Source organism: Segatella copri, assembly GCF_002224675.1.
Lineage (GTDB): Bacteria > Bacteroidota > Bacteroidia > Bacteroidales > Bacteroidaceae > Prevotella > Prevotella copri_U.
In genome coordinates, this window is the sequence record NZ_NMPZ01000001.1 from 57672 (window position 1) to 115342 (window position 57671).

Annotated in this window: 53 protein-coding genes and 2 tRNA genes (2 of these 55 cut by a window edge); 46 read left to right on the forward strand and 9 right to left on the reverse strand. The window is 43.9% G+C overall.

The features are described 5' to 3' along the window. The 8 genes from CFT61_RS00220 to CFT61_RS00255 all read left to right on the forward strand — a co-directional run. Positions 1–1410, forward strand: partial view of a tetratricopeptide repeat protein gene (locus CFT61_RS00220; RefSeq protein ID WP_089542496.1) — the 3' portion only. 1239 nt of this gene lie to the left of the window's left edge; 1410 of the gene's 2649 nt are visible here — the last part of the coding sequence; the start codon falls outside the window, past its left edge; it ends in the stop codon at positions 1408–1410. Beyond that, the gene (dnaB, locus tag CFT61_RS00225) at positions 1391–2917 is read left to right on the forward strand and encodes a replicative DNA helicase (RefSeq protein ID WP_089542497.1); all 1527 of its coding nucleotides are present in this window, start codon (positions 1391–1393) and stop codon (positions 2915–2917) included. Before CFT61_RS00220 ends, dnaB begins: the two co-directional genes overlap by 20 nt. Before the next feature lie 468 nt (positions 2918–3385). Continuing rightward, positions 3386–4888 carry a 2-isopropylmalate synthase gene (locus CFT61_RS00230; RefSeq protein ID WP_089542498.1) on the forward strand — a complete coding sequence of 501 codons (1503 nt, stop codon included), beginning with the start codon at positions 3386–3388 and terminating at the stop codon, positions 4886–4888. A 36-nt stretch (positions 4889–4924) separates the two neighbouring features. Then, positions 4925–6319: a 3-isopropylmalate dehydratase large subunit gene (gene leuC, locus CFT61_RS00235; RefSeq protein WP_089542499.1), complete on the forward strand. Its 1395-nt coding sequence runs from the start codon at positions 4925–4927 to the stop codon at positions 6317–6319. Between the two features lie 50 nt (positions 6320–6369). Beyond that, positions 6370–6960: a 3-isopropylmalate dehydratase small subunit gene (gene leuD / locus CFT61_RS00240; RefSeq protein ID WP_006846819.1), complete on the forward strand. Its 591-nt coding sequence runs from the start codon at positions 6370–6372 to the stop codon at positions 6958–6960. 10 nt (positions 6961–6970) lie between these two features. Then, positions 6971–8569, forward strand: coding sequence for an alpha-isopropylmalate synthase regulatory domain-containing protein (locus tag CFT61_RS00245; RefSeq protein ID WP_089542500.1), 1599 nt, complete (start codon positions 6971–6973; stop codon positions 8567–8569). Positions 8570–8592: 23 nt separating this feature from the next. After that, positions 8593–9654: a 3-isopropylmalate dehydrogenase gene (gene leuB / locus CFT61_RS00250; protein WP_089542501.1), complete on the forward strand. Its 1062-nt coding sequence runs from the start codon at positions 8593–8595 to the stop codon at positions 9652–9654. A 256-nt stretch (positions 9655–9910) separates the two neighbouring features. Beyond that, entirely contained in the window at positions 9911–10654 is a 744-nt protein-coding gene (locus tag CFT61_RS00255; RefSeq protein WP_089542502.1) for a hypothetical protein, read from the forward strand. Here CFT61_RS00255 and CFT61_RS00260 read toward each other — a convergent pair. The 6 genes from CFT61_RS00260 to CFT61_RS00290 all read right to left on the reverse strand — a co-directional run bounded on the left by CFT61_RS00260 (position 10627) and on the right by CFT61_RS00290 (position 14235). Beyond that, positions 10627–11919 (reverse strand): DegT/DnrJ/EryC1/StrS family aminotransferase, encoded by a 1293-nt coding sequence (locus CFT61_RS00260; protein WP_089542503.1) that lies wholly within the window; start codon positions 11917–11919, stop codon positions 10627–10629. The genes CFT61_RS00255 and CFT61_RS00260 overlap by 28 nt on opposite strands. 5 nt (positions 11920–11924) lie before the next feature. Then, the gene (locus tag CFT61_RS00265; RefSeq protein ID WP_089542504.1) at positions 11925–12266 is read right to left on the reverse strand and encodes a sugar 3,4-ketoisomerase; all 342 of its coding nucleotides are present in this window, start codon (positions 12264–12266) and stop codon (positions 11925–11927) included. A 390-nt stretch (positions 12267–12656) separates the two neighbouring features. Next, a tRNA-Cys gene (locus CFT61_RS00270) sits at positions 12657–12727 on the reverse strand. A gap of 52 nt (positions 12728–12779) precedes the next feature. Next, a tRNA-Cys gene (locus tag CFT61_RS00275) sits at positions 12780–12850 on the reverse strand. A gap of 324 nt (positions 12851–13174) precedes the next feature. Further along, positions 13175–13396, reverse strand: coding sequence for a hypothetical protein (locus CFT61_RS00285; RefSeq protein WP_089542506.1), 222 nt, complete (start codon positions 13394–13396; stop codon positions 13175–13177). A gap of 32 nt (positions 13397–13428) precedes the next feature. Next, positions 13429–14235: a hypothetical protein gene (locus CFT61_RS00290; RefSeq protein WP_089542507.1), complete on the reverse strand. Its 807-nt coding sequence runs from the start codon at positions 14233–14235 to the stop codon at positions 13429–13431. Positions 14236–14393: 158 nt separating this feature from the next. Between CFT61_RS00290 and CFT61_RS00295 the strand changes: the two genes are divergently transcribed. The 8 genes from CFT61_RS00295 to CFT61_RS00330 all read left to right on the forward strand — a co-directional run bounded on the left by CFT61_RS00295 (position 14394) and on the right by CFT61_RS00330 (position 23612). Beyond that, the gene (locus CFT61_RS00295) at positions 14394–15671 is read left to right on the forward strand and encodes a replication-associated recombination protein A (RefSeq protein WP_089542508.1); all 1278 of its coding nucleotides are present in this window, start codon (positions 14394–14396) and stop codon (positions 15669–15671) included. A gap of 137 nt (positions 15672–15808) precedes the next feature. Then, positions 15809–16459, forward strand: coding sequence for a trimeric intracellular cation channel family protein (locus CFT61_RS00300; protein ID WP_089542509.1), 651 nt, complete (start codon positions 15809–15811; stop codon positions 16457–16459). Between the two features lie 41 nt (positions 16460–16500). Beyond that, on the forward strand, positions 16501–18012 hold the full coding sequence (locus CFT61_RS00305; protein WP_089542510.1) for a glycoside hydrolase family 10 protein: 1512 nt from the start codon (positions 16501–16503) through the stop codon (positions 18010–18012). A 274-nt stretch (positions 18013–18286) separates the two neighbouring features. Next, on the forward strand, positions 18287–19930 hold the full coding sequence (locus CFT61_RS00310) for a Gfo/Idh/MocA family protein (RefSeq protein ID WP_089542511.1): 1644 nt from the start codon (positions 18287–18289) through the stop codon (positions 19928–19930). A gap of 184 nt (positions 19931–20114) precedes the next feature. Next, on the forward strand, positions 20115–21014 hold the full coding sequence (locus CFT61_RS00315; protein ID WP_089542512.1) for a M48 family metallopeptidase: 900 nt from the start codon (positions 20115–20117) through the stop codon (positions 21012–21014). Positions 21015–21018: 4 nt separating this feature from the next. Continuing rightward, positions 21019–21471, forward strand: coding sequence for an NfeD family protein (locus CFT61_RS00320; protein ID WP_089542513.1), 453 nt, complete (start codon positions 21019–21021; stop codon positions 21469–21471). A 61-nt stretch (positions 21472–21532) separates the two neighbouring features. Continuing rightward, positions 21533–22486: an SPFH domain-containing protein gene (locus CFT61_RS00325; protein WP_089542514.1), complete on the forward strand. Its 954-nt coding sequence runs from the start codon at positions 21533–21535 to the stop codon at positions 22484–22486. A gap of 10 nt (positions 22487–22496) precedes the next feature. Next, the gene (locus CFT61_RS00330) at positions 22497–23612 is read left to right on the forward strand and encodes a UDP-N-acetyl glucosamine 2-epimerase (RefSeq protein WP_089542515.1); all 1116 of its coding nucleotides are present in this window, start codon (positions 22497–22499) and stop codon (positions 23610–23612) included. Between the two features lie 212 nt (positions 23613–23824). Here CFT61_RS00330 and CFT61_RS00335 read toward each other — a convergent pair whose 3' ends face one another. After that, complete coding sequence (locus CFT61_RS00335) at positions 23825–24748, reverse strand: hypothetical protein (protein WP_176425455.1); 924 nt, start codon at positions 24746–24748, stop codon at positions 23825–23827. Between the two features lie 191 nt (positions 24749–24939). Here CFT61_RS00335 and CFT61_RS00340 point away from each other — a divergent pair, with 191 nt between their 5' ends. From CFT61_RS00340 to CFT61_RS00355, 4 genes are all read left to right on the forward strand, one after another. After that, complete coding sequence (locus tag CFT61_RS00340) at positions 24940–25707, forward strand: peptidylprolyl isomerase (RefSeq protein WP_089542516.1); 768 nt, start codon at positions 24940–24942, stop codon at positions 25705–25707. A 55-nt stretch (positions 25708–25762) separates the two neighbouring features. After that, a complete protein-coding gene (locus CFT61_RS00345) occupies positions 25763–26971 on the forward strand; it encodes an L-serine ammonia-lyase (protein ID WP_089542517.1) in 1209 nt (402 codons plus the stop codon). Positions 26972–27105: 134 nt separating this feature from the next. Beyond that, entirely contained in the window at positions 27106–28659 is a 1554-nt protein-coding gene (locus CFT61_RS00350) for an ABC transporter substrate-binding protein/permease (RefSeq protein WP_089542518.1), read from the forward strand. A gap of 13 nt (positions 28660–28672) precedes the next feature. After that, on the forward strand, positions 28673–29404 hold the full coding sequence (locus CFT61_RS00355) for an amino acid ABC transporter ATP-binding protein (RefSeq protein WP_297133737.1): 732 nt from the start codon (positions 28673–28675) through the stop codon (positions 29402–29404). A gap of 240 nt (positions 29405–29644) precedes the next feature. On the opposite strand, the gene CFT61_RS00360 is transcribed toward CFT61_RS00355, so the two are convergent. Further along, entirely contained in the window at positions 29645–31333 is a 1689-nt protein-coding gene (locus CFT61_RS00360) for a SulP family inorganic anion transporter (RefSeq protein WP_089542520.1), read from the reverse strand. Positions 31334–31445: 112 nt separating this feature from the next. Further along, positions 31446–31988, reverse strand: coding sequence for a hypothetical protein (locus tag CFT61_RS00365; RefSeq protein ID WP_089542521.1), 543 nt, complete (start codon positions 31986–31988; stop codon positions 31446–31448). A 700-nt stretch (positions 31989–32688) separates the two neighbouring features. On the opposite strand from CFT61_RS00365, the gene CFT61_RS00370 reads away from it, so the two are divergent. From CFT61_RS00370 to CFT61_RS00500, 26 genes are all read left to right on the forward strand, one after another. Further along, the gene (locus tag CFT61_RS00370) at positions 32689–34686 is read left to right on the forward strand and encodes a hypothetical protein (RefSeq protein WP_089542522.1); all 1998 of its coding nucleotides are present in this window, start codon (positions 32689–32691) and stop codon (positions 34684–34686) included. Between the two features lie 116 nt (positions 34687–34802). Next, on the forward strand, positions 34803–36719 hold the full coding sequence (locus tag CFT61_RS00375; RefSeq protein ID WP_089542798.1) for a polysaccharide biosynthesis protein: 1917 nt from the start codon (positions 34803–34805) through the stop codon (positions 36717–36719). A 117-nt stretch (positions 36720–36836) separates the two neighbouring features. Beyond that, on the forward strand, positions 36837–37310 hold the full coding sequence (locus tag CFT61_RS00380) for a Panacea domain-containing protein (protein ID WP_089542523.1): 474 nt from the start codon (positions 36837–36839) through the stop codon (positions 37308–37310). After that, entirely contained in the window at positions 37307–38143 is an 837-nt protein-coding gene (locus CFT61_RS00385; RefSeq protein WP_089542524.1) for a hypothetical protein, read from the forward strand. Before CFT61_RS00380 ends, CFT61_RS00385 begins: the two co-directional genes overlap by 4 nt. 162 nt (positions 38144–38305) lie before the next feature. Further along, on the forward strand, positions 38306–38899 hold the full coding sequence (locus tag CFT61_RS00390; protein WP_089542525.1) for a Panacea domain-containing protein: 594 nt from the start codon (positions 38306–38308) through the stop codon (positions 38897–38899). Beyond that, positions 38890–39360, forward strand: coding sequence for a hypothetical protein (locus CFT61_RS00395; RefSeq protein ID WP_089542526.1), 471 nt, complete (start codon positions 38890–38892; stop codon positions 39358–39360). The genes CFT61_RS00390 and CFT61_RS00395 overlap by 10 nt, the downstream gene beginning before the upstream one ends. A gap of 152 nt (positions 39361–39512) precedes the next feature. Continuing rightward, positions 39513–39746, forward strand: coding sequence for a hypothetical protein (locus tag CFT61_RS00400; protein WP_089542527.1), 234 nt, complete (start codon positions 39513–39515; stop codon positions 39744–39746). A 27-nt stretch (positions 39747–39773) separates the two neighbouring features. Then, the gene (locus CFT61_RS00405; protein ID WP_089542528.1) at positions 39774–39977 is read left to right on the forward strand and encodes a hypothetical protein; all 204 of its coding nucleotides are present in this window, start codon (positions 39774–39776) and stop codon (positions 39975–39977) included. A 612-nt stretch (positions 39978–40589) separates the two neighbouring features. After that, positions 40590–40853 carry a hypothetical protein gene (locus CFT61_RS17135; protein WP_254918799.1) on the forward strand — a complete coding sequence of 88 codons (264 nt, stop codon included), beginning with the start codon at positions 40590–40592 and terminating at the stop codon, positions 40851–40853. A gap of 2 nt (positions 40854–40855) precedes the next feature. Continuing rightward, entirely contained in the window at positions 40856–41365 is a 510-nt protein-coding gene (locus CFT61_RS00415; RefSeq protein ID WP_254918800.1) for a DUF6169 family protein, read from the forward strand. Between the two features lie 475 nt (positions 41366–41840). Then, positions 41841–43049, forward strand: coding sequence for a polysaccharide biosynthesis protein (locus tag CFT61_RS00425; RefSeq protein ID WP_089542530.1), 1209 nt, complete (start codon positions 41841–41843; stop codon positions 43047–43049). A 292-nt stretch (positions 43050–43341) separates the two neighbouring features. Continuing rightward, complete coding sequence (locus tag CFT61_RS00430) at positions 43342–44556, forward strand: LegC family aminotransferase (protein ID WP_089542531.1); 1215 nt, start codon at positions 43342–43344, stop codon at positions 44554–44556. A 2-nt stretch (positions 44557–44558) separates the two neighbouring features. Beyond that, positions 44559–45809 carry an AAA family ATPase gene (locus tag CFT61_RS00435; protein ID WP_089542532.1) on the forward strand — a complete coding sequence of 417 codons (1251 nt, stop codon included), beginning with the start codon at positions 44559–44561 and terminating at the stop codon, positions 45807–45809. Between the two features lie 11 nt (positions 45810–45820). Further along, positions 45821–46561, forward strand: coding sequence for an RloB family protein (locus CFT61_RS00440; RefSeq protein ID WP_089542533.1), 741 nt, complete (start codon positions 45821–45823; stop codon positions 46559–46561). A 6-nt stretch (positions 46562–46567) separates the two neighbouring features. Beyond that, on the forward strand, positions 46568–47209 hold the full coding sequence (locus tag CFT61_RS00445; RefSeq protein WP_089542534.1) for an acetyltransferase: 642 nt from the start codon (positions 46568–46570) through the stop codon (positions 47207–47209). Between the two features lies 1 nt (position 47210). Then, complete coding sequence (gene neuB, locus CFT61_RS00450; protein WP_089542535.1) at positions 47211–48221, forward strand: N-acetylneuraminate synthase; 1011 nt, start codon at positions 47211–47213, stop codon at positions 48219–48221. Then, entirely contained in the window at positions 48218–49369 is a 1152-nt protein-coding gene (gene neuC / locus CFT61_RS00455; protein WP_089542536.1) for a UDP-N-acetylglucosamine 2-epimerase, read from the forward strand. Before neuB ends, neuC begins: the two co-directional genes overlap by 4 nt. A 3-nt stretch (positions 49370–49372) precedes the next feature. Further along, positions 49373–50350 (forward strand): Gfo/Idh/MocA family protein, encoded by a 978-nt coding sequence (locus tag CFT61_RS00460; protein WP_089542537.1) that lies wholly within the window; start codon positions 49373–49375, stop codon positions 50348–50350. A gap of 25 nt (positions 50351–50375) precedes the next feature. Further along, the gene (locus CFT61_RS00465; protein ID WP_089542538.1) at positions 50376–51326 is read left to right on the forward strand and encodes a Gfo/Idh/MocA family protein; all 951 of its coding nucleotides are present in this window, start codon (positions 50376–50378) and stop codon (positions 51324–51326) included. Between the two features lie 12 nt (positions 51327–51338). Continuing rightward, the gene (locus CFT61_RS00470) at positions 51339–52112 is read left to right on the forward strand and encodes an acylneuraminate cytidylyltransferase family protein (RefSeq protein WP_089542539.1); all 774 of its coding nucleotides are present in this window, start codon (positions 51339–51341) and stop codon (positions 52110–52112) included. Between the two features lie 4 nt (positions 52113–52116). Further along, a complete protein-coding gene (locus CFT61_RS00475) occupies positions 52117–52788 on the forward strand; it encodes a transferase (RefSeq protein ID WP_254918801.1) in 672 nt (223 codons plus the stop codon). Further along, complete coding sequence (locus tag CFT61_RS00480) at positions 52778–53821, forward strand: nucleotidyltransferase family protein (RefSeq protein ID WP_089542802.1); 1044 nt, start codon at positions 52778–52780, stop codon at positions 53819–53821. Before CFT61_RS00475 ends, CFT61_RS00480 begins: the two co-directional genes overlap by 11 nt. A 25-nt stretch (positions 53822–53846) precedes the next feature. Next, the gene (locus CFT61_RS00485) at positions 53847–55145 is read left to right on the forward strand and encodes a lipopolysaccharide biosynthesis protein (protein WP_089542540.1); all 1299 of its coding nucleotides are present in this window, start codon (positions 53847–53849) and stop codon (positions 55143–55145) included. A 10-nt stretch (positions 55146–55155) separates the two neighbouring features. Beyond that, a complete protein-coding gene (locus CFT61_RS00490; protein ID WP_089542541.1) occupies positions 55156–56268 on the forward strand; it encodes a hypothetical protein in 1113 nt (370 codons plus the stop codon). A 3-nt stretch (positions 56269–56271) separates the two neighbouring features. After that, on the forward strand, positions 56272–57120 hold the full coding sequence (locus CFT61_RS00495; RefSeq protein WP_089542542.1) for a hypothetical protein: 849 nt from the start codon (positions 56272–56274) through the stop codon (positions 57118–57120). Between the two features lie 3 nt (positions 57121–57123). After that, positions 57124–57671, forward strand: the 5' portion of a protein-coding gene (locus CFT61_RS00500) for a CatB-related O-acetyltransferase (protein ID WP_142990518.1). The gene runs 124 nt beyond the window's last position; the window shows 548 of its 672 coding nt (coding positions 1–548); the start codon lies at positions 57124–57126; its stop codon lies off the right edge, out of view.

Sequence of the window (57671 nt, forward strand, 5' to 3'; positions counted from 1 at the left end):
GACATCCTCTTGCCGCAGTTTAAGATGTTACGAGACCAGACTGATTTCTTTACTCATCTGTACAATTGGTTTATGCCTTTCTATCTGAAGAATCCTCATGTAACCGAGGCTCTCGGATTCGTAGATGAGAAGAGAAAGTTCTGCAAGGCTTTCTGTTCTACTGCAAGATCTTGTCCTGCCGATGCCTATTCCCTGGCAAACCTGATCATCTCTCATCCTAATGAGATACCGGAGAATATTGTTGACTGTTACGATGACCCTGAGGATGAGGGAGATGGCAGCGAGCCTGCAGATGAGGAAGAGATTGTTAATGAATTTTTTAAAGAGCCTGGAGAGCATCGTGCAAAGCGTATCCGTATCAACTACATCCGCAACCTCCTGCGCTTTTCCAAGTTTTATAAAGGGAAGGATGAACTCTTCACTATCCTCGACGAACTGGATGATGACAAACCAGCCTATGCAGTCTTGGCGGGTCCTCTTTTCCAGGATGAATTCTTCGATAAGTATCGCATGGCTATAGCCCGCTATTCCTTCCGCCGCGAGTTCCCAGACATGGTTGAAGTGATGCTGGAAGGTGTACCATGCGACACGTTGGAGATGCACTTCATGAAGGGATGGGTATGTATGCAGAAGGAAGACGATCATAGTCTTCGCATGGCTGTCAGTCACTTCAAGGAGATGCTGAAGATGCAGCCAGACATGAAGCAGGTATATCTGCAGTTGGGCATCTGCTATCGTAATCTCATCCAGGTGGATGAGTATCTGGAGAATTTCGACAAGCTGATGGAGTTCAAGGATTCATTCTCAGAAGAGGAACTCTTCGAGTTGAAACTGGATAAACTGAAGTTCATCGTCATGAACAACAGATTTGAAGAGGCGATGCCGCTGGCTTACGAGCTGGATTATACACATCCGGAGAATCAGATGGCGGGAGCCTTGCTCACACAGCTGCTTATCAAGATAGGTGGCGAACATGCGGAAGAGAACTTCCAGAAGGCTCATCAGCGCCTGGATGAATATTTCGCCGAAGCGAACGAGCTTTTCGGTAGTTTCGAGAAGATGAAAAAAGAGGGTAAGGATACGAAGAATATGATGATGCAGGCGATGGATCTCTTCTTCAAGATGATGAAGAATGATAAGGCTGCCGAAGCGTACAACAACTATTCGCTTGGTCTCCTGGCATTGATAGAACATCAGCCGAAAAAGGCTTTGGAACCTTTCTTCAGGGCTTATGCCTATTATGTAGAAAAGGATGAGAATGTATTCTTTGAAGCCCTTAAGGAAGACTATAAATGGTTGAAGAACTATGGATGTTCTTACACTGATTTGATGATTATCTATAATCAGGTAGTGGCTGAACACCAGCAAACGGAAGATGAATTAAAGAAGTATGCCGATAAATCAGAATAGAAATAACAATAACAAGACACAGATAGATACCAACTACGCCCACCTGCAACCGCAGGCGGTGGAGTTGGAAAAGGTGGTTCTGGGTGCATTGATGATTGATACCGATGCTTTTTCGGTGGTATCCGAGATGCTGAAACCTGAAACCTTTTATGATCCGAGACATCAGAAAATCTACGAGGCGATTCAGACCATGAATATGGAGGAGCGCCCCGTGGATATCATGACCGTTACGGATGAACTTACCAAGATGGGCGCCATCGAGAAGATTGGTGGAGCCGGTTACCTGATGGAGATTTCCTCGCAGGTGGCTTCGGCTGCCCACATCGAGTACCATGCCCGAATCCTGGCGCAGAAATATCTGCAGCGACAGCTCATCCATTATGCCGGCGACATCGAAACCCAGGCGTATGATGAGGGTGTGGATGTGGACGAACTTATGCAGCATGCCGAGGGTGAGCTTTTCCAGCTCTCTCAGGGTAATATGAAGCAGGATTACACCCAGATTGATCCGGTTATCAAGGAAGCCGTGGATATCCTGCAGCGTGCTGCCCAGAACAAGGGCGGACTCACGGGTATTCCTACCGGTTACCAGCAGATGGATGATATGACTTCAGGATGGCAGCCTTCCGACCTGGTGATTATCGCCGGACGTCCTGCCATGGGTAAGACTTCCTTTGCGCTGAGTATCGCCAAGAATGTAGCGGTAGATCACGGGGTGCCTATCGGATTCTTCTCGCTTGAAATGAACAACGTTCAGCTGGTCAACCGTCTTATCTCGAATGTCTGCGAGATTTCGGGTAAGAAGATCCTGAACGGTCAGTTGGATCCAAGCGAGTGGGAGCGACTGGACAAGAAGATCCGTTCTCTCACGGGTGCACCTATTTATATAGATGATACTCCGGGCCTCTCCGTCTTTGAGTTGAGAACCAAGGCGCGCCGACTGGTGAGAGAGAAGGGAGTGAAGCTGTTGATGATCGACTACCTCCAGCTGATGAATGCCAACGGTATGAAGTTTGGTAGCCGTCAGGAAGAGGTTTCCACCATCTCCCGTTCCCTCAAGGGACTTGCCAAGGAGTTGAATATCCCGGTACTCGCCCTCTCTCAGCTCTCGCGTAACGTAGAAAACCGTGAGGGTCTCGAAGGAAAGCGACCACAGTTGAGCGACCTCCGTGAATCCGGAGCCATCGAGCAGGATGCCGATATGGTACTCTTCGTTCATCGTCCGGAATACTATCACATCTATCAGGATGAAAAGGGAAACGATCTTCATGGTATGGCGCAGATCATCATCGCCAAGCACCGTAAGGGTGCCACCGGAGATGTACTCCTGAACTTCCGTGGCGAGTTCACCCGCTTCCAGGATCCTACCGATTCCTATACTCCAGTACAGGAGGGTGGTGAAATCATGGGTTCCAAGATGAATAGCGGAGCTGCTGATGGGATGATTGCCAGCGGTGCCATTCCACCTCCGCCGATGACAGGACCTGACGGTCCGTTACCTTTCTAGTTGAAAAGAAAGTAATTTCGTACCAGAACGTTCATTTTCAGAATAATCTGGTATAAAAACGGCACATTTCTCTAGATTTTGGGTAAAAAATAGGTGGAAAATGGCAATTTGAAAGAATTTCTATTAAAAAAGTTATAAATTGTTTGCGTATATCAGAGAAAATGATTACCTTTGCCAGCGATAAATATATAACGTATAAAAATAGAAAGATATGAGAGCATTAGCGTTGAATATTACAAGCATTATTATTATTCGACTTCGACTGCAGCATGTAGGCGGAAGTGATAAGGTGTGCGTATAGTTCAGCGGTTTGGATATATTGAGCCTTTCTACACTTCCGTATATGGGAGTGAGAAAGGCTTTTTTAATTCCCAGCTCTTTACGCCCTTGCCAAAAGTAAGGGCGCAATGTTGCCCCTATAAGGGCAAAAGCTTTAATTAATAAGAGAAATAAAAATATTTAAGAGATATGAGTGACAGATTATTTATTTTCGACACAACCCTTCGTGATGGCGAACAGGTTCCAGGATGCCAGTTGAATACCGTAGAGAAGATTCAGGTAGCTAAGGCGCTGGAGCAGTTGGGCGTTGATGTCATTGAGGCTGGATTCCCTATTTCAAGCCCGGGTGACTTCAATTCCGTAGTAGAGATTTCCAAGGCTGTAACATGGCCTACCATCTGTGCGCTGACCCGTGCGGTGGAAAAGGATATCGACTGTGCTGCCGAGGCGTTGCAGTATGCTAAGCATAAGAGAATTCATACGGGTATCGGTACCAGCGATAGCCATATCAAATATAAGTTCAATTCCAACCGTGAGGAGATCATCGAGCGTGCCGTGGCTGCTGTCAAGTATGCCAAGAAGTATGTTGAGGATGTGGAGTTCTACGCTGAGGACGCTGGCCGTACCGACAATGAGTATCTGGCTCGCGTGGTAGAGGCTGTCATCAAGGCAGGTGCTACCGTAGTCAACATTCCTGATACCACCGGCTATTGCTTGCCGGATGAGTATGGTGCCAAGATCAAGTATCTGATGGATCACGTTGACGGCATCGAGAATGCATGCATCTCTACCCACTGTCACAACGATCTCGGTATGGCTACTGCCAATACCCTGCAGGGTGTATTGAATGGTGCCCGCCAGGTGGAGGTGACCATGAATGGTATCGGCGAGCGTGCGGGTAATACTTCGCTCGAGGAAATCGCCATGATTCTGAAGTGCCACAAACACCTCAACATTGATACCAACATCAATACCACCAAGATTGTGCCTATGTCTCGTATGGTGAGCAGCCTGATGAACATGCCTGTTCAGCCTAACAAGGCGATTGTGGGCCGCAATGCCTTCGCTCATTCTTCTGGTATCCACCAGGATGGCGTGCTGAAGAACGTTCAGACTTACGAAATCATCGACCCTAAGGATGTGGGATTGGATGATAACGCTATCGTATTGACAGCCCGCTCGGGTCGTGCAGCCTTGAAGTATCGCCTCCACGTTAACGGCGTGAATGTAGATGACGAGGAGAAACTCGACAAGATTTACAAGAAGTTCCTCCAGTTGGCTGACAAAAAGAAGGAGGTTACCGATGAGGATGTATTGATGCTCGCTGGTGCTGATTCTGCCGATAAGCATGGTGTTCAGCTCGACTGGTTGCAGGTTACCACCGGCAAGGGCGTGAAGAGCGTGGCAAGCATTGGCTTGAACATCGCTGGTCAGAAGTTCGAGGCTGCTTCATCGGGTAATGGTCCTGTGGATGCTGCCATCCGTGCCCTCAAGAAGGTCATCACCAAGGAGATGAACCTCAAGGAGTTCACCATCCAGGCGATTGACAAGGGTTCAGACGATGTGGGTAAGGTTCACATGCAGGTGGAGTACGATGGTCATGTATATTATGGCTTCGGCGCAGATACCGATATCGTGACAGCTTCTGTTGAGGCTTACATCGACTGTATCAACAAGTTCAAGGTAAGATAAAATTAATTCAGATAAATATATAACAAACAGGATATTATGAATACATTATTCGACAAGATTTGGGACAAGCACGTTGTCCAGATTGTAGAAGACGGCCCTACACAGCTTTACATCGACCGTCTCTACTGTCACGAAGTAACATCACCTCAGGCATTCGCTGGTATGCGAGCACGCGGACTCAAGATGTTCCGTCCAGACCAGATTTTCTGTATGCCTGACCACAATACTCCAACCCACGATCAGGATAAGCCAATCGAGGATCCTATCTCAAAGAAGCAGGTAGATACCTTGGCAAAGAACACTGCTGATTTCGGCGTAACCCACTTTGCCATGAATACCAAGGATAATGGTATCATCCACGTGGTTGGTCCTGAGAAGGGTCTTTCTCTTCCAGGTATGACCATCGTCTGCGGCGACTCTCATACTTCTACTCATGGCGCTATGGGTGCCGTAGCCTTCGGTATCGGTACTTCTGAGGTCGAGATGGTGATGGCTTCACAATGTATTCTCCAGAGCAAGCCAAAGTCTATGCGCATCAGCATCAACGGTAAGCTCGGCAAGGGCGTTACTGCCAAGGATGTAGCTCTTTATCTGATGAGCCAGCTCACTACTTCGGGTGCCACCGGTTACTTCGTTGAGTACAGTGGCGATGTAGTGAAGGATATGTCAATGGAAGGTCGTTTGACTCTCTGCAACCTCTCCATCGAGATGGGTGCCCGTGGTGGTTTCGTAGCTCCTGATGAGACAACATTCGAGTACATCAAGGGTCGTGAATATGCACCTAAGGGTGAAGAGTGGGACAAGGCTGTGGCTTACTGGAAGACCTTGAAGAGTGGCGATGATGCTGTATTCGACAAGGAGTTGACTTTCGAGGCAAAGGATATCGAACCACGCATCACCTACGGTACCAACCCAGGTATGGGTATCGGCATCACTGAAAGCATCCCAACGCTCGATGAGATTCCTGAGGAAGAGCAGGCTGGTTTCAAGAAGAGCCTGAACTATATGGGCTTCCAGCCAGGCGAGAAACTCGAGGGTCATCCTATCGATTATGTATTCCTGGGCGCATGTACCAATGGTCGTATTGAAGACTTCCGTGCTTTCGCTTCCCTGGTTAAAGGAAAGAAGAAGGCTGAAGGTGTAACTGCTTGGCTTGTACCAGGTTCTTGGTTGGTTGATAAACAAATACGTGAAGAGGGAATTGATAAGATTGTAGAGGCTGCCGGCTTCGAAATCCGTCAGCCAGGATGCTCTGCCTGCCTGGCAATGAACGATGATAAGATTCCTGCAGGCAAGTACTCTGTAAGTACATCCAACCGTAACTTCGAGGGTCGTCAGGGACCAGGTTCCCGCACCATCCTTGCCAGTCCATACGTAGCAGCTGCAGCCGCTATCACTGGTAAGATTACCGACCCAAGAGAGTTTATGTAATTTTTAATTAATAATGTACAATTAATAATGTACAATTGACAAGTACAGTTATGAAACAGAAATTCAATGTAATTACATCAAGCTGCATTCCTCTTCCATTGGAGAATGTAGATACAGACCAGATCATACCAGCCCGTTTCCTCAAGGCTATCGATAAAGAGGGTATGGGCGACAACCTCTTCCGCGACTGGCGCTACAATGCCGACGGAACACCAAAGCCAGACTTCGTGATGAACGACCCTTCCTACAGTGGTGTCATCCTCGTAGCAGGCAAGAACTTCGGTTCTGGTTCTTCCCGTGAGCACGCTGCCTGGGCTATCGCAGGTGCAGGCTTCCGTGTTGTCATCAGCTCTTTCTTCGCTGATATCCACAAGAACAACGAGTTGAACAACCTCGTATTGCCTGTTGTGGTTAGCGAGGAATTCCTGAAGGAACTCTTCGAGAGCATCGACAAGGATCACAAGACAGAGGTGAAGGTAGATCTTCCTAACCAGACTGTTACCAATCTTGCTACCGGCAAGAGCGAGCACTTCGAAATCAACGGCTACAAGAAGCACTGCCTCGAGAACGGTCTGGACGATGTGGATTTCCTCGTTCAGAACCGTGACAAGGTAGAGGCTTGGGAAGCTAAGAACAAGTAATCAAGTAATTATGAACGTTAACGCAAAGAGAGATAGTTCTCGTATCAGGGAGATTGAGATCATGGACAGCACGCTGCGTGACGGCGAGCAGACCAATGGTGTCAGTTTTCTCCCTCACGAGAAATTGATGATAGCAAGAATGCTGTTGCACGATATCAATGTAGATCGCATTGAGGTGGCTTCAGCACGTGTGTCGGAAGGCGAAAAGGATGCTGTCGCTCGTATTTGCCGTTATGCCAAGACCATAGGTAAACTGGATTCCGTTGAGGTATTGGGATTCGTGGATAACAACAAGAGCGTGGATTGGATTGCCGAATGCGGCGGTCATGTCATCAACCTCTTGGCGAAGGGTAGCTACAAGCACTGCACCCAGCAGCTTAAGATGTCGCCTGAGGAGCATCTCGCTCATATCAAGCAGACCATCGACTATGCTTTGAGCAAGAATTTCACCGTAAATCTCTATCTGGAGGACTGGTCGAGCGGTATGCGCGACAGCCGTGACTATCTCTTCATGATGATGGACGAGCTGGTGAAACTGCCAATCAAGCGCTTCCTGCTTCCTGATACTTTGGGTATCCTGAACCCATTGCAGTGTGTGGAGTATATGCGCCAGATGGTTCGCCGTTATCCGAACTCTCACTTCGATTTCCATGCCCACAATGACTACGATTTGGCGGTGAGCAACTCGCTGGCAGCCGTATTGAGCGGTGCCAAGGGTCTTCACGTTACCGTGAATGGTTTGGGCGAGCGCTGCGGCAATGCGCCATTGGCGAGCGTACAGGTGATTCTGAAGGATATGTTCGGGGCAAAGACCAATATCAAGGAAGACCGCCTGAACGATATTTCCCGATTGGTTGAAGGATACAGCGGCATCGCCGTGGCTCCGAATACCCCTGTGGTGGGTGATAACGTCTTCACTCAGGTAGCTGGTGTGCATGCCGATGGCGACAACAAGGACAAGCTTTATTGTAACGACCTGGTGCCTGAGCGTTTCGGCAGACATCGTGAATATGCATTGGGTAAGAATTCCGGTAAGGCGAACATTATCCAGAACCTTAACGAACTGGGCTTGGAGTTGACGCCGGAGCAGACCAAGGCTGTGACCAAGCGTATCACCGAACTCGGCGACCGCAAGGAGCTGGTAACCCAGGACGACCTGCCATACATCGTGAGCGATGTGCTGAAGCATAGCACACCTGAGGATAAGGTAAAACTGGTCAGTTACATGGTGTCCACTTCTTATGGTTTGAAGCCTATCGCCAGCGTGAAGGTAGAAATAGAGGGTAAGGAGTATGAAGACCGTAGCTCTGGTGATGGTCAGTATGATGCCTTCGTCAAGGCGCTTCGCAACATCTACAAGGTGAAGCTCGGCAAGACCTTCCCTACGCTCGACAACTATCAGGTAACCATTCCACCTGGTGGCCGTACCGATGCCCTTGTTCAGACCGTCATTACCTGGCGTGAAGGCGACCGCATCTGGCGTACCCGAGGCTTGGATGCCGACCAGACAGAGGCTGCCATCAAGGCAACGCTCAAGATGCTCAATATGTATGAGGCAGATAAGAGCGATGAACAGCCAGCATCGCCTCGAAATTTAGATATGGAATAAAAACAATTAAAAAATCAGATAAGATGAAATTAAACATTGCAGTTCTCGCCGGTGATGGTATCGGACCAGAGATTATGAAGCAGGGCGTAGCAGTAATGCAGGCCATTGCAGAGAAGTTCAACCACGAGTTTACTTACAATGAGGCTATCTGCGGTGCTCACGCTATCGACGAGGTAGGTGATCCATTCCCAGAGGAGACCTTCAAGACTTGTATGGATGCTGACGCAGTGCTCTTCGCAGCCGTTGGTGACCCACGTTTCGACAACAACCCTACAGCCAAGGTTCGTCCTGAGCAGGGTTTGCTCGCTATGCGTAAGAAGTTGGGCCTCTTCGCCAATGTCCGCCCAGTGGCTACATTCGATTGCCTGCTCCATAAGTCACCATTGAAGGATGAGCTCCTGAAGGGTGCTGACTTCGTAGTCATCCGCGAGTTGACTGGTGGTATGTACTTCGGTGAGAAGTATCAGGATAACGATAAGGCATACGATACAGATATCTATACCCGTCCTGAGATTGAGCGCATCCTGAAGGTAGCTTTCGAGTTTGCCATGAAGCGCAACAAGCACCTGACAGTAGTAGATAAGGCAAACGTATTGGCATCTTCCCGTCTTTGGCGTCAGATTGCCAAGGAGATGGAGCCACAGTATCCTGAGGTTAACACCGACTATATGTTTATCGACAATGCTTCTATGCGTGTGTTGACAGAGCCAACATTCTTCGATGTCATCGTTACAGAGAACACCTTCGGTGATATCTTGACTGATGAGACTTCTTGCATCACCGGTTCTATGGGCTTGCAGCCATCTAGCTCTCTCGGTGAGCACACACCATTGTTCGAGCCTGTTCATGGTTCATGGCCACAGGCAGCTGGCAAGAACCTGGCTAACCCTGTAGCTCAGATTCTTTCTGCAGCCATGTTGCTCGAGCACTTCGGTTTGAACGAGGAGGGCGCCTTGATCCGCAAGGCAGTAGATGCTTCTCTCGATGCCAATGTCCGCACTCCTGAGATTCAGGTTGAGGGCGGTGCTCACTATGGTACAACAGAGGTTGGCGAGTGGATCGTTAACTGGATCAAGAATGCTTAATCTGGATTGATTTTTAGAAGTATTCTTACAAGATAGAATTTTGATTTGATTAGCCTTAAGGGAAAGATTATTTTTCCTTAAGGCTATATATATTTATCCTTAAGGGAAATTATTTTTTTCCTTAAGGATAAATATCGTATCGCTGAAACCCGGAAAAACAAGGAGTTTTGCTTCTGTTTATTTTATTTTGAAAATTCTAAACATCTTTTATCTTTCCTTTTTTGGTTGATTGCATAACTATTTGTATTTTTGCAGCATGAAAAAGAAAAGTATCATATTATATATAGGTTGTTTGCTGGCTACACCTCTGTTTGCCCAGCAAAACAATTTGACGGCTGATTCCAAGGTTGATGATATAGCATTGCGCGATTCCAAGGCTCAGAACAAGGCGCTGCGCGATTCCCTGGCGGCAGCTACGAGTGTGCTTGCCTATCATCCTGACAGCATCGACCTGCGCCTGAAGAAGGCTGCGTGGAATATCCAGCTGGAACAGTGGAGTTATGCCAAGGATGACCTGGATAAGGTGTTGTTCCTCAATAATACCAATATCGCAGGTCTTTTCTACCGTGCATTCGTTAACGAAAAGCTTCTGCGCTATAACTTTGCCCGTCTCGATTATCAGAACCTTCTGGTTCTGGTGCCTGGTAACTTCCAGGCACAACTCGGTCTGGCGTTGTTGAATGAGAAGGACAAGCACTATACCGAGGCGTATGATGGCATCAACAATCTGATAGAGCAATATCCGGATAGTGCAACGGCTTATGCAGCACGTGGCGGTATGGAGAAGGAGCGTGGTCAGCTGGAACTTGCCGAGTATGATTACGCCAAGGCAATCTCCCTCGATGAGGATAATGCAGATTACCGCATCAACCGCATCGATCTCCTCATCATGCTCAACAGAAAGTTGGATGCCTATCGCGAACTGGAAGCCTTGCAGAAGAAGGGCGTTGCTCCTGGTCGTCTGCAAGACTTCTACCGCAGATTGCGTCGCAAGAAATAATCATTGATGAGCTGTGCTACCCGGATGACTTCCTCGTCTCTCATCGTAGAGTTGCAGGGAAGGCTCAGCTCCTGGCAGGCGATGTTCTGGGTAATCGGCAGTTGATAATGTCGAAGCTCAGGATATCCCAATTGTTCATTGGGTGGTATAGGGTAGTGTATCGCAGTTTCTACAGATTCATCCCTTAGAAACTCCCTCAGTCTCATTCTTTCTTCGGTCATGAAAGGGAAGATATGGAGTACATTGCTGAATGGATCTTCCAGTAATCTCTTCGGGATGCAGCGTTCCACGATGGCAGGGTGCAGATAATCCATATAGAGCATCGCCTTCCTGCATCTGGCGATATGCTCATCGTGGGGATGTCTCAGCTTTACATTGAGTACAGCTGCCTGAATCTCATCCATTCTGGAATTGATACCCTGATATTCAAAATCAAATCTGCTGGTTCTTCCATAATCGTGGAGGGCTCGGATAGCCTCTGCCAGCTCTTCGTCATCGGTTGTCACGGCACCCGCATCGCCCAATGCTCCCAGGTTCTTGCTTGGGTAGAAACTGTGGGCGCCGGCATCTCCTAGAGCACCCGTGTGGCAGATGCTTTTCTGGATGGCGTAATTGCTGATGATATCTATCTGGTCCTGATAGGTGATATTCTCGTCTATCTGATTTTGATAGGTGATATTTTCGTCTTCTTGATTCAGCTTTCTTCTGATAGCCTCTCGTGCAGAGCTGTTGACGTATCCGCATCCGAAAGCCTGTGCGTTGTCTTCGAATATCAGCAGATCGTTCTCCTTGCAGATCTCCTGGATTCTTTCCGTCCAGGCTAACTTGCCGTAGAGATGTACCAGCATGATGCCCCTGGTTTTATAGGAGATGTTGCTCTCTATGAGGTTCTCGTCGATTTGCAGTGTCTCTGGGTTGGGTTCTACGAGGATAGGAACCAGCCCCACACTCGTGATGGAAAGAATGGTGGCGATATAGGTGTTGGCTGGCACCAGAATCTCATCACCCTGGTGGAGCTTGCCAATAGCCATTTCTCCCATCAGAATCAGTTTGAGAGCATCCAGTCCGTTACCGCATGATATGCAGTACTCGGTGCCGATGAAAGTGGCATAATTCTTCTCAAACTGCTTCACGCATCTTCCCTGTAAGTACCATCCGCTACTTACTACCTGATTGATTTCCTTCTTGATCTCTTCTTCGTATGGGGCATTGATAGCCTTCAGGTCAAGATACTTGATGGCTTTCTTTTCGTTTTCTGTTTCCATTTCCTTTATTTTTGATGAATAGTAAGAAGCAGGGAATGCTTGGTGCTATGGGTTATTCTACTTCTACAGCCTTCTTTCAGGATAAGAGCCTGATTGGGATGATTGAGCGTGATGGTCCTTGCAGATGGCTGGCTATCTATAACCTGGATGGTGATTTCTCCAGCCAGTGCAATCAGCATCACAGGACTTTCTCCCAGTTCCATGGGGGTCTCGGGCTGTATGGCGCCAAGATGAATCCATTTCATTCTCTTGATATCAAATGGGATATGGGTATTTTCCTCGGCGACGGTAAGGCTGCCGCGAGGATCATATATCTTGGGAAGTTCTATGATTTCTATTTTCTTCATATATATTAGAACGCAGGATAGCGGGCGATATTGTATGGATTGAAAGGAAAAAAGTAAGTTATTGGAAAAATAGGGGGGATATAAAAAAGTAAAGAGCAGCTATCTTCTCAGACAACTGCTCTACATTCAATAGGTATTAGTCTTCTTTAAGGTAAAAAGATTGTATTCAGGATAACGTGTGCAAAGGTAGCAAAAATATTTGGTTTAAAAAAATAAATTCTAAACTATTTTTAAAAAAAATGCTTTTTTCTTCAATTTGCGCTGTTTTTCTTTTGTTTTTCCCCATCAATTCTACATTTATTTAATTAATAACTAGTGTGAATGGGATTCAATAGGGAAGATATGGAAAACAAAAAAGGAAACCCTTTTTTAAAGGATTTCCTTTTTGCGAGGTGTCTAGCGGAGTCGAACCGCTCTACACGGTTTTGCAGACCGTTACCTAACCGCTCGGTTAAGACACCTTGTAGAGTTTTTTGTTTGCAAACACCTGATAGGTGTTTGATAAAACTTTCGAGGTGTCTAGCGGAGTCGAACCGCTCTACACGGTTTTGCAGACCGTTACCTAACCGCTCGGTTAAGACACCTTGTAGAGTTTTCTGTTACCATTTCTGATAAGCGAGTGCAAAGGTACTACTTTTTTTTGAATCCACCAAATCTTTCCGCATCTTTTTTTCGAAAAACATTCGATTTTTTCAAAAATATTCATTTCAGAGTCTATTTTTTCCCTTCTTCTTGCACTGTTCATAAAAAGCGCAACCACTGCACTGGTAGTTGCCATCCTTGCATTTGTTTGCCTGTTGCAACGATTTATAAATACGAAAGGCGGCATACAGAATGCATACCGCCAGTATCGTTGCAATGATGGTGTATTGTATCATCATTTTCTTTTAGAGTTTAAAAATCCCTCTTTAACCTACGGCATTGTAGCCATTGGTAGAGTTCTTACGCATAATGTCGCGGATGTTCATCTCCTTGAAACCCTCGGCACGCTTCTGCTCCTCCAACTCTTTCTCTTCCTCGATATCCTTCTCGGAACGGGTAAAGGTGAAGGTCTTGTACTTAAATTCTGCGATAGCCCAACCTACGAGTGCTACCACGATTAATGCGAATAATCCTACTACTGCGTTCATTTCTTTCTCCTTATTATATAATAATGTATATTTTAATAATCGTCATCAGCTACGTCTTCTGCGTCATCGAGTCCCAGGTTCTCTGGATCCTCGAAGGTAGTACGGTAGCTTTCCTCGGTGAGCTTGTCGTCATCGAATGCATCATCGTCCTCATCTGGATCATTGTAGTGATCCTCAATCTCTGGTGCATCCTCATCGTCTTCGTCACGGTCCAGCAGGTCTTCGTCGCGGTCCATGTCTTCATCCATAAACTTCATGCGGATCTTCTCCTGCTTTGGCTTCTCCTTGGCAAAGATAGCCTCTACCCAGGTGCCCTTTGGTACTACGAGTACTTCGTAGTCATCAGCAATCTTCTTCTCGTAGAGACCACCTGGTTTCTTGAGGCGGTCCTTTGGAAGGGTAGTGGTACTGATGTCGAAACCGCTCTCGATGATGTCCTTGATGCTCTGAGACAGACTATCCCAGCCACCGCCAAAGTTACGCTCCAGCACTTCGATGAGCTTGGTAGCAGTTATATGGCCGATGTTCTCATAGGTGAGGTCAGTCACACGCATGATAGGACGCTTCTTGATGGCATACTTCTCGTTCTTGTCGTCGATACGGAAGGTACCGATCTTGAAGCCACGGTCTATCAACTTATCGAGCACTTCAGTACGGTCAATCTTGACTGGCTCAATCTCGAAAGCACTACGAATGATGTCGAGGTATCTACGCTGATTGTCCTTCAGGTCGTTGTCTTTCTCGGCAGCTTCCCAGAGACGGAAAACATCATTCTCCTGGAGATCCCAGACACTGCTCTTGGTCAATGTCTTGAGGGTGATATTTTTTTCATTTTTCATTGTTGTACGTATTTTGATTGCAAAAGTAAGTACTTCTTTTTATATATCCAAATTTTCGAGCTTATTTTTTTGCTTTTATGCATTTTTTTTCTTTTATCCTAAAAACTTATGCGTGTTTCGTTTTTTTTCATTACCTTTGTGGCGAAAAAATAATTGATATGAGTGAACCATTAGCTGAAAGAATGAGACCTCGCTCGCTCGCCGATTATGTCGGACAGAAGCATCTGGTAGGCGAGGGTGCCGTGCTGCGCAAGATGATAGACGCAGGGCGCATATCCTCTTTTATTCTCTGGGGACCTCCGGGAGTGGGCAAGACTACTTTGGCGCAGATAGTAGCCCAAACCCTGAAGGTCCCTTTCTACACCCTTTCTGCCGTTACCAGTGGCGTAAAGGATGTGCGCGAGGTGATAGAGAGAGCGAAGAGTGGCAGATTCTTCAATTCTGCTTCTCCTATCTTGTTTATTGATGAGATTCATCGCTTCTCCAAGAGTCAGCAGGACTCTCTGCTGGGGGCGGTGGAGAAGGGTATTGTCACCCTGATTGGTGCTACCACGGAAAATCCCTCTTTCGAGGTGATCCGTCCGCTCCTTTCCCGTTGCCAGCTCTATGTGCTCAAACCGTTGGAGAAGGAAGACCTGGAGGGGCTCCTGCAGCGTGCCATCACCGAGGATGTGGAACTCAAGCAGAAGAAGATAGAGTTGAAGGAAACCGCTGCCATGCTCCGCTTCAGTGGCGGTGATGCCCGGAAACTGCTCAATATCCTGGAACTGGTGGTGGAATCTGCAGGCAGCGATGAAGTGGTTATCACCGATAAGATGGTAGAGGAACAGTTGCAGCAGAATCCGCTGGCTTATGATAAGCAGGGCGAGATGCATTATGACATCATCTCTGCCTTCATCAAGAGTATTCGAGGCAGTGACCCTGATGCGGCGCTCTACTGGATGGCGCGTATGATAGAGGGCGGCGAAGATCCGCAGTTTATCGCCCGGAGAGTGGTGATCAGTGCAAGCGAGGATGTGGGGCTGGCGAATCCGAATGCGCTCCTGCTGGCGAATGCAGCCTTCGATACGGTGATGAAGATAGGCTGGCCTGAGGCAAGGATTGCACTTGCCGAAGCGGTGGTGTATCTGGCTACCAGTCCGAAGAGCAACAGTGCATATCTGGGAATCAATGACGCCATTGCCACGGTGAAGCAGACCGGTAATCTGCCTGTGCCGCTGCATATCCGCAATGCACCTACCAAACTGATGAAAGACCTGGGCTATCATGATGGCTATAAATATCCTCACGATTATCCGGGACATTTCACCGAACAGCAATATCTACCTGATGAGCTGAAAGACGCCAGATTCTGGCATCCGCAGCATTCTCCTTCAGAAGAACGACTCTATAACTGGATGGTTACCTGCTGGGGAGAAAGATTCAAGAACTGCTAGGCGTTCCGACGGATTTGCAATCTTACCTGTTGGGGGTAGCCGTTCCGACGGATTTGCAATCCGTCGTTAAAAAATGTTCGACCTTTTAAAACCGGGGGATTTGAAATCCCCCACATCAAATAATTTATTACGAGAAAATGACTATTCATCAAGACCCGGAACTAGTGATGACACTCCAGAGCGTCATCGAGTTCATTGGAACCTTTGCATTTGCCCTTTCGGGCATCAGACTTGCCGCCAGCAAGCATTATGATTGGCTGGGCGGATTTGTGTGTGGTGTGGCTGTAGCTATCGGAGGCGGAACCATCCGCGACGTGATGCTGGGCTTGAATCCTTTCTGGATGTCGAGTCCTATCTATCTTCTGTTTACGTTCTTGGCCCAACTGGTGGTAATTGTGTGCCATCATTATCTGAAGCGTCTGGACAATACCTGGTTTCTTTTCGATACCCTCGGTTTGGCGCTTTTTAATATCGCCGGAATCCAGAAGACCCTCGATTGTGGTTTCCCATTCTGGGTAGCTATCATTATGGGATGTATCACGGGCTCCTTTGGGGGAGTGATCCGCGATGTGCTTCTCAACGAGGAACCGGTTATCTTCCGCAAGGAGATCTATGCAATGGCTTGTGTGTTGGGCGGTCTGGTTTACTGGGCATTCAGCTATCTGGGCTTGAGCCTCTATGTTACAGTGATTGCCTCCTTCCTCACCGTCTGCATCATCCGCCTGCTCGCCGTGAAATACCATATCTCGCTGCCTACGCTGCGTGATGAGGAGGATAAGAAAGAATAATTTAGAATGAAACAATAACATTAAACGATAAACACTAATTAATGAGAAGAGAGAAAATCTTAGGAATGTTGATTTTGGCGATGATGCTGATGTTTCAGACTTCATCCCTGATGGCACAGAACAAACGTGAATTCCGTGGCGCCTGGATCCAGTGTGTCAACGGACAGTATTTGGGTAAATCAACCCAGCAGATCCAGTCGATGCTCACCAAGCAACTTGACGAATTGCAGAAGGATGGCGTGAATGCCATCATCTTCCAGGTACGTGCCGAATGTGATGCCCTTTATCAGAGTGATCTTGAACCTTGGAGCAAGTTCCTCACCGGTGTCCAGGGCAAGGCTCCATCGCCTTATTGGGATCCGCTGGAGTGGATGGTTGAGCAGTGTCATCAGCGTGGAATGGAGATTCATGCCTGGATCAATCCTTATCGTGCCAAGCATGGTTCTACCTCGTTCTCCCAGGTATCATCCCAGAGCGTGGTGAAGAAGCATCCGAACCTCTGTTTCAACTATGATAATCTCGTGCTTCTCAATCCGGCACTTCAGGAGGCTGCAGATTATACCTGTCAGGTGGCTGCTGATATCGTGAGCCGTTATGATATCGATGGTTTTCATATCGACGACTACTTCTATCCTTATCCGGTAGCTGGCAAGCAGATTCCTGATCAGCAGATGTATGCAGCCAATCCTCGTGGATTCCGTAATATCGGCGATTGGAGAAGAGATAATGTGAGCCGGTTCGTCAAGCAGTTGGGTGAAACCATCCATCGTGTCAAGCCTTGGGTGAAGTTCGGCGTTTCTCCTTTCGGTATCTATCGCAACCGGAAAAACTCTCCGATCGGATCTCAGACTTTCGGTCTTCAGAACTATGATGATCTCTATGCAGATGTTCTCCTCTGGGTAAACAATGGCTTCATCGATTACTGTGTGCCTCAGATCTATTGGGAGATAGGTAACAAGGCGGCAGATTACAAGACCCTCATCCAGTGGTGGAACAAGTATGCTGGCAACCGTCCTCTTTATATAGGTGAGGATATCGAGCGTACGGCGAAGTTTGCCGATCCTACAAATCCGAAGAGTCATCAGCTGCCAGCCAAGCATCGCCTTCACCAGCAGATGAATAATGTACAGGGCACTGTGCTCTGGTATGCCAAGACTGCAGCAGACAATGTTGGCAACATCGGACATACTCTGCGCGATTATTACTGGAAATATCCTTCGCTTCCTCCATTGATGCCGTTCCTCGACGATAAGGCGCCAAAGGGTGTGAAGAGTCTGAAGATGGAGTGGACAGAGAAGGGACCACTGCTTACCTGGAAGGCTCCAAAGGCAAAGAAGAAGAAATGGGGCGATGTAGCCAACCGTTTTGCCATCTACCGTTTTGAAAAGGGAGCGCCTGTGAATCTCAATGATGTCTCCGCTCTCCAGGCTGTTGTTTACGATACTACCTATCCGATACCATACGTAAAGGATCAGAAATATACCTATGTCGTTACTGCACTCGATCGCGTAGGTAATGAGAGTAAGGCTAAGAAGAAAACCGTTTCGCTTTAGGCGAAGCGGTTTTTCTTGTTTCTGTCATTCTGATTCAGAGCGGTTTTTCTTGTTAAAAGCCTGGAATTGTACCTTTATCCATAAAAAAACACTAAAAAGATTCAGTATCTCAAATTTTATTTGTACTTTTGCAGAGTCATTTCAGCGTTCCATTTGTTTTCTAATGCAACACTAAGATGAATGGAGTGCTGATTTGAGAGAATTGCTGAGAAAACTAGATGTTGATCAGAACCTAATTAATTATTACTAACAGTAAGTGTTGCTAACTTTAGGGATGAAAATTAAGAGTTTTTTAATGGCAGCCTTGGCGGCATTTTCTTTGTCGGCTAGTGCTCAGTCTTTGTCTCCAGGCACCAAGTGGCATTGGGACAAGGGTACAATCGTTGTGGAGACACCAGAGCGTCCTGCAGGACAGCAGAATGTTTTGGGATTGACGGCTCCTAAGTTGAAGACAGTACGTGTGGGCTTTGTCGGTCTCGGTATGCGTGGTCCTTGGGCAGTAATGCGTTTCTGCCACATTCCAGGTGTAGAGATCGTTGCCTTGTGCGATTACGAGGAGGCTCGTGCAGAGAAATCACAGGAGTACTTGCGCAAGCAGGGCTTGAAGCCTGCTGACATCTATAGCGGTGAGAAGGGTTATGAGGCTTTGTGCAAGCGTTCTGACATCGACCTGGTTTATATCGCAGCCGACTGGAATCACCATTTCCCAGTTGCCAAGTTTGCGATGGAGAATGGCAAGCATACAGCCATCGAGGTTCCTAGTGCCATGAATCTGGATCAGTGCTGGAGCCTGATCAACTTGAGCGAGCAGACTCGCAAGCATTGCTTCATCTTGGAGAACTGCTGCTACGACTACTATGAGATGAATGCGCTGGCTATGGCTCAGGATGGCGTTTTCGGTGACATCATCCGTGCTGAGGGTGCTTATATCCACTGTCTCGAGGACTTCTGGGATGCTTACTGGAAGGATCCGGCTGACAATGACAAGGACAACCTCCACTGGCGTATGAAGTATAACATGGAAAACCGTGGTGATGTTTATCCTACTCACGGCTTGGGTCCTGTTGCTCAGTGCCTGAATATTCACCGTGGCGACCGCTTCACAACGCTCGTTGCCATGGATACAGAGTCTTTCGTGGGTAAGGACTGGGTGAAGAACAAGAGCGGCAAGGAGTGCAAGGAGTTCCGCAATGGTGACCATACTACTACCTTGATGCGTACAGCCAAAGGTAAGGTGGTGGAGATTCAGCACAACGTGATGACTCCTCAGCCATACAACCGTCTGTTCAAGCTCACTGGTACCAAGGGTTATGCTACCAAGTATCCTACAGAGGAGTTTGCACTCTCTGGCGAGGCGCTCAAGGGTATAGGTGCTCCTCAGATGGATAACCTCAATGCTCATGGTTTCATGAACAAGGAGCAGAAGGAAGCTTTGATCAAGAAGTATTATCACCCTATCTTGAAGAAGTATGGTGAACTGGGCCGTCAGATGGGTCATGGTGGTATGGACTTCATTATGGACTCTCGTCTGGTTTACTGCTTGCAGAATGGTTTGCCATTGGATATGGATGTTTATGATTTGGCAGAGTGGTGTTCTTTGGCTGAGTTGGGTGCTCTTTCTATGGACAACAACAGCGCTGCCGTTACCTTCCCAGACTTCACCCGTGGTTTCTGGAACAAGCAGGATGGTTACAAGCATCAATATGCTTCTCCTGAGGCTGAGGCTGCTACAGAGGCTGCCGCTGCTGCTTATACCAAGTCACAGAAGGAGGCTACTGCTAAGTTCAAGTTGTGGAACCTTTATGATGCTGTAGCTGCTGCCAAGAAGGCTAATAATGCCAAGGCTTTGAAGTCGGCTACTGCTAAGTACAACAAGGCTGTAGCTGCTGCCAAGAAGGCAATGAATGCAAAGAAGTAATATCAACTCCCCATAAAAAATCAATCCCGGCTCTGAGATTCTAACGATGAATCTCGGAGCCGGGATTAATTTTTTGTTAAATTCTCGGAAAAACTTGGTCGTTTCGTGTATTTGATGTATATTTGCAAATCATAAGATAAGTATTTCTTGCAAATAGAATATATAACTTAAGAGAAGATAGAAAATGAAACGGATTAAGGTTTTAGTTTTTAGTATGTTGGCTGCCATGATGCTTGCATCTTGCGGTACAACGCAGAAGGTGCCTCTTACGGGTCGCACCCATCGCATCTCTGTCTCAGATGCACAGGTGTTGAGCTTGTCTAATCAGGAATATACCAAGTACATGGCTTCGGCTAAGAAATCTACCAATGCAGCGAAGACTGCGCAGGTGGTAAGAGTAGGAAAGCGACTGGCTGCTGCCGTGGAAACTTATCTCAAGGAGAACGGATACGCCAATGATCTGCAGAACTATTCCTGGGAATTCAACCTCGTTCAGGACAACAGTGTGAATGCCTTCTGTATGCCTGGCGGAAAGATTGTGGTATATGAGGGCTTGCTCCCAGTGGCTTCCAGCGATAACTCGCTTGCCATCGTACTGGGTCATGAGATAGCACACGCTGTGGCTAAGCATAGTGCCGAGCAGCTTTCCAAGGCTCAGAACCAGCAGGTAGGTACCAGCATTCTGAGCGGTGTGCTGAATCAGGCTGTAGGTAATGGAGTGGGAGATCTGGCGGGTGCCGTAGCCGGACAGTATTTCTCCTTCCGCAATCTGAAGTATTCGCGTGAAAACGAAACAGAAGCCGACTATATGGGCCTGATCTTTGCTGCGATGGCAGGCTACGATCCTCAGCAGGCTATACCTTTCTGGGAACGTATGGCTGAGGCTTCGGGCAATCAGGGCAAGAGTGATATTTTCAGCGATCACCCTTCCGATGCCAAGCGTATTGCTGCCTTGAAGGCGGCGATGCCTACTGCGCTGAAGTATTACAAGCCTCAGGGAAAGACTTCCGTATCTACTACTAAGAAAACGGGCGTCAAGACCATCAAGGCTAGCTCGCTGATGAAGAAATCAACTAAAAAATAACGATATGATGGAATATATCTCTCAAAACCTCTGGCTATTTTGGACAGTCATCATGTTCATCTGCCTCATCCTGGAGTTGTCTTCCGGCGACTTCTACGTGACTTGTTTTGCCATCGGTGCGCTCATCAGCATACCAGTGGCTGTGATGGATGCTCCGTTCTGGGTTCAGGTAGTGGTCTGGGCGGTATGTTCCGTACTCAGTATCCTGTTGATCCGTCCGCATCTGGTAAAGGCTATCCATAGGGGAGCCGATCATCGGGAGAGTAATTCCGATGCCCTTGCCGGACAGATAGGCGAGGTGAGTGAAACCATCGTTGCCGGTGGGTATGGAAGAGTGAAGCTCGATGGTGATGACTGGAAGGCAGAAGCTCCGGGCGCTGCTGGTGATATCGCCAAGGGCACCCGTGTAAGAGTGATGGGTCACCAGTCTATCATTCTCCAGGTAGAGAAGTGCTAGCTTCTTTCATATTTCAGAAAAAGTGTCAGTTCAGTAGTATTCACTTAATATAGTAAACATCATGGAAATAGGACTTTATGTATTGATTGCTCTAGTGCTGCTTGCACTGGTAGTGGTAAAGAAAACCATCGTGATCATTCCTCAGAGTGAGACCAGAATCATCGAGCGGTTGGGTCGCTATTATGCTACCCTGAAGCCAGGTATCAACATTATCATTCCTTTCATCGACCAGGCCAAGACCATCGTGGCGATGCGTAGAGGAAGCTATACTTATACCAGCAGCATCGACCTTCGTGAACAGGTTTATGATTTCGACCGTCAGAATGTGATTACCAAGGATAATATTCAGATGCAGATCAATGCACTGCTTTATTTCCAGATTGTAGATCCTTTCAAGAGTGTTTATGAAATCAACAATCTGCCTAATGCGATAGAGAAGTTGACTCAGACTACCCTGCGTAACATCATCGGTGAGATGGAGCTCGACCAGACACTTACCTCCCGTGACACCATCAACACCAAGCTCCGTGCGGTGCTCGACGATGCCACCAACAAGTGGGGAATCAAGGTAAACCGTGTAGAGTTGCAGGATATCACTCCTCCTGAGAGTGTGCTCCAGGCGATGGAGAAGCAGATGCAGGCAGAGCGTAACAAGCGAGCTACCATCCTTACTTCAGAAGGTGAGAAGGAGAAGCAGCGTCTGCTCTCCGAAGGTGAAAAGGCGGCGATTGTCAACAAGGCTGAGGCTGCCAAGCAGCAGGCAATTCTGAGAGCTGAAGGTGAGGCTACCGCCCGCATCCGCAAGGCTGAGGCTGAGGCCATCGCCATCCAGAAGATTACCGAAGCCGTAGGACAGAGTACCAATCCTGCCAACTATCTGCTGGCACAGAAATACATTACCATGATGCAGGAAGTGGCTCAGGGTAAGGATAATAAGGTGGTTTATCTGCCATACGAGGCTACCAACCTCCTGGGATCCATCGGTGGCATCAAGGATTTGTTTAACAGTAAGTAAACTAAAAAATATGAGTAAGAAAATTTGTATTGTTGCTGGAGCGAGACCTAACTTCATCAAGGTGGCTCCTGTGATGAGAGCGATAGAGAATGCCCGGAATGCGGGCGGGGAGATGGAGTGCAAGCTGGTCTATACCGGTCGTGAAGACGATGAGACCCTTGAAGATTCTCTTTTCTCTGACTTGGGTATCCGCAAGCCGGATGTTTATCTGGGCGTGGAATGTGAGAATATGAATGAGCTGACCGGTATGGTGATGGCACAGTTTGAGCGCTATCTCCAGCAGAATCCTACGGATGTGGTGATTGTGGTGGATGATCTGGCTTCTACCATGGCTGTGGCTATCGTCACCAAGAAGCAGGGCGTTCAGTTGGCTCACATCGCAGCAGGTACCCGTAGCTTCGATATCACGATGCCGAAGGAAATCAACCGTCTGGTGATTGATGGACTCTCTGATATTCTCTTCACCGCAGGTATCTCCAACAACAGTATCGCCAACAAGGAGGGTGCCGAACTCTCTAAGGTCTATATGGTGGGTAATGTACTCATTGATAACATCCGGTTCCTGCAGCAGCGTATGAAGCGCCCTCAGGTGATGGACGAACAGCATCTGGAGGATGGCAAGTATATGGTGCTTACCTTGAACCGCAAGGCCATCGTCAACAATATCGATGAGATGAAGACCTTGATTTCGACGATCGACGGTGTGGCTCGACAGGCAGGCATCAAGGTTCTGGCTCCTTTGCGTGGCAAGGCATTGGGATTCGTGCTTGCCTTCAAGGCTTACCAGGATGTGGCTGACCATCAGTCAGGTATCATGGTTGTACAGCCTCAGGGTTATCTCGATTTCTCTTATCTCTCAGCCCACGCCATGGGTGTAATCACCGATTCGGGTAATGTGGCAGAAGAGGCTACCTTCAATGGAGTACCATGCATCACCCTGAACAGTTATACCGAGCATCAGGAAACCGTAACCGTAGGAACCAACGAGCTCGTTGCTGAAGATCCGGAGAAGCTTCAGCAGGCTATGGAGAAGATTGTGAAGGGTGAATGGAAGAAGGGTGGTATTCCTGATAGATGGGATGGACGGTCTGCAGAACGCATCGTTCAGATTATTTGTGGGGAATAAGTAAATCCAGACGCCCTGAAAGGGCAGAAGCTCCTAGCCCAGGGCAACACCCTGGGTAATCATGAGCGCAAGTTTGTCGCCCTGTAAGGGCAAAAGCTTTGTGTCTGAGAAGCTTTTGCCCTTACAGGGCGATTTTGCTATATACGTTGTAAACCCAGGGTGTTGCCCTGGGCTAGGAGCTTCTGGGCTTTCAGCCCGTGTGGGGCTTTCGTTTATTTCACCGGATAATCATACTGTTTGTAATAGGTAGGAGTCTTTGGGGTGTTATACCAGTTTCCTTCTACGCTTACTCCGATGGAGAAGTTCTTGTTGGTGTATCTGACTCCGGCACCTAACACATTGGCACCGGCAGCACCCATGCCATATCCTCCAGGCATCACGCCCATTCCCCAGATGCCGGGATACATACCATATCTGCCATATCCGTATGGACCATATCCGGCATAACGGTTGTAGATGGAATTGTAGTTATTGGCTACACTTACCTGTCCATATACGTATGCCTCCCAGTGCTCATTAAACTGATAGCCCAGAATGCCATACACACCACCATCCCGGAAATTATCGCCTCCGTAATTGATGTTGTTGAGATAGGTACCTAAAGCCATCCACAGCTTGTTGTCCTTGGTGAGCGGCGTGAGATACGTGGCATTGATGGTCTGGGTAAAACCGCCCCAGTGTGGCGCATGCTTGCCGAAAGTGGCGAAGACGGAAAGATCTACCGAGAGGTTCAGTCCCTTATGGAGTCCCCAGCCATATCGGTTCCAGCCATATTTGCCCCAGTCATTTCCCCAATAGTCATAGCTGTTTCCCAATCCTCCAGAATTGACCAGATTGGAGATCGGATTGTTATAATAATCACTATCCTGAGGATTCTTCAGATAACTGCCCATCTTGTAGAGTTCGTCACTGTTGGAATCGATATGCCGGATAGGGGTGTAGGTATTCTTCACCGGTTTTCCGCCATATACCACGGTTTTCCCGTCCTGATATACCGTATCGCCTGGCAACAGCCAGTCTTCCCTCGGACTATCCTGACTGTGCAGAGGTCCGAAGCTCACGTGCTGTGCCTGGGCTTTCATTCCTGTCAGTGCGAAGCCCAGGAGAAGAAGATATAATCTTTTTGTTGTCATCATATCAAATCGTTTATGTAGCCTCATTTTCGAAGCTTTTTATGTTATTCACCAATTTTTGAGCATCATTTTGCCCGTTTCTGTCATTTTGCACGCAAAGATATAAAGAAAGTTTGAGAAAAGCATAACTTTTTAGAATAAAATCATTATCTTTGCAATCAATAACATAAAAAACAGATTTAAGTATTAAGAAAATGAAAAAGATAATAACGATATCTGCCCTTTTGCTGGCTGCTTTTGCTCCTCAGGCAATGGCGCAGGAACAGACTCAGCCTACTCAGCAGACTGCCCGTCCGGCATTCGACAATGAGTTGCTCCCTTGGGAGACACCTCGTGATACCACCTGCCACGAGGTACTGCTGGAAACCACGATGGGCAATATCCGTGTGGCTCTTTATAACGATACACCGCATCACCGCGACAACTTCCTCAAGCTCGTGAACAGCGGATATTACAACGGCTGTATCTTTCAGCGTGTCATCAAGAACTTCATGATCCAGGGTGGTGATTACTCTTGTCGCAAGGTTACTCCCGGAAAGGTGGAGAAGTTTGATGTCAACTATACGGTACCAGCCGAAATCATCTATCCTAAATATTACCACAAGCGCGGTCAGCTCTGTGCAGCCCGTGAGGGGGATGATGAGAATCCAACCAAGGCATCAGCCTCTACCGATTTCTATATCACCTGGGGCAGAAACTTCTCACCCCGACAGATGGAATACTATGTAGAGAAGGAGAAGAGAGAGGGTGCGAAATCCTACGCTCTGCCATCCGAGCAGTTGCAGCAGGGTTACATCAAGCATGGTGGCGTGCCTCATCTGGACAATGGATATACCGTGTTCGGCGAGGTGCTGGAAGGTATGGATGTGGTAGATAAGATCCAGAATGTGGCTACCAACAAGGACAACAATGACCGCCCGCTGGAAGACATCGTCATCACCAGAGCCACTCAGGTGAAATAGACCAGCAAGGGGAAAATACCTAAAATGAAAACAATAACATTATAATACGGGAAAAATGAAATCTTTAAAGGAGTTATACCGAATTGGCAAGGGACCATCGAGCAGTCATACGATGGGACCTCAGCGCGCAGCTAAGCTCTTCCTGGAGCGTTGTGCTAATGCTTCGTCCTACGAAGTTACATTGTATGGTGCCCTGGCTGCTACCGGCAAGGGGCATATGACCGATGTGGCTATCGAGGAAGTGCTCAAGAAGCATATTGTTCATATCATCTGGAAGCCTCAGGTCTTCCTGCCTTTCCATCCTAACGGAATGAAGTTTGTGGGCAAGGACCTGAATGGCGACGTGATTGATGAGTGGATTGTTTATAGTATCGGTGGCGGTGCCATCTCGGATGGTTCTGATGGACAGTCGGAGTTGGGCGCTGAAGATGTCTATGACCTGAAGACGATGGCAGAAATCCAGAAATGGTGCTACGACAACGGCCGCTCTTTCTGGGAATACGTGGAGAAATGCGAGGATAAGGATATCTGGGATTATCTCCGTAAGGTCTGGGATACCATGAAGCAGTCTATCCACAATGGTCTCAGTCATGAGGGGGTCTTGCCTGGACCGCTGAAACTCCAGCGCAAGGCTGCTGTCTATCATATCAAGGCAAAGGGCTATCGTGCTTCCTTGCAGAGCCGCGGACTGATTTATTCCTATGCACTGGCGGTGAGTGAGGAGAATGCATCGGGCGGTACCATCGTTACGGCTCCTACCTGTGGTGCCTGTGGCGTACTTCCTGCCGTACTCTACCATATGCATACTGCTCATGAAATGAGCGAGGAGCGCATCCTCCGTGCTTTGGCTACTGCCGGACTGGTGGGTAACATCGTCAAGCACAATGCTTCTATCAGTGGTGCTGATGTGGGTTGCCAGGGTGAGGTAGGTGTAGCCTGTGCGATGGCTTCAGCTGCGGCATGCCAGCTCTTCGGTGGCAGTCCTGCCCAGGTAGAGTATGCTGCCGAAATGGGATTGGAGCATCATCTAGGTATGACCTGCGACCCGGTTTGCGGATTGGTACAGATTCCTTGCATCGAGCGCAATGCCTTTGCGGCTGCCCGTGCCCTGGATGCTGATCTCTACGCTTCCTTCTCGGATGGTCATCACAGCGTATCATTCGATAGAGTAGTAGAGGTGATGCGACAGACCGGTCACGATCTCCCTTCGCTCTATAAGGAAACCAGCGAGGGCGGTTTGGCAAAAGGCTTTAAAGGAGAATAATCGCCCTGAAGTCGAATACTCTGATTTCCCGGCACGCCCTGAAAGGGCAGAAGCTCCTAGCCCAGGGTAACACCCTGGGTAAAAATAGCAGTTAGCAATGCGCCCTGAAAGGGCAAAAGCTTTTTATTAATTAGATGATTTATAACAGATTAAAACGATTTAGTTTAAGTACTTTAGTAATAGCAGCCTGTCTTCTTCTGTCTTCCTGCGGCTCGGATTCTTCCGATGCGAAGAAGCAGTTGAAGGCGAAGGCTGATTTGCAGGGCGCCGTTATCGGCGTACAGTTAGGTACCACCAGCGACGGCCTTGCCACAGAGTTGGAAAAGAAAGGAGATGGCACCAAGGTAGAACGATACAACAAGGGAGCCGATGCCATTCAGGCGCTCCTCCAGGGTAAGATCGACTGTATGGTGACCGATGAGGCACCAGCCAAGGCATTCCAGCGGGTGAATCCTTCTCTCCGCATTCTGCCGGAAACCTTCGATGCCTCCTCTTTCGCCATCTGTGTGGCGAAGGATCATGCCGAATTGCGGCAGTCCATCAATCATGCCATCCGTATCCTGAAGGAGAATGGCGTCATCGATTCCATCGTCAACCGTCATCTGGAACGGGGTATTGCCGTGGCTTATACGCCTAAGACTTCGGATGTGAAGAAGGTAGGACCGGAAGCACTGCAGAAGCTCGGATTGAAGAAGAGTCTCCGCTTTGCCACCAATGCCACCTTCGAACCATTCGAGTACTACCAGGATGGTAAGATTGTGGGTATCGATGTAGATGTGGCGAATGCCATCGGCGATGTGCTGGGCGTGGATGTCGAGATTCTCGATATGGAGTTTGATGCCATCATCACTTCCGTACAGGCTGGTAAGGCTGATGCCGGTATCGCCGGTATCACCGTCACCCCGGAGCGGGAGAAGAACATCGGATTCACCGATTCCTACGCCGATGTGCGACAGGTCATCATGGTAAATTCAGAAAATGCAGAAGTAGCTGGTGCACAGCATGGATTTCTGGATAAGCTCAAGTCTTGCTTCATCGATGACAACCGCTATGAATATCTCCTGCAGGGATTGGGCAATACGCTCATCATCACCTTCTTCGCCATCATCCTTTCCGTGATTCTCGGTACGCTGATAGCCATTGTCCGTGCCCGTCACGAACGCCGTGGCGGTTGGCGCATTCCGAATATGCTCTGCCAGTTGTATCTCACCATCATGCGTGGTACACCTACCATGGTGCAGTTGCTCATCATCTATTATGTGGTCTTCGCCTCAGCCGATGTTAACAAGATTCTGGTAGCTGTCATAGCCTTCGGTTTGAACTCTGCGGCATATATTGCCGAGGTCATCCGTTCGGGTATCATGTCGGTAGATGAGGGACAGATGGAAGCGGGTAGAAGTCTCGGTCTTTCTTATGGCAAGACCATGCGACTCATCATCCTGCCACAAGCCTTCAAGAATGTGCTGCCGGCGATGGGTAATGAGCTCATCACCCTGCTCAAGGAGACTTCCATCAGCGGTTACATCGGTCTCGTGGATCTTACCAAGGGTTCCGATATCATCCGCAGCATCACCTACGAGGCAATGATGCCGTTGGGTGTGGTTGCCTGTCTGTATCTCATCATCGTCCTCGGACTGAATGCCGGAGTGAGAAAGTTGGAAAAGCGTTTGAGAAAGAGCGAAAGATAATAGAATGGATAAAATGAACGAGATAATCAAGATAGAAGGACTTCGCAAGCGCTTCGGCGACAACGAAGTCCTGAAAGGCATTACCACTTCCGTCAAGCAGGGCGAAGTGGTTGCCATTATTGGCCCGTCGGGCTGTGGCAAGAGTACCTTCCTGCGTTCCATCAATCTCTTGGAGGAACCTACGGAGGGAAAGATTCTGATCGATGGCATAGACCTTACCTCCTGGGATGTAGATATCAACAAGATGCGTCAGCGGGTGGGTATGGTGTTCCAGCAGTTTAATCTCTTCCCGAACATGACCATCCGCCGCAATATCATGCTGGCACCGGTAGAGTTGGGGAAGATGACCCGTGAAGAGGCGGATGAGAAGGCTACAGAGCTTCTCTCCCGCATCGGATTGCTGGACAAGGCAGACAGTTACCCGGATAGTCTTTCGGGCGGACAGAAGCAGCGTGTAGCCATCGTCCGTGCCCTGGCAATGAATCCGGAGGTTCTTCTTTTCGATGAACCTACTTCTGCGCTCGATCCGGAGATGGTAGGAGAGGTGTTGCAGTTGATGAAGGATGTGGCAGCTGAAGGCATGACGATGGTGGTAGTAACCCACGAAATGGGCTTTGCCCGTGAAGTTGCCAATCGTGTGCTCTTCTTCAGTGATGGCTATATCACGGAGGATGGTACCCCTGAAGAAGTCTTCAATCATCCGAAGTCTCCAAGACTCCAGGAGTTCCTGGGAAAAGTCCTGTAGGAGTTATCCTCCTAGTTTCGCAAGTAAGCCCCACACGCCCTGCAAGGGCAGAAGCTCCTAGCCCAGGGCACCGCCCTGGGTAATGTTGGCAAAAAGTAAAGTCGCCCTGAAAGGGCAAAAGCTTTGAAATTGAAAGCTTTGCCCTTTCAGGGCGACTTTTTTGTATCTGTTCTAAAACCCAGGGCGATGCCCTGGGCTAAGAGCTTTTGGGCTTTCAGCCCGTTTCAACCGTACAGTTCGTTATTTTTTAGCCTCAATGATCTCTTCAGCACGCTTCAGCGCCTTGCTGATATGATCAGTGATGTTCTCCTTGCCGAGCATATTGTAGAAGCCCGCCTTCTCCAACTGGGCATTTACCTTTTCGCAGACACCGGAGAGAACCACCTGGATATCCTCCTTCTGACTCATCTCGCAGAGGTTGGTGAGGTTGTGGATACCGGTAGAATCCACGAATGGAACCTTACGCATGCGGATGACGCGAACCAAAGGACGGTCGCCGAAGGCTGCCATCACTTCCTCAAATTTATTACCTGCTCCGAAGAAGAAAGGACCGTTGATCTCATATACCTCCACGCCCTTAGGAATCGTATAGTGCTCCAGGTTGGTAGAGAGGAAATCATATTCCTTGTTCAAATCAATCTCATCCTCAGTAACTGCCGTCACATCAGTGGTCTCGCTCATTCGCTTCATGAAGAGCAGACAGGCGATGATCAGACCCACCTCGATGGCAACGGTCAGGTCGAAGATGATGGTCAGGAAGAAGGTAATCAGGAGCACGGTAACGTCGCTCTTAGGATTCTTCATCAATGCCAGGAAACTTCTCCAACCGCTCATACCATAGGAAACCACAACCAATACACCTGCCAGACAAGCCATAGGAATATACTTGGCGAGCGGCATCAGGAAGAGGAAGATGAGCAACAGTACCACTGCATGGATGATACCTGCGACAGGAGTCTTACCGCCGTTGTTGATGTTGGTCATTGTGCGGGCGATGGCACCTGTAGCAGGAATTCCGCCGAAGAGTGGGGAAGCGATGTTCGCCAGACCCTGGGCAATCAACTCAGTATTAGAGTCGTGGTGGTCGCTGATGACACCGTCGGCAACGGTAGCAGAGAGCAGACTCTCGATGGCACCGAGGATGGCGATGGTGATGGCAGGAGATACCAGACTCTTGATGGTCTCCCAGTTCATCTCAGGAACCTGGGCAGCAGGCAACTCGTTGCTGATAGAGAAACGGTCGCCGATGGTCTCGATGCTCTCTACGCCGGCAAACTGCTTGAGCAGCAGCGCCACAACGGTCATCAGAATGATGGCGATGAGCGATCCCGGAATCTTCTTGCTGAACTTAGGAGTGATGGCGATGACCACCACGCTAACCACACCGATGAGGGCACACCAAGGGTCGATGGTGTCGAAACTCTGGAAATAGACACCCCATTTCTCCAGGAAGTCAGAAGGATTGGAAGCCAATGTCAAACCGAAGAGATCCTTGATCTGTGTGGTGAAGATGGTTACGGCGATACCGCTGGTGAAACCTACCACGATAGGATAAGGGATGTACTTGATGATCGTACCGAGTCGGAGCAGTCCGAAGAGCACCAGGAAGAGACCTGCCATCAGCGTTGCGATGGTCAATCCCTCGAATCCATACTTCTGGATGATGCCGTAGATGATGACGATGAATGCTCCTGTAGGTCCGCCGATCTGCACTTTGCTTCCGCCGAAGATGGAGATGATGAGACCCGCTACGATGGCTGTGATGATACCCTTCTCGGGTGTCACGCCAGAAGCGATACCGAATGCGATGGCCAGAGGCAGGGCTACGATACCAACGATGATACCTGCCATGAGGTCAGACATGAATGTTTTCTTGTTGTAACTCTTCAAGCAAGAAAACAAACTCGACTTAATTGCTATTGCCTTCATTTAAAAAGTTTTGTTATATGAATTAATGTGATTTTTGCTTCGTTATCCGAAAATCGACTGCAAAGGTACAACTATTATTTCATATAACAAAATCTTTTTTAATGTTTTTTAATTACTGCAGCTGAGTCATGTGATAGCCCAGTCTCTTCAGTTCCATGGCAGCACCCATCAGATACATTTGATGTAAAGCTGCAATGAAACCACGGAAAGCAGCCTCAGTACCAGGCTCATATCCCTGATGGATGAGCAGGGTATAGGTGCGTGCGGCACACTCTGCTACGATGGTAGAAGTAGCCTTGTGCTCGTTCTCGTCGAGCAGCAGAACCTGGTCGAGAATATAGTCGTCCATGTGGTCGAAATCAATGCGGTCTCTGAGGTATTCATAAAGATTATCTACCTTGCCATACAGCTCCCAGTCCTCGTCCCAGTATTTGGCGATGGCCATGCCTACAAACATAATCCATCCCAGAGCCACGGTAGGGTATTTGCTGAACTCGCGCATGGCATCAGGCAGATAGCTTTCGCCTATCTTAGCCCACTGCTCCTCGATGTCTGGAGCATCCGGAAGCTGCTCGTCAACACGTTGTCTGCCAGTAAGGTACATACTCAGATCCTGCTTGAAGATCTCTTCTATTCTTTTGCTTTTATTTTCCATATTCTTTAATGTTTTTTCTCTCTAACTGTAATTGTGGTACAAAGGTAAAACAAAAAACTCAGATAATGCCCGATTTTTACAAGTTTTAATGCTTTGTTCATCCCTGAGATAACTCAGCGTAATCTGATGGATAGATGAATAAAAATGGGTGAAATGGGGGGGGCAGTGAGATGATTCAAAAAATGAACCAGTTTTCTTTATTTTTCAAAGAATCATTTCGGAATATGCTTAATTCTTTAGTAGATAGTAAGTTGTAATACTCCGTTAGATGATGTTCCTTGAATACAAAGCAAAAAATCTGAAATATTCGCTAAAATTTTAACACATTATATTTGGTCAGATACATTATTTTTCGTACTTTTGCAGAAGATTCTGTATCTCTTGACAAGAGATCAACAGGAATCTCGAACTAAGTAATAGATAAAATGGCTTTCTAAGGCGCAATCAATATGAATAATATGTTGCAGTACCCTAGCTACGCTGTATCAGTGATGCAGCCAGCAGAAAGACATAAAAGTGTTGACGATTAGTGGAAGTTAGTCTATTGGTTTTCAATGCTGTGATACATGTCACAACCCCTTATAGTCCGGGAAGAGTCATCTTTTCAGGGGAAGCAGAGCTATATACTTTCCACAATATCGATTAATGAATTTTAGCATTTTACCTATGCCAGTATTAACAGTCAATCATTTCATCAGATATGTGGTTTATAGTACAGACCGATGTGTCCGGAGAGAATAAATCCATTGAATTCCTGAAGGAGCATTACCCGGAAGTCATCTCCGACTATTACTTTCCTTTGGGTAGGAAGACCATTCCTGCCGAAGATGGTAGCGAGAAGGTGCGTTTCGTACCCATCCTTTCAGGTCTCTTCTTTATCCGGATAGAAAATAAGAAAGCGCTGGAGCGCATCCTTTCCCATAACGGCTATTTCCGGTATCAGGGCTATGACTTTGATATCAAAACCGGGGAAACGGTAGAGCGTACCTTCTTTGCCAAGGCTCGACTGCTCTGCGCAGATAGAGAGAATTACTCCCTGGACGAGATTATCGACCTCGCCCGCATCCCGAATGCGGATATGGAGCGCTTCATCTATTATAATGAGCAGATAGCTGAAAATATCCAGGGACTGAGCATCGTAGATAAGCGGTATGATGATCTCATCCTCGAGAATGATACCATCCGCATCCTCAACGGACCGTTGAAGGGTTGGGTAGGCGTGGTGAAGCAGATCAAGAAGAATGGCAAGAAAGACCGCCACCTTCTGGTACGTTTCGGAAACAACCGCTGCCTCAATATCTCCAATATCCGCCAGTATGATATCCGGGTAGAACACGAGGCAACCCGGGGAGCCAAGTCGGAAGCGGTAGGCGTATGGCGTGCCATCGACCAGCTCATCGGTTATCTCCAGTTCCGGTATCCGGCAGAAAATGCTGCAGCCACCCTGCGTCGTCTCTTTGAGGATTACCAGAAGAAACTGACCTGCCATCGTGGCAGTCATCAGACAGACAAGGCATATAGCATTAAGAAATCAACATTAGAAGCAGCCCAGAAGAAGGAAGTGCTCGATCATATCGACGAGGCGATGCATCCCAACTTCCGCATCCTCGCCGGTTATTTCAAGACCGATAATGCTACTATCCGTGAAGGATTGAAGGAACTCATCCCCGATGTCCTGCTCCGTCCTTTTCTTACGCCAAGTACCGACATCCCGATTCCGCAGGATCAGGAATATACCGTGTTTCAGCATAATGGTATCGTTGAGCTGGTTATCCGCTGCCATCTGCAGGAATACTTCAGGGGTAAGAATTATGAGGCAGATAAATACAATCCCGTCTTCGATGAGGATTATGAGTATGATGCCCATATCGCCCTGTTGCCGACAGATGAGGGTAAGGTGAAGGCAATCACCTCATGGGGTGCTTTCTACGACCGGTATGCCATGCTCGATGAGGAAGATCACCGGAAGTTCCTCCTCGATCTGGAAACCAAGAAGTATCCTCGTCTCCTGCGTCTGCTTACTCAGGGCAGATACAGATTTGAGAAAGTCCATCAGATAGGAGGTTTCTCTCTCGATATGGATATTCCTTATACGGAGGATATCCAGGAGATGGCACGGCAGGCAGTTGGTCAGCTTCAGGCATCCGGTGATGAACCGGGCTTCTTGTCCCAGACCACGGCAGCTGCCGTAGAGATGTGGCAGGGCGCCCGACTCCTGATGTGGCGCCAATTGCTCCAGCGATATGTCCTTCTCCATAAGGTACCGGTAGCAGATCTTCCAAGTGTCATTGTCTCCGACACAGGGTTGGAGGAGAAGTTCAGGCTTCAGGAGGGTAAGCTCCAGATAGGAGAGGTTGCCCAGGCACTTCTGGAACGCCAGCAGCAGATTACTGCCTATCTGGAAAAAGGACAGTTGCAGCAGGCAGCCATCCGCTTCCTGGCAATGACGAAGGTCATCTCCGTCCATTTTGCCAAGGATGAGCTTTACAACTATATCACAGACGACTTCAATCCCAATGACACCTGTACATCGCTTTTTGACACGATAGTTCAGAAAACAGGAAAACACAGGAATGTAGTCAACTATCTGTATAAGGGAATGGTAGAGCTGCAGCAGGAAGATGCATGGACGTATTTCAAATACCCATCCTTCCTCAAGAAAGCAAAAGATGTGTATAATAAGATAAGAACTCACTAGATAATAGTGATCTTTATAATAACAAGAAAAAATATAAGTTTATGAGTCAGCAGAATAATCAGCAGAATAATCAGAACGAAACAAACAAGACTCCTTCAAATGGGATGCTGCACAAGATGAAAGTATCCCTCTTTGTCAACCGATTGACAAACTGGTATTTCTCTAAGAACGCCCTCCCATATTGGTGTATCCTGGCATTGGATAGCCTTGCTATCCTTTTTGCAGGAATTGTCGCTACTTATATAGCAGAAGGTGGAGATGCTCTGGCAGATCATTTCTGGGGTTATTTCTTCACATTCGTTTGTACCCTTCCTCTCTTCATGGTAGGAATGCGAATCTTCCATACCTATTCGGGCATCATGCGCTATTCTTCGTTTGTCGATCTGATGCGTATCTCCGCTGCCCTGATCTTGGGATATGCCTTCAATAGTCTCCTTCTTCTGGTATTGCCGGATGATTACATCTATAAGATTTCGTTAGAGGGTATCATCGTGATGCTCTTCATCTCGATGTGCGGGATGTGGACGATGCGTATCCTCGTTAAATATATGTATGATTCCACCTTTGCCGTAGATATCCGTACCCCTGTATTTATCCTGGGGGTTCGCCAGGGTGGTATTGCTCTGGCTAAGTCTATGCGCAATGGCCACCCATCCCAGTATGTCGTCAAGGGCTTTACTACCATCGAGGAAGATGTGGTAGGTAGATATCTGTTGGGTTGCGAGGTGTTCCCATACGATGAAAAGCTGATTTCCATCATGCACAGCATGAATGTCAAGACCCTCTTCATCAGCCCGCTGGTCACTGATCAGTTCCTGGAGATGCAGGATATGATAGACAAGCTTACCGCTGCCGGCATCAAGATTTTGATGATGCCAAAGGCACAGTGGTGGGACGGCAAGTCAAACATCCGTCACCAGATGATGCGTGAGGTGGATATCGAAGACCTCCTGCCACGAGATAAGATTGAGGTGGATATGGATGCCATCGGCAAGCTCCTCAGCGGTCGCACCATTCTCATTACAGGTGCAGCCGGAAGTATCGGTTCCGAGATGGTGAAGCAGATTGCCGTTTACCATCCAGCCCGCCTGGTTCTGGTAGATGCGGCAGAGACTCCTATGCACGATGTCCGTCTCTTCATGAGCAAGAACTATGCGGATATCCCATGCCAGACCATCGTTACCAGCATCACCAATGCTACCCGTATGGAGCATATCTTCTCAGCCTATCATCCAGACTATGTATTCCATGCAGCAGCCTATAAGCACGTGCCGATGATGGAGGACAATCCTTCAGAAGCCGTACAGAATAATATATATGGTACGCGCGTGATAGCCGATATGGCAGTGAAGTATGGCACCAAGAAGTTTGTGATGATCTCTACCGACAAGGCTGTGAACCCAACCAACGTGATGGGATGCAGCAAGCGAATCTGCGAGATCTACTGCCAGTCGTTGAACAAGGCGATAGTAGATGGCAAGGTCAAGGGAGTTACTCAGTTTGTCACCACCCGCTTTGGTAATGTCTTGGGCAGCAACGGTTCAGTTATTCCGATCTTCAAGAAGCAGATAGCGATGGGTGGTCCTATCACCGTCACCCATCCAGACATCATCCGTTTCTTCATGCTCATTCCTGAGGCATGTAAGTTGGTATTGGAGGCAGGTACCATGGGTAAGGGAGGCGAGATCTTCGTCTTCGATATGGGAAAGCCTGTCCGCATCGCCGACCTGGCAAAGCGTATGATAGCCCTCTCGGGTGTAGATGGCATCGACATCAAATACGTAGGATTGCGTGATGGCGAGAAGCTCTACGAGGAAGTCTTGAACGACAAGGAGGCAACGGTACCAACCCATCATCCAAAGATCATGGTAGCCAAGGTTCGTGAGTATCCATACGAGTTGGCGTGCAAGAACGAGCAGGAACTCTACGACCTCTCCTTCACCTACGATGATATGGCAGTAGTGAAGAAGATGAAGCAGATTGTTCCAGAGTACAAGAGCCAGCACTCGAAGTACGCCCAGCTTGATGCATAGCGGTTCCGAGCACCGGAGGGCGGTTACATTCCGAGAACAATATTAAGGTGTAATGGTTATGGCAATAGCTTCATTTTCTTAGAAAAAATCTATTGTCTTTAAAAGAAAGGAATTATTATGGTTGATGTAATTAAGATAGCATCTTATATCAGTCAGCGTTACGAGTATCAGTATGGTGCTCGTATTGACGAGATGAAGTTGCAAATTCTTCTTTATTTTATGCAGCGTGAGAGTATAGTTCGGACAGAGAGTCCTCTGTTTGAATCAATATTTTATGCTCATTCATTTGGACCATATCTTCCCGAAGTTCATGCCGCTTACGTTTCTGATTCGTTGCATGATATTCTGCCGTCAAGCTTTCTTGAAGAATATAGGCCCGTTTTCGATAGTGTTTTCGAGCTGCTATCAACAAAGAAAACAAGAAGTTTATGCAATCTTGTCCATGGCGAAGATTCTTGGAAGCACGCCATGATGAAAGGTGAGGGTACTCCAATGGATATCCAAGACATCAAAAAAGATGCCACCCGTTTCCGGATAAGACGTTTCTTGTTAAGCAACTTGGAGCAATTCCATAAACCGATTTACGTATGAAGATAACTGAATCACAATTGGATTTGCTAAGGAGTTTAAAGTGTGAGCGGCTCTCGTCAAATCCTGCAAATTTCTCTTTGATAGATGATTTCTACAATTCTCGTAACAATAGTCTTGTAGATACCTTGCAAGGAGATGCCTATGATGATGATGAGAATAATCGTATTGCTTATTATATAGTGAAAAGTGATAAGGATGAAATCCTTTTCTTCTTTTCACTAAAATGTGGTTTGCTTTATGATGAATTCATTGAAGGTGATCGCTTGAAAGAGATACAATCCTTTTATGACACGATACTCCGTTTAAGTTTGGATGAGACCCAATCTGCAGAAAACAAGAAGGCTATAGCCTCTATTCTAGAAAGTGTTCGTTCAAAGAAGGGTATTAAGAAGGAGGATGTGGCAAGAGTTTTACATTTATCGGTTGATTCCGAAGAATTCTCTAAAATATTCGGCAAGAATCTAAAGAATGTAGGCAAGACATTTCCTGGTGTTGAGTTGGTTCATTTTTGTGCGAATGATGCTCATCGTGATGTTTGGGATGGATATGATTTCCCTCAGAATATGGGAACCACTATATTTTGGTATTTCATAGTACCTAAGATAAAGGAACTATTGAAAATTGTAGGTTGTGAATATGTTTTCTTATTTGCAGCCGACTTGACACCTTATGAAGAATTAGTTCGCTATTATTCTGATCAGTTGAAGTTTGAGAAGGCAGATGAGCATTGTGTCGCCATTCCGATGTATGATTTCACCTGTCAATTTATGAGTCAGAAGACTTCTGAATTAGATGAGAAAAGGAAACAATTCTTTGAAGATTTTAATGGGTAGTTATCCCATCCTCGGAGGTATAATCATATAGCAAGTCATCCCTCTGCGGTCCCATCCCACAAAACCTGGCGCAGACCTCTGATGGTCCGCCAACCATAAAGCGTAGCGGTTCCGAGCACCGGAGGGCGGTTACATTCTTGTAATAATATATAAGGAAAAGTAATGAAGACAATAGATCAGATATTAAAGATAAAGGCAGTAGTGCTTTATATTCTGAAAGCATTTCCGGAAGGCGTAGATTATATTCACCTCTTCAAGGTAATGTATTTTGCCCAGCAAAATCAGTTGAAAGAGTATGGCCTGCCCATTATTTATGATACGTTTGTAGCGAGAAAGCATGGACCAGTACCAGCTTTAACCTACAAGGTATTGCGAGGAATAGAAGGGAAAGCAGACCTTTCTTCACCAGAGTTGAAAGATTTTGCAGATTCTTTGAATATAGCTATCTCACAAGATGGTCATCAACTCATTTTTGCAGCGAATACTGCTGAATGCGATATGGATGAGTTATCCAGAGCCGATGTGAAGATGCTTGATAAATGGATAGAAAGATGTAAGAATATCAATTCCTTTGATCTGTCCGACAAGTCCCACGAGGACAAAGCTTGGAAAAGGGCAAAACGCCTGTCAGACAAAACAGGCGAGGACACCAAAATTACCATGTACGATATGGCTGAAGCTGCTGGAGCTACCAAAGCTATGCTATGTGTGATTCGTGATCGTCAATCTGTTCAAAAAGCATTGGCATGGACTTAAGGGAATTACAGAAATCCTATCTTGATAATCTTCGTAAGGTTACTGAGGAAAAAATAGAAATCGGATCTTTGATCCGAACTGTTATTTCTATAGACGAGGGTCTAGTCTTTAAGGATGGAAGAAAACAGAAACCAAAGAAGTTGGTAATTATCGGAGTAGATAAAGTGGAAAAAATCTGTTATGGTTCTGTTTTGGTTAATACCAAAATGAGTCCAAAGGCAGCTTATTCCGCTTCTTTCCTTTCTGCTCAATATCTTCTTCATCAAACAGATTATCCTGAGTTCCTGAAGTATGATAGTTTTGTAGATTGCGGTATGCTCTTTTCTATTCCTGTAAAGAAGTTGATGGAAGGAGAGTATTTTGGGTGTTTATCAACCGAAGATCTCTCTGGAATCTTTGAGGTTCTTAGGTCGACCGAGACTCTTACTAATAAAGTAAAAAAGAGATTTGGCATCCTTTGAAGAAGTGCGAAGCTAAAACCTTAAAAAAGTTGTAAGGGGGGCGTAAAGACCATTGAAGGTATGTTTTCGAGAACAATATTAAGGTGTAATGGTTATGGCAATAGCTTCATTTTCTTAGAAAAAATCTATTGTCTTTTAAAAGAAATAAGAATATGGCACAGTTAACATTACAAATAGATAGTCCATCTTTATTGGAGCAATTAAAGAGCGTTCTTTCCTTGATGAAAGGGGTCAAAATCATAGCAGACAATCCATTATCTAAAAGTATAGCTCTGGAGGAAATTCCAAATGCTGAAACTTTGGCAGCAATGAAAGAGGCAGAGAGCGGACACGATGCTGGTGTCGTTCGAGTAGATAGCCTAGAGAGTTTCATGGCATCACTATAATACTTATATTTGCATGAAAAATCAATTATGAATACAGCTACATATACATTAGATGTCCCTACAACCGACATCTCACTTTTCAAGTCATTGATTAAGAAATTCGGTTGGGTTGCAAAAAAGCAAAAAGCCCCTAAAGGTTGTAGATTAGACAAGGCATTAGAAGCAGCAAAGAATGAAAAGCTCTTTGCTACTAATGATTTGGATGAATTAATGAAGAGTCTTGCAGAATGATGAAATATACAGTTAAGTATTCAACTTTTAACCGGCACCGGTACGCATAGTGACATTTTTGGTTGGTAGCCTCATTAGACGAGTTATCAAAGCAAAATGTGTTCGAATAGCAAACCTTTTCCTTGCGGTCCCAGCCCGCAAAATCTGGCGTAGACCTCTGATGGTCCGCCAACCTAAGAGCGTAGCGGTTCCGAGCACCGAGTAGGGCGGTTTTCCTCTTCTTCCCTGAGGGGAGAAGACCGAGATGAGAGGTGGAGCCTTCCTTAACGCTAAGGAAGGACGGGTAGGTTTTCGAACAAATAGCACCGAGTAGGGCGGTTACATCCCTAATCTCTATGGTAGGGATTTAGGGCTTGGGTATAGGGTAAGGACCCTCCCGCTGGGGTTTCTGTCCCCTACAAGGGGAACCGAAGGGGTCGTAAAGACTATTGAAGACAGGTGGGGCAGATATAGCACTAAGGGCGGTTACATCCCCGCTTCCTGAGGTTTCTGTCCCCTTGAAGGGGAACCGAAGGGGTCGTAAAGACTATTGAACGGAGGGATTCGAAAAGTCTCTCCTTGCAGGAGAGACGGAGAGGTAGAAAAGACTTCTTCAATGGTAAGGAAGGATGGTTGGTTTTCGAAAACAATACCGCCTTAGAAAAATCTGATGTTGATGTATGGGGAAATTTGGTAGTTTCACAGAAAACTCTTATATTTGCATTAAAAAAAGGAGATTATATTATGAATATAGAAGAAAAAAAGGCAGATTTTATGCGTCGCTTCAAGGCTTCTAGGGAGCGAAAGGCTGAATACATAGCACAAATGGAAAAGCGTATGCGTGATGACTATCGCCGCAGAACCGGTAAGGAAGCAGAATCATTTTGTGTTTTGTAAGAATGAAAAAATTAGATTTAGTCAGGATTAATAGTTGTGCACCATATGCAGTGAGAGAAGATACGCAAGAAGGTGCATATACCTTTATCGCAGATTCAGGAGCTGAGTTTTCAATCGGCTTTATGCCTGATGATTTGATTCAATCCGATGAGTCCTACGAATTTATCATAGGTAATCTCAATGGTGTGAAATCACCTCGTGATAAAAATGTCAAAGCTACAGTCATAGCAATTGTAGAGGAATTTTTCAATGCCAATAAGGCAACGATGTTGTTTTTATGCTCTACAAGTGACGGCAAGCAATTGATGAGAGGACGTTTGTTCAAGAATTGGTTCGATACATATAAGTATCGTAATCGATACACAATGGTGACATCTACTTTGTTAGATGAATATGGAATAGACAATGTGGCTTCTGTAATTATCAGAAACGACAATCCTAATCTTGGTAAAGTATTGGCAGAATTTGGAGAAACGATAGAAATGTTTAGCCATAAGCCAAGTATAGGTTAATTAATGCATTTTTCCTCATTCGAGTGGCGACAAGCACAGAGCGATACTGCAATGAGGACCTATTCTGGCGGTCTTAATCTGCAAGCCGTCCCCCAGCGGTCCCATCCCGCAAAACTTGGCGCAGACCTCTGATGGTCCGCCAACCTAAGAGCGTAGCGGTTCCGAGCACCGAGTAGGGCGGTTTTCCTCTTCTTCCCTGAGGGGAGAAGAACGAGATGAGAGGTGGAGCCTTCCTTAACGCTAAGGAAGGACGGGTAGGTTTTCGAACAAATAGCACCGAGTAGGGCGGTTCCCTCTTCTTTCCTGAGGTTTCTATCCCCTATAAGGGGAACCGAAGCGGTCGTAAAGACCATTGAACGGAGGAATTTGAACAGAAATATGATATTAGGTAGGCGAAGCACGATTAGTATTTTTATTAAGCTACTATCAGCTAGCCAACCTTAGTTAAATAGATAATAAAACAAACATATAATTCATGTTTAATCTTAGTAAATTCATCGGTCAGTATGTGACCCATCGTGAAAAGAGTATGTTTGCTCAGGATATTGAGGCAAACAAGGAGAAACTTTCTGCTGAAATCAAAGGCAAGAAAGTTTGTGTAATTGGTGGAGCCGGTTCCATCGGTTCTTCATTCATCAAGGCTGTACTTCGCTTTGAGCCACAGAGCGTAGTCGTAGTTGACTTGAATGAAAACGGATTGGCTGAGTTGGTTCGTGATGTGCGAAGCACAGAAGGACTTTTTGTGCCGAATGAGTTCCGTTGCTACACTCTCAACTTTGCAGACCCAATCTTTGAACGTATTTTCCGTGAGGAGAAGGGCTTTGACATTGTAGCCAATTTCTCAGCCCATAAGCATGTACGTTCAGAGAAAGATAAGTATAGTGTTCAGGCGCTCATCGAGAACAACGACATCAAGGCTAAGAAACTGATGGATTTGCTTTGCGTGTTCCCACCAAAGCATTTCTTCTGCGTTTCTACAGATAAGGCTGCTAACCCAGTTAATATTATGGGTGCCAGCAAGCGTATTATGGAAGACCTGGTGATGGCTTATAATGAGCACTTCAAAGTAACTACAGCTCGTTTTGCCAATGTAGCTTTCTCTAATGGTTCTTTGCCAGATGGATGGATTCATCGTTTGCAGAAGAAGCAGCCATTGGCTGCCCCTTCTGATGTAAAGCGTTATTTCGTATCTCCTGAGGAGTCTGGCCAGATTTGTATGTTGGCTTGTATCCTTGGAAATGGCGGTGAGGTGTTCTTCCCAAAGCTGGGTGAAGAGCAGATGCTTACCTTCTCATCTATCTGCGATGACTTCGTAAAGGCAGAGGGTTTCAAGAAGGTGGAGTGCAAGAATGATCCTGAGGCAAAGAAGTATGCTGCAGATATGGATTACGAGAGTGACAACTATCCTGTCGTTTACTTCAAGAGTGATACTACTGGCGAGAAAGCTTATGAGGAATTCTATGTTCCTGGTGAGAAAATCAACATGACTCGTTTCTCTGCACTCGGTGTAGTTGAGGAAACTACTCGTCGTCCAATGCCAGAGATAAATCAGTTCTTTGATGAATTGGAAAGTATCTTTGCTGAATCAGATTTTACAAAGGCTGAAATCGTATCATCTATCAAGAAGTTTATACCTAACTTCGAGCATGAGGAAAAAGGTAAGAACTTGGATCAAAAAATGTAAAACCTGTCTATAAATGGTCGCAGACATTAAACTCATGACCTATTAAAAAAATTTATTTTTATATGAAAATAAAAATAAAGAGACTCCTCTAGAAACTCACCACCTGCGGGTCTAGAGTGTAGTCTTTAATCAATGCAGGTGTATGGTTGTATAATAGTATAATTGCAACAAAGTGGATATGGAGTAATTTGGTTGAAATATACCAATGGTGTAAACCATACATTGAAGCAATGTTTAATTATATCTAAGCAACTGGGTGGGTTGGCGGGATTTTTTATTTAAATATAAAGTTATGGCAGATTTTAAGAAAACAATAGACTTTATTAAGTCAGTTTATGGCAACCAGGAGTTTACTCCATTGGCAGTCCCTGTTTTTGCAGGTAATGAAAAGAAATACCTCAACGAGTGTATCGATACAACCTTCGTTTCATCCGTAGGTAAGTTTGTAGATCGCTTTGAGGAGGATATGGCAAAATACACAGGTGCCAAGAAGGCTGTGGTATGTGTAAGTGGTACCAATGCCCTTCACATGAGCTTGTTGCTCGTAGGTGTAAAGCAAGATGATGAAGTATTGACTCAGGCTCTTACTTTTATTGCAACCTGCAATGCATTGAGCTATATTGGTGCTCATGCGGTATTCATCGATGTGGATCGTTCAACAATGGGTCTTTCTCCTGATTCTTTGAAGGCATGGCTTGAGAAGAATGCAGAGGTTCGCAAGAACGCTCGCAAGGGAGAACTTCCAGAAAGCAAGGATTTTGCTTTCGAAGAGGACGACTTGGCTTGCTATAACAAAAATACCGGTCGTCGTGTCAAGGCATGCGTTCCTATGCACTCATTCGGTCATCCTGTCCGCATTGATGAGATTGCAGCTATCTGTAAAGAGTGGCATATCGAACTTGTAGAGGATGCGGCAGAGAGTATTGGTTCTACATTCAAGGGACAGCATACAGGTACATTTGGTAAGATTGGTGCGATTAGCTTCAATGGTAACAAGACCATCACTACTGGTGGCGGCGGTATGATGCTCTTCAATGATGAGGAGTTGGGAGCATACGCAAAGCATATCACCACACAAGCGAAGATTCCACATCGTTGGGAGTTCCGTCACGACCATGTAGGTTACAACTATCGTATGCCAAATATCAATGCTGCTATGGGATGCGCCCAGTTGGAGAACATTGACAAGTTTGTAGCAAGCAAGCGTAAGGTTGCTGCTGAATATGAGGAGTACTTCAAGAATGTACCAGATATCGAGTTCTTCGTAGATTCTCCAAATACTGTTTCCAACTATTGGCTCAATGCTGTTATCTTGAAGGATAAGGAGGCACAGATTGATTTCCTTACCCAGACCAATGACAATGGAGTGATGACTCGCCCAATCTGGGAGTTGATGAATCGCTTGCCGATGTTTGAGAATTGTGAGAACGATGGCTTGGAGAATACTATCTGGTTTGCTGATAGAGTAGTTAATATTCCAAGTTCTGTTCGTTGCAAAGATTTATAAAAATGAATGCTTTATTAAGATTTACAATTGAAAACTTCCGTTCTTTTGCAGAGCGGAAATCTCTAGTTTTAAGCCATACGTCATTAGACGAGAGTTGCTCCTCGCAACCTTTTTTGAGGGTTTGTGCTTTGTATGGTGCTAATTCTAGTGGTAAAAGTAATTTGGTTAATGCCTTAGCAAGGATGAGATATATCATTCTGAATTCAGTCAAGGTTAATGATGGTGAAGATTTGGAATATGAACCATTTTTGCTAAGTGATAAGAAAAATGAGCCGACGCTTTATGAATTAGAATTTGTTTTGTCAGACAAACATTATAGATATGGTTTTACGAACGATTCTAAAAGGATAGTGCAAGAATGGCTATATTGCATTAATCCTAACAGTTTAGAAATCCCTCTTTTTATTCGTGATCAAGAAGGTATTGGTGTAAGTGAGAAGGATTTCCCTGAAGGAGTTGATATGGAAGAGAGAACAAATGATAATCGTCTTTTCTTATCTCTTGTTGCTCAGTTAGGTGGCTCTTTGTCTAAAAAGATTATTAGTTTTTTCTCTAAGTCTATCAATATCCTTTCTGGACTAGAAACTGATGATTATCTGACGTTTTCTGCTCGAATGCTTAAGGAGGAAAAAAACGTTGCAACATTGATGAAGAATTTCTTTAAAAGAGTACAATTGGGCTTTTCTGACGTAACTGCACGTACACAAGACTTTGACGTTCAATCGCTTCCTGATGATATGCCTGAAGAATTAAAGAAATTACTTGTTTCAAATTTAACAGGAAAGAAAAGAGTTTCCATATTATCCGTTCATGGCTGTTATGATTCTGAAGGCAATCTTATGGAAAATAGAGCTTTCCCTTTTGATGAGATGGAGTCTGATGGTACCAAAAAACTGTTTGAAATTTCAGGTCCAATCTTTGATACTTTATTAGAAGGGAAAATTCTGTTTGTTGATGAACTTGATGCAAAAATGCATCCTCTCTTATCTCGAGAATTAGTTAGATTGTTTACTGACGAATCTATTAATACAGAGGGGGCTCAGTTAATATTTACAACTCATGATACTAATCTTCTTTCATCTAATCTTCTAACGAGTAATGAAGTCTGGTTTACCGAAAAAGATCAGCAGGAACGTTCTGATCTTTATTGCTTGAATGATATTAGGTACTTGGATGGAAGCAGGATGGAAGAGACTGAATTGATGGAACATAATTACATTCAGGGGCGTTATGGTGCAATACCATATTTGTAGAAATATGTGATATGGCGAAGAAAAAGAATATAACAGAAATGAAATGTCCTTCTGTTTTCAATCAAAATGAAGGTCAAACAAATGCGCATAAAATAAAGTGTCGAGTGCTCATAGTTTGTGAAGGATTAAAAACAGAACCAAATTATTTTAAATCGTTTCATATGATGGAAAATAGTGGTGGTTTAGTTTTTGAAATAACTAATGCGGGTGGTGGTATTAATACTATTCAAGTTGTTCAAAAGGCGATAGAATTGCGTGATAAAGCTATTGGTGATAAAAAGCCATACGATATTACTTGGGCTGTGTTTGATAGAGACAGTTTTGATGCTGCTGATTTTGATAATGCTATACATATGGCAGATTCAAATGACATACGTTGTGCTTGGAGTAATGAGGCTTTTGAATTGTGGTATATTTATCATTTTGAAAACAGAATAACGCCAATGTCTCGTAAGGAATATGCGCATAAGATAACAACTTTAGTTCGAGAAAAACAGAAATTAATAACAGGTAAAAAGTCTACTTTCGTTTATAAAAAAAATGATCCGGAAATGCGATCAATTTTGCTTGGTTGTGGCTGTAACGAACAACGAGCTATTGGTTGGGCAAAGAAACAAAGTGAAACTTTTAGTAATAATTCTTTTCACTTGCATAATCCTTGTACAAAGGTATATGAACTGGTAAGTCTTCTACGTGGAGAGGATGCCGATTTTAATGAATTTATTAAAAGTAAAATGACGGGTAAGAAATAGTGAATAATGAAACGTCCATTAATTCTAATCGGAGGCGGTGGTCATTGCAAGTCTGTAATAGAAGTCGCAGAGAGTGCAGGCTACGAAATCAAGGGAATCCTTGATATGCCAGATGAAGTTGGCAAGGAGGTTCTACCTGGTCATAAGGTAATAGGAACCGATGATGAGATTCCTCAATATGTTGAGGAGTGTGATTTCGTTATAACTGTTGGCTTCATCAAAAATCCAGCCCTCCGAATCAAATTATATAATAAGGTGAAGGCGGCTGGAGGCAGATTGGCAACAATCATAGCCTCTACCGCTCATGTTAGTAAATATGCAGAACTAGGCGAAGGTACAGTCATTATGCATCAGGCATTCGTTAATGCTGGTGCAAAGATAGGTGATAATTGCATAATCAATACTTTCGTTAATATAGAACATGATGCAGAAGTGGGTAATCAATGCCATATCTCAACAGGAACTATGGTGAATGGTGAATGTAAGATTGGAGAGAATTGTTTTATCGGATCTCAATCCGTTTGTGCCAACTGTATCGAAATCGCTTCTGATATTATCGTGGGAGCTGGTTCTGTAGTTCGTAAGTCTATACGTGTGAAGGGAATTTATGCAGGAAATCCTGCTATCCTTAAAATTAAAGCAAAATAGCATGAGCAACCATACATTAATAATTGCAGAAGCTGGTGTCAACCATAATGGTTCCTTGGATATAGCCAAGCAACTTATAGATGCAGCTGTTGATGCAGGAGTTGATATTATCAAGTTTCAAACCTTCAAGGCAGATAAACTTGTATCAAAAGATGCCAAGAAAGCTGAATATCAGAAGAAGAATATAGGTGATGGAGATGATTCTCAGTATCAGATGCTCAAGAAATTAGAACTGTCTGATGCTGATCATCAAGAACTTGTTGCCTATTGTCATCAGAAAGGTATCCGTTTTTGGTCAACTGCTTTTGATTTGGAAAGTATCGATTTCTTGCATTCTCTTGGTTTGGGACTTTGGAAAATTCCTTCTGGCGAAATTACTAACTATCCATTCATCAAGAAGATTGCTCTTCTTCATGAGCCGGTCATCATGTCTACCGGAATGTGCGATGAAGAAGATATCAGGAATGCGATGGAAGTATTGTTGAAGAATGGTTTGACAAAAGAGCAAATTACAATCTTGCATTGTAATACCCAATATCCTACACCTATGAAGGATGTCAATTTGAAGGCTATGCTTACTATCAAACAGGATTTTGGAACAGTAGTAGGTTATTCTGACCATACCCAAGGAATAGAAGTTCCTATTGCTGCAGTAGCTCTTGGCGCACAGGTCATTGAAAAGCATTTCACTCTTGATAGAAATATGGTTGGTCCTGATCACAAAGCCTCTTTGGAGCCGCAAGAACTTAAGGCTATGGTTCACGCGATCCGTAATATAGAGCAGGCTCTGGGAACCGGTATAAAACAGGTTTCAGATTCAGAACGTGCCAACATAGCTGTAGCTCGCAAGAGTATTGTGGCAAGTACCTTTATAAAAAAAGGTGAAACATTATCCGATGATAACTTAGCAGTTAAGCGTCCTGGCACTGGTATTACACCTATGCGTTGGGAAGAAATTGTAGGTACAAAGGCTATTAAAGATTATCAACCAGACGAACAAATACAATTATGAGAAAGATTTGTTTTGTAACTGGCACTCGTGCTGAATATGGCTTGTTGAGTAGATTGATGAGATTAGTCAAAGAGGATAAAGATTTACAGCTCCAAGTCATTGCCACCAATATGCACCTGATGCCTGAATATGGAGAAACCTATAAAGAGATAGAGAAAGATGGTTTCACTATAGATAAAAAGGTCTATATGCATAAACCATCTGATGATGCCCATGGAATTATTTCATCAATGGCAGAAGAGATGCAAGGTATGAATGATGCCTTGTCAGAGCTGAAACCTGATATTCTCGTACTCTTAGGTGATAGATATGAGATTCTTGTTGCTGCTCAGGTAGCGTTGATTCATCGTGTTCCTATTGCTCATATTCATGGTGGAGAAGTTACTGAAGGTGCATTCGATGATGCCATCCGTCATTCAGTGACAAAGATGTCATCTTTACATTTTACTTCTTGTGAAGAATATCGCCATCGAGTTATTCAGATGGGTGAACAACCATCTAGAGTTTTTGATGTAGGTTCTTTAGGGGTAGAAAACATCAAGGCTGTTCCTTTGATGACGAAAGATGAACTTGAAACATCCTTGGATTTCAAGGTAGATACACAAACAATTCTTGTTACTTATCATCCTGTTACCCTTGGTGGTGATCCAGCTAAAGACATTCATGAGTTTTTGGATGCATTAGACCAGTTCAAAGATCTGAAAGTAATCTTCACTATGCCAAACTCTGATACAGGAAGGGATGCTATAGCTTTGGCTGTGGAGAATTATGTGGAGAAGCATTCTAATAGTGCAAAGGCTTATACATCATTGGGGTTAAAGCGTTATCTTTCAACCCTTCAGTTTGTAAAGGCTGCTGTTGGCAACTCCTCCAGTGGAATCATTGAAGTTCCTTCATTTGGTATTCCAACCTTAAATATTGGAGATAGACAAAAGGGAAGACTTGCCTCTAAGAGTGTTGTTAATTGTGGTACTTCAAAGGATGAGGTAATAGATGGCCTTAAGCTTTGTTTATCTGAAGAGATGCAAAAGGCAGCAAAGACTTATGAAAATCCGTATGCCAAACCAGATACAGCTAACTTGATATATCAAGAACTCAAAAATGTTGAGTTGGCAGGTTTGAATTTGAAAACTTTTTATGACTTATAATATATGAAGGTAATAGTAATAGGACTTGGGTCAATGGGCAAACGTAGAATTCGTTTGTTGAGTGAGCACAAGGATGTTGAGATTTATGGAATAGATACTCAAGAACAACGTTGCAAGGAAGTTGAAGATAAGTTTGGTATCAAATGCTTTGCTAGTATCGATGAAGCTTGTAAGGTAGAACCTGTCGAAGCCGCCATTATCAGTACTTCACCGCTTTCACATGCCGCCATTATTAAGGACTGTCTGAATCATAATCTTCATGTCTTTACAGAAATCAATTTGGTTCAGGATGGCTATGATGAGAATATAGCTTTGGCAAAGAAGAAAGGTAAGGTTCTTTTTCTCTCTTCCACATTCTTATATAGAAAAGAAACACAGACCATCATAGAGAAAGTACATGAGGCAAAATGTCCTGTTAATTATATCTATCATGTTGGTCAATATCTTCCAGATTGGCATCCTTGGGAGAGCTATAACAACTATTTTATAGGTAATCCACGTACTAATGGCTGTCGAGAGATTATGGCAATTGATTTGCCTTGGATAGTTACGGCATTTGGACCTATTAAAAAGGTGTGTGCGATGAAAAGTAAGAATACTCAACTCAATATTGATTATGACGATAATTATCTCATCATGTTGGAGCATGAGACTGGCGCAAAGGGTGTCTTTGCTGTAGACGTGGTTGCTCGTAAGCCATATCGTCATATAGATGTTTATGGAGAAGAACTGCAATTATCTTGGAATGGTACAGCCGATTCTCTAAATGAGTATCATATTGAGACGAAGAAAGAAGAGAATATAACATTTGACGATGCATCAGAGCATGTAGATGGTTATGCTGCATTTATCACAGAAAATCCTTATCGGGAGGAGATTAATGCCTATTTAAAGCAGATTGCAGACTCTAATTATAAACCTGCATGGAACTTTGAGAAAGATAAGGTTTTGCTGGATTGGATAGATGTTATAGAAAAATAGCTCACGTCTTTTAAAGCTTTAAAATATGAGACAATATAAAATAGCTTTTATAGGTCTAGGTTCAATTGGTAAGCGACATTTCAATAATGTATGCACTTTCCTTGAAGAACGAGGTGATTTCTATGAGATAGATTTGTATCGTAGTAACTTATTACATGAGTTACCACAGGAAATTGTTGAGAAAGCACATCAGCAAATTTTATATGAAACACCGGTAGCAGATGGTTTGGTGTATGATGTGGTTTTCATTACCAATCCAACCTCCATGCATTATGATACAATCAGAAAGTTTATAGGTCATGCCAAATCGTTCTTTATTGAAAAGCCAATCTTTGATTCTACTGATGTAGATGAAAGCATACTTGATAGTTTGAAGGGTATTCCTGCATATGTAGCTTGCCCATTACGTTATAACCCGGTTCTTCAATATGTGAAGAATCATATTGATTATAATAAGGCGATTGCTGTAAGAGCCATATCTTCCAGTTATCTTCCTGATTGGAGACCTGGTCAGGATTATAGAAAATGCTATAGTGCCCATCGGGAAATGGGAGGAGGAGTAGGAATCGATCTGATTCATGAATGGGATTATCTTACTCATTTCTTCGGGATGCCTAGCAAAGTTTTTTCTATCCAGGATCAGATTTCTTCTTTGGAAATTACGAGCGACGATATAGCTATCTATATAGCAAAGACTAAGACTGCAACCATAGAGTTGCATCTTGATTACTTTGGTAGAAAGACTTTGCGTTCCATGGATTTATTCCTTCCTGAGGATACGATTCATTGTGATATTGCAGGAGGTACTATTCATTATTTAAAAGAAGGAAAAGAAATCGTTCTGAATGCTGAAAGAAATTCATTTCAATTGGCAGAGATCAAACATTTCTTTGATATCATTGATGGAAAGATAGAGAATGATAGTGATGTACGTCATGCTTATCAAGTACTTAAATTAACAAGAGGTATTATTTAAAGAAAGTATAATATGAATGTTTTATTTACACTCTGCGGAAGAGCAGGTTCAAAAGGAGTAAAAGGTAAGAATGCCAGAGACTTTCTTGACATTCCTTTAGTATGGTATTCTATGGCAGGTATTTGCTTGTATATTAAGAAATACATAAAGCCTGAAGATCATGTTGATATTGTTTTAAATACCGACAGCAAGGATTTGATAGCATTAGTAAAGCAAGTCAATGCACTTAATGTTAGTGTATTTGAGCGTGATGAGAACTTGGCTGGTGATCGTGTTCCTAAGGTTGCTGTTATTTTAGATTGTTTAAAGCGAGCAAAGAATTTATTTCATAAAGAGTATGATATAGTAGTAGATTTGGATATAACATCTCCACTTCGTACAGTACAAGACATTAAGAGTGCCATTGACAAGAAGGCTTCTCGTAATGATGTTGATGTTGTTTATTCTGTAGCTCCATCTCGTCGTAACCCATATTTTAATATGGTAAAAGAAGAGAATGGCTTCTTTTGTAAGGCTATAGCTTCTAATTTCACAACTCGCCAGGAAGCTCCTGCATTCTATGATATGAATGCTTCTATTTATGCTTATTCACCAAAAGCATTGGAAACTAAGGAACAGTCAACTTTCTTCAACTCTAATTGTGATGCCGTAGTAATGGCTGATACAGGTATTCTTGATATTGATTCAGAGGAGGATTATGAATTGATGCAGATTATTGCAAGTTACCTTTATGAAAATAGAGAGAATTATCAAGAGGTTTATAAATTAGCACAAAGTTGGATGTAAAACTATGATGCATTTTCAAATTCCGAAACAAGACATACTTGCGCAATTAATTCATCAGCTAGAAAATTATTTCCTCTTAGATGATATGGAGAAAACTATCATCAATGAGTACTATGCTGCTGCTTTAGAGAAATGTGATATAAATTTTATGGCTTCCACTAATAAATATTTTAAAATAGATGCCGGTGGAAAGAAAATGACAAAATTTAATCCTTATCATTCTGTTCAATATATGATTTTTTTGTATTATCTTTCTCGTGAAATTTTTCTTAATACAAAAAAAACTATATTGTGTGATAAAATTTACTATTTAAATAAAATACTTAATAGTGTTGATTTGTTTTATGCTATAGAGCTCCCTAAAATGTTTGGTGCAGAGCATCCTTTAGGATCTGTTATGGGCAGAGCAGAATATGGAGAAGGCTTTTTTTTCTATCAGGGATGTACAGTAGGAGGCACACATAGCAAAAATGGTGAAATATATTATCCTAAATTAGGAAATAATGTTCAGATGTTTGCAAATTCTTCTATTTTAGGAAATTGCAAGATTGGTGATAATGTAAAGATTGGGGCTGGTGCTTTGATAAAGAATGAGGATATTCCTTCTAATAGTATAGTTTTTGGTCAGTCACCTCATCTTATAATTAAAAAGCAAAAAAATGAAGTTGAAAAATAAACATATAATTCACAAAAATATACCTCTTATTTCTGCATTAAAAGTTATAAATACATTAATGCCAGAGCCATTGGTGTTGTTTGTCGTTGATGACGATGGTAAAATGGTTGGTACCCTGACAGATGGTGATTCTAGAAGGGCATTAATTTCTGGTTGTACGACAGAATCTCCTGTTGAGTGCATTATGCATAAAAACTTTAAATATGTAGAATTTGGTATAAATGATGATGTTAAATCCTTGAGAGCAATAAAGCAATGTGGGGTTACTTTGTTGCCTGTGTTGGATGAAAATCGCAATATTGTTGATATCATTAATTTTGAAAAAAATAACACTCTACTTCCTGTTGATGCTGTGCTGATGGCTGGAGGAAAAGGTGTTCGTCTTAGACCATTGACAGAAACTACTCCAAAACCACTTCTTCCAGTGGGTGGTAAATCTATTATTGATTATAATATAGATAGCCTGATGGAGAATGGAATCAAACATATCTCAGTCACGGTCAACTATCTACATGAACAGATAGAGGAACATTTCGCAGAACCAGTGAATGGCGTACAGATTGATTGTATCAAAGAGCCACAATTCCTGGGAACAATTGGTGCAACTCAGTTTGTAACCAAGTTCTATAATGATGTGGTACTGGTAATGAACTCCGACCTTTTTACTAATATTGATTATGAGGATTTCTATCTTCACTTTAAAGAACATAATGCAGATATGTCTGTGGCTGCTGTGCCATATTCCATTTCTGTACCATATGGTATTTTTGAGTTGGAGGGAAGAAATATAAAGGGAGTGAAGGAGAAGCCTGTATATAACTACTTTGCAAATGCAGGTATTTATCTTATCAAGAGAGAACTTTTAGAGAATATGCCTAAGAATACCTTCTACAATGCAACGGATCTGATGAACGATGCTGTAGCTGCAGGTAAGACGGTTATTCGTTATCCGATCACTGGCTATTGGTTAGATATCGGTAGTCATGAAGAATATAAAAAAGCGAATGAATTGGTGAAGCATATAAAGAAGTAAGCCTATATTTCCTACATTGAGAATAATGAACTTAAGATTTATGTCACAATTACATATTGGAAAAATAAAGCAATTTGTTAATTCAAATAGAAATTTATTCAATGGTGCTCTTTTTTCCCTTTTTTCTTTCATTAATAAGGGTCTTATTTTCTTCTTATTATTGGTGTTGGCAAATTATATAGGCCCAAAGGAATATGGATATTTAAGCTTTTTTAGTACATTGTTAACAGTGTTTGGCTTTATCATAGCTCTAAGTTCTGAAGGTTATTTATCTTTCTCCTATTTTAGAGATGCAGAAAATGGCATATCGGAATCTTGCTCTTCATCCGTATTGATTACTTTATTAATAGGAACGTTATTGTTAGTTATAGAGTTAATTTGGGGAGGTAAACTTGAGCCATATATACATCTTGATACTGAAATTACATGTTACGCAATATTAATAAGTATATTTACGATTTATCTAAATTTACATCTTAATATATTGCGTGTAAAGGAGAAGGTGATTAGTTTTGGTTTTCTCACAATATCTAATGCTTTGCTTAATTTTGTATTGTCCATTTTTTTAGTTAGCACTTTAGTGTTGGGATGGAAAGGACGAATTTATGCAAATTTAATATGTGGGTTACTATTTGGAGTTATATCTATTTACTATATATTGAAAAAGCATTATTTGCATATTCCGTCAAAGTATTATTTGAAAAAGATTTTGCTTTGGAGCCTTCCGTTAATACCTCATTCAGCTGTAACTTTTATTCGTCAAGGATTGGATCGTTACATTGTTGAATATAATTATGATATGACGAATGTCGGTCTTTTTAGTTTTGCTATGAATATGGCAAATATTATCGTAATGATAGGTATCGGATTTAATCAGTCAAATAGTGTGGATATAAGCAAGGTCTTAGGAAACAAGTTAATGTCCTGCGAGGAGAAGAAAAAGATTTTAAAAATACAACGACACAAGTTACTCTTAGTATACTTAGTTCTTTCTTTAATAGTTATGATTTCTGTGCATTTTCTTGTACCTGTATTTTTGCCAAAATATACGGATGCAATATATATGTTTATCATATTATCAATACAAGGATTTCTTTGTTGCTTTTATTTTCTCTATACTAATTATCTTTTTTTCTATTCTAGGACTAAGGAAATTATGTATGTCACTTTTGGATCCTCAATAGTTCATTTAATAATGTCATTGCTTTTAACTCCTTTTTCTATTTATCTCACTTGTTTTGTTTACGTTCTCTCTCAGATGTTTATTTGTATATTTATATATATTATGGCAAAACATGAATTAATAAAACAATTAAATAATTAAGTGCTTAAATATGAAGACAATTGTGTTTAATAAAATATTTCCCAGTTTAGCCATCATATTAGTATCATTATGTGAGGTTTTCCAAGGGCAATTGTATATTGTTTTGTGTTTTCTATTGGTATTACCATATTTCATTAATCAGTGGAAATCAAGACGATTTAAAAAGAAAAGAACATATGTTAAGCCTTTTTTGCTTTTAACCCTCTTTGGGGGATTATTGAATATGCCACTTACAGGTTATGGTATAGGTGGTTTGTTATTAACTATTTCAATGGTTGGTTTGGCTGTTTTTTGTGTATATAATCCAAAAATATGTTTGTATATTTCTTTGTTCTTATTACTATATACTTTAGGTTTTTTATATAAAAGCATCTTTATAAGTAATATAGAATTAAATACTATTTATGAATCGCTTGGCTTTAGTAAGAACTATCCTGGCTTCTTAATTGTTGCTTATACTGTTTTTTATGGATTAAACAAATATAGATTGTACAAACGTTTACCGCTCTTGCTGCCATTCGTTGGCGTCTATTTTACATATTGTTTGGATGGGCGTTCTTCTTTTGGTATTATGATTTTACTTAGTTTGTTTTGTGTCTTAAAAAATACTGGCAATGCTAAAATAAATTGTTTAATATTGTTGTTGGTGGTGTCAGTATGTTTGTTTTTCTCTGACTTTTTGCTGGGGTATTATGAGATGTCTCGCTTAAGTGAAGGAGTAGAATCTTCCAGGTCTAGTATATGGAGTGCTTATTTTAAGTATATGGATTTCCCAGGCTTCCTTTTAGGATGTGATTCCGCTCATTTTCCAATTATTAAACAGTATGCAGGTAATCCTCATAATTCTTTTCTGAATTTTCATCATCGAATGGGAATTATTGGATTTATAACCTTAGTGTATGTTATTTTTGCTTCTATGAAGAAGTATATGAAACAGAAAAGGTGGAATATTATGATGCTTATGCTTTTTTTAATGGCTCGTATGTTTTTTGATGCTTGCATTGTTTCTAATCATGATTATATATTTTATACATTCTTGTTTTTACCTTTTTTGGTCAAAAATAAGTATATTATATTGATTTCTGATAAAACAAAAATCCCGCAAATATTAAAACTGTTATAAATTATGAAAAATCAAATAAAAAAAATAATATTATTTTGCTCGTCATTTATGATTCTTCTAGAGTGGCTTTTATTAAAAGCTGTTAGAAAAGAATTTTCTTTTAAAAGAATGTTAAGTCCCCAAGCAAAAAAAATTAAAATATTTGGTAACGGACCATCTTTAAAAAATGAAGCATTGAATATTAAAGATGATTGTGATTATTGTTGCGTCAACCATTCTTTGATGTCTGATTTCTTTTTTAAAATTAAGCCAAAGTATTTTATAACAGTGGATCCTTTGTTTGTTGGAGAGTATTTGAACAAACATAATGAATGTGTTTCGCGGCTTTTAGATGTAAATTGGAAAATGATTTGGTTTGTCTCTTATGATAGTTTTGCACTTGCTAAATCATTGGTAAAATCTAATGATAATATTCTTGTCAAATGGCATCCCTCTGGGCTTAAGCTAGGAATGAAGATTGGTTGGCTTAGAAATTGTATTTTTAGATATGGAATGGCTGCACCGCCTGCTCAAAATGTGTTAGTAGCAGCAATTTACGATTTGTTAATGGATGGATATAAGCAGATTGAACTTTATGGTGTTGAGCATTCCTGGCTAAATCTTCTTTCTGTAGATAAAGAAAATAGGGTTTGTCTGAAGGACGTTCATTTTTATGATAATAAAGAAGTTCAATTAAAACCATGGTACCGAGTGGATGGTGAAATTTTTGATATGCCAACTTTGCTTAGTACGCTTGCAATTACATTTGGAGCTTATCATGACCTACAACGTTTTTCTACTTACATAGGTGGCATTGAAATTGTTAATATGACTCCAAATTCATTTATTGATGCATTTAAAAGAGGTGTATAAGATATGTATATTTTTGTAGAATATTTATGGGGCTTGCTTTGTTGTATATTTAAGTCCACTGTTTCTGTTACTCCTTTTACGCGAATTGATAGACACTCATCTTTTGGGGGATATAACAAAATTGGGCGTAATTGTATAATAGAAAAATCCATTATTGGCAGGTTCTCTTATATTGGAAATAATTGCGTTTTTACCAATACTAATATTGGCAATTATTGTTCAATATCCTCTAATGTAGAAATAATTTCAGGCACTCATCCAACCAGGAATTATGTCTCCACTCACCCGGTTTTTTATTCGAAAGAAACTCCTCTTCGTTTTAGTTATGTCAACTTTACTAGTTTTAATGAACATAAATTGACAGAAGAAGGGCATTCTTTGGATATAGGTAATGATGTTTGGATTGGTAATCATGTTTGCATTTTAGAAGGGGTTACAATAGGTGATGGGGCGATTATTGCCGCAGGTAGTATGGTTGTTAAAGATGTTGCTCCATATTCGATAGTTGGCGGTGTACCTGCAAAGCTTATCAGAAAAAGATTTTCAGATAC

What these genes read in the sequence shown, in the direction of transcription:
- dnaB (WP_089542497.1), top strand. Translation starts at nt 1,391, where the DNA reads ATGCCGATAAATCAGAATAGAAATAACAATAACAAGACACAGATAGAT.
- CFT61_RS00230 (WP_089542498.1), top strand. Translation starts at nt 3,386, where the DNA reads ATGAGTGACAGATTATTTATTTTCGACACAACCCTTCGTGATGGCGAA.
- leuC (WP_089542499.1), top strand. Translation starts at nt 4,925, where the DNA reads ATGAATACATTATTCGACAAGATTTGGGACAAGCACGTTGTCCAGATT.
- leuD (WP_006846819.1), top strand. Translation starts at nt 6,370, where the DNA reads ATGAAACAGAAATTCAATGTAATTACATCAAGCTGCATTCCTCTTCCA.
- CFT61_RS00245 (WP_089542500.1), top strand. Translation starts at nt 6,971, where the DNA reads ATGAACGTTAACGCAAAGAGAGATAGTTCTCGTATCAGGGAGATTGAG.
- leuB (WP_089542501.1), top strand. Translation starts at nt 8,593, where the DNA reads ATGAAATTAAACATTGCAGTTCTCGCCGGTGATGGTATCGGACCAGAG.
- CFT61_RS00255 (WP_089542502.1), top strand. Translation starts at nt 9,911, where the DNA reads ATGAAAAAGAAAAGTATCATATTATATATAGGTTGTTTGCTGGCTACA.
- CFT61_RS00260 (WP_089542503.1), bottom strand. Translation starts at nt 11,919, where the DNA reads ATGGAAACAGAAAACGAAAAGAAAGCCATCAAGTATCTTGACCTGAAG.
- CFT61_RS00265 (WP_089542504.1), bottom strand. Translation starts at nt 12,266, where the DNA reads ATGAAGAAAATAGAAATCATAGAACTTCCCAAGATATATGATCCTCGC.
- CFT61_RS00285 (WP_089542506.1), bottom strand. Translation starts at nt 13,396, where the DNA reads ATGAACGCAGTAGTAGGATTATTCGCATTAATCGTGGTAGCACTCGTA.
- CFT61_RS00290 (WP_089542507.1), bottom strand. Translation starts at nt 14,235, where the DNA reads ATGAAAAATGAAAAAAATATCACCCTCAAGACATTGACCAAGAGCAGT.
- CFT61_RS00295 (WP_089542508.1), top strand. Translation starts at nt 14,394, where the DNA reads ATGAGTGAACCATTAGCTGAAAGAATGAGACCTCGCTCGCTCGCCGAT.
- CFT61_RS00300 (WP_089542509.1), top strand. Translation starts at nt 15,809, where the DNA reads ATGACTATTCATCAAGACCCGGAACTAGTGATGACACTCCAGAGCGTC.
- CFT61_RS00305 (WP_089542510.1), top strand. Translation starts at nt 16,501, where the DNA reads ATGAGAAGAGAGAAAATCTTAGGAATGTTGATTTTGGCGATGATGCTG.
- CFT61_RS00310 (WP_089542511.1), top strand. Translation starts at nt 18,287, where the DNA reads ATGAAAATTAAGAGTTTTTTAATGGCAGCCTTGGCGGCATTTTCTTTG.
- CFT61_RS00315 (WP_089542512.1), top strand. Translation starts at nt 20,115, where the DNA reads ATGAAACGGATTAAGGTTTTAGTTTTTAGTATGTTGGCTGCCATGATG.
- CFT61_RS00320 (WP_089542513.1), top strand. Translation starts at nt 21,019, where the DNA reads ATGATGGAATATATCTCTCAAAACCTCTGGCTATTTTGGACAGTCATC.
- CFT61_RS00325 (WP_089542514.1), top strand. Translation starts at nt 21,533, where the DNA reads ATGGAAATAGGACTTTATGTATTGATTGCTCTAGTGCTGCTTGCACTG.
- CFT61_RS00330 (WP_089542515.1), top strand. Translation starts at nt 22,497, where the DNA reads ATGAGTAAGAAAATTTGTATTGTTGCTGGAGCGAGACCTAACTTCATC.
- CFT61_RS00335 (WP_176425455.1), bottom strand. Translation starts at nt 24,748, where the DNA reads ATGATGACAACAAAAAGATTATATCTTCTTCTCCTGGGCTTCGCACTG.
- CFT61_RS00340 (WP_089542516.1), top strand. Translation starts at nt 24,940, where the DNA reads ATGAAAAAGATAATAACGATATCTGCCCTTTTGCTGGCTGCTTTTGCT.
- CFT61_RS00345 (WP_089542517.1), top strand. Translation starts at nt 25,763, where the DNA reads ATGAAATCTTTAAAGGAGTTATACCGAATTGGCAAGGGACCATCGAGC.
- CFT61_RS00350 (WP_089542518.1), top strand. Translation starts at nt 27,106, where the DNA reads ATGATTTATAACAGATTAAAACGATTTAGTTTAAGTACTTTAGTAATA.
- CFT61_RS00355 (WP_297133737.1), top strand. Translation starts at nt 28,673, where the DNA reads ATGAACGAGATAATCAAGATAGAAGGACTTCGCAAGCGCTTCGGCGAC.
- CFT61_RS00360 (WP_089542520.1), bottom strand. Translation starts at nt 31,333, where the DNA reads ATGAAGGCAATAGCAATTAAGTCGAGTTTGTTTTCTTGCTTGAAGAGT.
- CFT61_RS00365 (WP_089542521.1), bottom strand. Translation starts at nt 31,988, where the DNA reads ATGGAAAATAAAAGCAAAAGAATAGAAGAGATCTTCAAGCAGGATCTG.
- CFT61_RS00370 (WP_089542522.1), top strand. Translation starts at nt 32,689, where the DNA reads ATGTGGTTTATAGTACAGACCGATGTGTCCGGAGAGAATAAATCCATT.
- CFT61_RS00375 (WP_089542798.1), top strand. Translation starts at nt 34,803, where the DNA reads ATGAAAGTATCCCTCTTTGTCAACCGATTGACAAACTGGTATTTCTCT.
- CFT61_RS00380 (WP_089542523.1), top strand. Translation starts at nt 36,837, where the DNA reads ATGGTTGATGTAATTAAGATAGCATCTTATATCAGTCAGCGTTACGAG.
- CFT61_RS00385 (WP_089542524.1), top strand. Translation starts at nt 37,307, where the DNA reads ATGAAGATAACTGAATCACAATTGGATTTGCTAAGGAGTTTAAAGTGT.
- CFT61_RS00390 (WP_089542525.1), top strand. Translation starts at nt 38,306, where the DNA reads ATGAAGACAATAGATCAGATATTAAAGATAAAGGCAGTAGTGCTTTAT.
- CFT61_RS00395 (WP_089542526.1), top strand. Translation starts at nt 38,890, where the DNA reads ATGGACTTAAGGGAATTACAGAAATCCTATCTTGATAATCTTCGTAAG.
- CFT61_RS00400 (WP_089542527.1), top strand. Translation starts at nt 39,513, where the DNA reads ATGGCACAGTTAACATTACAAATAGATAGTCCATCTTTATTGGAGCAA.
- CFT61_RS00405 (WP_089542528.1), top strand. Translation starts at nt 39,774, where the DNA reads ATGAATACAGCTACATATACATTAGATGTCCCTACAACCGACATCTCA.
- CFT61_RS00415 (WP_254918800.1), top strand. Translation starts at nt 40,856, where the DNA reads ATGAAAAAATTAGATTTAGTCAGGATTAATAGTTGTGCACCATATGCA.
- CFT61_RS00425 (WP_089542530.1), top strand. Translation starts at nt 41,841, where the DNA reads ATGTTTAATCTTAGTAAATTCATCGGTCAGTATGTGACCCATCGTGAA.
- CFT61_RS00430 (WP_089542531.1), top strand. Translation starts at nt 43,342, where the DNA reads ATGGCAGATTTTAAGAAAACAATAGACTTTATTAAGTCAGTTTATGGC.
- CFT61_RS00435 (WP_089542532.1), top strand. Translation starts at nt 44,559, where the DNA reads ATGAATGCTTTATTAAGATTTACAATTGAAAACTTCCGTTCTTTTGCA.
- CFT61_RS00440 (WP_089542533.1), top strand. Translation starts at nt 45,821, where the DNA reads ATGGCGAAGAAAAAGAATATAACAGAAATGAAATGTCCTTCTGTTTTC.
- CFT61_RS00445 (WP_089542534.1), top strand. Translation starts at nt 46,568, where the DNA reads ATGAAACGTCCATTAATTCTAATCGGAGGCGGTGGTCATTGCAAGTCT.
- neuB (WP_089542535.1), top strand. Translation starts at nt 47,211, where the DNA reads ATGAGCAACCATACATTAATAATTGCAGAAGCTGGTGTCAACCATAAT.
- neuC (WP_089542536.1), top strand. Translation starts at nt 48,218, where the DNA reads ATGAGAAAGATTTGTTTTGTAACTGGCACTCGTGCTGAATATGGCTTG.
- CFT61_RS00460 (WP_089542537.1), top strand. Translation starts at nt 49,373, where the DNA reads ATGAAGGTAATAGTAATAGGACTTGGGTCAATGGGCAAACGTAGAATT.
- CFT61_RS00465 (WP_089542538.1), top strand. Translation starts at nt 50,376, where the DNA reads ATGAGACAATATAAAATAGCTTTTATAGGTCTAGGTTCAATTGGTAAG.
- CFT61_RS00470 (WP_089542539.1), top strand. Translation starts at nt 51,339, where the DNA reads ATGAATGTTTTATTTACACTCTGCGGAAGAGCAGGTTCAAAAGGAGTA.
- CFT61_RS00475 (WP_254918801.1), top strand. Translation starts at nt 52,117, where the DNA reads ATGATGCATTTTCAAATTCCGAAACAAGACATACTTGCGCAATTAATT.
- CFT61_RS00485 (WP_089542540.1), top strand. Translation starts at nt 53,847, where the DNA reads ATGAACTTAAGATTTATGTCACAATTACATATTGGAAAAATAAAGCAA.
- CFT61_RS00490 (WP_089542541.1), top strand. Translation starts at nt 55,156, where the DNA reads ATGAAGACAATTGTGTTTAATAAAATATTTCCCAGTTTAGCCATCATA.
- CFT61_RS00495 (WP_089542542.1), top strand. Translation starts at nt 56,272, where the DNA reads ATGAAAAATCAAATAAAAAAAATAATATTATTTTGCTCGTCATTTATG.